47 protein-coding genes and 2 pseudogenes (1 of these 49 only partly in view) are annotated in these 56526 nt (G+C 62.3%); 28 read left to right on the top strand and 21 right to left on the bottom strand.

What is annotated here, in order from left to right:
- Nucleotides 1-976: pseudogene (locus tag M5G17_RS27485) on the top strand (cache domain-containing protein); its annotated part reaches 101 nt to the left of the window's first position; the annotation flags it as partial.
- A gap of 123 nt (nucleotides 977-1099) precedes the next feature.
- Entirely contained in the window at nucleotides 1100-1837 is a 738-nt protein-coding gene (locus tag M5G17_RS27480) for a methyl-accepting chemotaxis protein (protein WP_420793605.1), read from the top strand.
- Between the two features lie 90 nt (nucleotides 1838-1927).
- Here M5G17_RS27480 and M5G17_RS00990 read toward each other — a convergent pair whose 3' ends face one another.
- Nucleotides 1928-2968, bottom strand: a complete 1041-nt coding sequence (locus M5G17_RS00990; protein ID WP_273891173.1) for a threonine aldolase family protein — start codon at nucleotides 2966-2968, stop codon at nucleotides 1928-1930.
- 251 nt (nucleotides 2969-3219) lie between these two features.
- Here M5G17_RS00990 and glyA point away from each other — a divergent pair, with 251 nt between their 5' ends.
- The 12 genes from glyA to M5G17_RS00930 all read left to right on the top strand — a co-directional run bounded on the left by glyA (nucleotide 3220) and on the right by M5G17_RS00930 (nucleotide 15871).
- Nucleotides 3220-4473 carry a serine hydroxymethyltransferase gene (gene glyA, locus M5G17_RS00985; RefSeq protein WP_273891172.1) on the top strand — a complete coding sequence of 418 codons (1254 nt, stop codon included), beginning with the start codon at nucleotides 3220-3222 and terminating at the stop codon, nucleotides 4471-4473.
- A gap of 20 nt (nucleotides 4474-4493) precedes the next feature.
- Entirely contained in the window at nucleotides 4494-5744 is a 1251-nt protein-coding gene (locus M5G17_RS00980; protein ID WP_130266651.1) for a sarcosine oxidase subunit beta family protein, read from the top strand.
- A 14-nt stretch (nucleotides 5745-5758) separates the two neighbouring features.
- Nucleotides 5759-6088 carry a sarcosine oxidase subunit delta gene (locus tag M5G17_RS00975; RefSeq protein WP_130266650.1) on the top strand — a complete coding sequence of 110 codons (330 nt, stop codon included), beginning with the start codon at nucleotides 5759-5761 and terminating at the stop codon, nucleotides 6086-6088.
- Nucleotides 6085-9102: a sarcosine oxidase subunit alpha gene (locus M5G17_RS00970; protein WP_273891171.1), complete on the top strand. Its 3018-nt coding sequence runs from the start codon at nucleotides 6085-6087 to the stop codon at nucleotides 9100-9102. The genes M5G17_RS00975 and M5G17_RS00970 overlap by 4 nt, the downstream gene beginning before the upstream one ends.
- A 137-nt stretch (nucleotides 9103-9239) precedes the next feature.
- Complete coding sequence (locus tag M5G17_RS00965) at nucleotides 9240-9872, top strand: sarcosine oxidase subunit gamma (RefSeq protein ID WP_273891169.1); 633 nt, start codon at nucleotides 9240-9242, stop codon at nucleotides 9870-9872.
- Between the two features lie 11 nt (nucleotides 9873-9883).
- Nucleotides 9884-10741 (top strand): formyltetrahydrofolate deformylase, encoded by an 858-nt coding sequence (gene purU / locus M5G17_RS00960; RefSeq protein ID WP_273891168.1) that lies wholly within the window; start codon nucleotides 9884-9886, stop codon nucleotides 10739-10741.
- Nucleotides 10742-10918: 177 nt separating this feature from the next.
- Nucleotides 10919-12118 carry a formaldehyde dehydrogenase, glutathione-independent gene (fdhA, locus tag M5G17_RS00955; RefSeq protein ID WP_273891167.1) on the top strand — a complete coding sequence of 400 codons (1200 nt, stop codon included), beginning with the start codon at nucleotides 10919-10921 and terminating at the stop codon, nucleotides 12116-12118.
- A 143-nt stretch (nucleotides 12119-12261) separates the two neighbouring features.
- Nucleotides 12262-12828 carry a DUF2780 domain-containing protein gene (locus M5G17_RS00950; protein ID WP_273891166.1) on the top strand — a complete coding sequence of 189 codons (567 nt, stop codon included), beginning with the start codon at nucleotides 12262-12264 and terminating at the stop codon, nucleotides 12826-12828.
- Nucleotides 12829-12899: 71 nt separating this feature from the next.
- The gene (locus M5G17_RS00945; RefSeq protein WP_273891165.1) at nucleotides 12900-13328 is read left to right on the top strand and encodes a DUF350 domain-containing protein; all 429 of its coding nucleotides are present in this window, start codon (nucleotides 12900-12902) and stop codon (nucleotides 13326-13328) included.
- A gap of 16 nt (nucleotides 13329-13344) precedes the next feature.
- Entirely contained in the window at nucleotides 13345-14094 is a 750-nt protein-coding gene (locus tag M5G17_RS00940; protein ID WP_273891164.1) for a DUF1190 domain-containing protein, read from the top strand.
- Between the two features lie 13 nt (nucleotides 14095-14107).
- Nucleotides 14108-14704: a DUF1190 domain-containing protein gene (locus tag M5G17_RS00935; protein ID WP_273891163.1), complete on the top strand. Its 597-nt coding sequence runs from the start codon at nucleotides 14108-14110 to the stop codon at nucleotides 14702-14704.
- A gap of 9 nt (nucleotides 14705-14713) precedes the next feature.
- Nucleotides 14714-15871: a glutathionylspermidine synthase family protein gene (locus tag M5G17_RS00930; RefSeq protein WP_273891162.1), complete on the top strand. Its 1158-nt coding sequence runs from the start codon at nucleotides 14714-14716 to the stop codon at nucleotides 15869-15871.
- Here the strand turns inward: M5G17_RS00930 and M5G17_RS00925 are convergent, their stop codons facing one another.
- Nucleotides 15872-16759, bottom strand: coding sequence for an acyltransferase (locus M5G17_RS00925; RefSeq protein ID WP_273891161.1), 888 nt, complete (start codon nucleotides 16757-16759; stop codon nucleotides 15872-15874). It lies immediately after the preceding gene.
- Between the two features lie 180 nt (nucleotides 16760-16939).
- Here M5G17_RS00925 and rloA2 point away from each other — a divergent pair, with 180 nt between their 5' ends.
- From rloA2 to creD, 4 genes are all read left to right on the top strand, one after another.
- Nucleotides 16940-17443, top strand: a complete 504-nt coding sequence (rloA2, locus tag M5G17_RS00920; protein ID WP_273891160.1) for a retropepsin-like aspartic peptidase RloA2 — start codon at nucleotides 16940-16942, stop codon at nucleotides 17441-17443.
- A gap of 96 nt (nucleotides 17444-17539) precedes the next feature.
- Nucleotides 17540-18223, top strand: coding sequence for a two-component system response regulator CreB (creB, locus tag M5G17_RS00915; RefSeq protein ID WP_273891159.1), 684 nt, complete (start codon nucleotides 17540-17542; stop codon nucleotides 18221-18223).
- Nucleotides 18223-19656 carry a two-component system sensor histidine kinase CreC gene (gene creC, locus M5G17_RS00910; RefSeq protein WP_273891158.1) on the top strand — a complete coding sequence of 478 codons (1434 nt, stop codon included), beginning with the start codon at nucleotides 18223-18225 and terminating at the stop codon, nucleotides 19654-19656. Before creB ends, creC begins: the two co-directional genes overlap by 1 nt.
- Nucleotides 19657-19750: 94 nt before the next feature.
- Complete coding sequence (gene creD / locus M5G17_RS00905; RefSeq protein WP_273891157.1) at nucleotides 19751-21085, top strand: cell envelope integrity protein CreD; 1335 nt, start codon at nucleotides 19751-19753, stop codon at nucleotides 21083-21085.
- Nucleotides 21086-21197: 112 nt separating this feature from the next.
- Here the strand turns inward: creD and M5G17_RS00900 are convergent, their stop codons facing one another.
- The 5 genes from M5G17_RS00900 to aceE form a co-directional block, all read right to left on the bottom strand.
- Entirely contained in the window at nucleotides 21198-21830 is a 633-nt protein-coding gene (locus tag M5G17_RS00900) for a glutathione S-transferase (RefSeq protein ID WP_273891156.1), read from the bottom strand.
- 9 nt (nucleotides 21831-21839) lie between these two features.
- On the bottom strand, nucleotides 21840-22505 hold the full coding sequence (gene msrA / locus M5G17_RS00895; protein WP_273891155.1) for a peptide-methionine (S)-S-oxide reductase MsrA: 666 nt from the start codon (nucleotides 22503-22505) through the stop codon (nucleotides 21840-21842).
- A 90-nt stretch (nucleotides 22506-22595) separates the two neighbouring features.
- Nucleotides 22596-25289 (bottom strand): putative bifunctional diguanylate cyclase/phosphodiesterase, encoded by a 2694-nt coding sequence (locus tag M5G17_RS00890; protein ID WP_273891154.1) that lies wholly within the window; start codon nucleotides 25287-25289, stop codon nucleotides 22596-22598.
- 271 nt (nucleotides 25290-25560) lie between these two features.
- Nucleotides 25561-27177, bottom strand: a complete 1617-nt coding sequence (aceF, locus tag M5G17_RS00885) for a dihydrolipoyllysine-residue acetyltransferase (protein ID WP_273891153.1) — start codon at nucleotides 27175-27177, stop codon at nucleotides 25561-25563.
- A 13-nt stretch (nucleotides 27178-27190) separates the two neighbouring features.
- The gene (gene aceE, locus M5G17_RS00880; protein ID WP_273891152.1) at nucleotides 27191-29836 is read right to left on the bottom strand and encodes a pyruvate dehydrogenase (acetyl-transferring), homodimeric type; all 2646 of its coding nucleotides are present in this window, start codon (nucleotides 29834-29836) and stop codon (nucleotides 27191-27193) included.
- A 372-nt stretch (nucleotides 29837-30208) separates the two neighbouring features.
- Here aceE and glnE point away from each other — a divergent pair, with 372 nt between their 5' ends.
- The 8 genes from glnE to M5G17_RS00840 all read left to right on the top strand — a co-directional run bounded on the left by glnE (nucleotide 30209) and on the right by M5G17_RS00840 (nucleotide 40262).
- Nucleotides 30209-33145 (top strand): bifunctional [glutamate--ammonia ligase]-adenylyl-L-tyrosine phosphorylase/[glutamate--ammonia-ligase] adenylyltransferase, encoded by a 2937-nt coding sequence (gene glnE, locus M5G17_RS00875; RefSeq protein WP_273891151.1) that lies wholly within the window; start codon nucleotides 30209-30211, stop codon nucleotides 33143-33145.
- Between the two features lie 156 nt (nucleotides 33146-33301).
- Nucleotides 33302-34351, top strand: a complete 1050-nt coding sequence (gene waaF, locus M5G17_RS00870; RefSeq protein WP_273891150.1) for a lipopolysaccharide heptosyltransferase II — start codon at nucleotides 33302-33304, stop codon at nucleotides 34349-34351.
- Nucleotides 34352-35410, top strand: a complete 1059-nt coding sequence (gene waaC, locus M5G17_RS00865; protein ID WP_273891149.1) for a lipopolysaccharide heptosyltransferase I — start codon at nucleotides 34352-34354, stop codon at nucleotides 35408-35410.
- Nucleotides 35410-36534 carry a glycosyltransferase family 4 protein gene (locus M5G17_RS00860; protein ID WP_273891148.1) on the top strand — a complete coding sequence of 375 codons (1125 nt, stop codon included), beginning with the start codon at nucleotides 35410-35412 and terminating at the stop codon, nucleotides 36532-36534. The genes waaC and M5G17_RS00860 overlap by 1 nt, the downstream gene beginning before the upstream one ends.
- Nucleotides 36531-37337, top strand: coding sequence for a lipopolysaccharide core heptose(I) kinase RfaP (gene rfaP / locus M5G17_RS00855; protein ID WP_273891147.1), 807 nt, complete (start codon nucleotides 36531-36533; stop codon nucleotides 37335-37337). The genes M5G17_RS00860 and rfaP overlap by 4 nt, the downstream gene beginning before the upstream one ends.
- On the top strand, nucleotides 37337-38071 hold the full coding sequence (locus M5G17_RS00850; protein ID WP_273891146.1) for a lipopolysaccharide kinase InaA family protein: 735 nt from the start codon (nucleotides 37337-37339) through the stop codon (nucleotides 38069-38071). The genes rfaP and M5G17_RS00850 overlap by 1 nt, the downstream gene beginning before the upstream one ends.
- Nucleotides 38068-38820 (top strand): lipopolysaccharide kinase InaA family protein, encoded by a 753-nt coding sequence (locus tag M5G17_RS00845; protein ID WP_273891145.1) that lies wholly within the window; start codon nucleotides 38068-38070, stop codon nucleotides 38818-38820. The genes M5G17_RS00850 and M5G17_RS00845 overlap by 4 nt, the downstream gene beginning before the upstream one ends.
- Nucleotides 38820-40262: a lipopolysaccharide kinase InaA family protein gene (locus M5G17_RS00840; RefSeq protein ID WP_273891144.1), complete on the top strand. Its 1443-nt coding sequence runs from the start codon at nucleotides 38820-38822 to the stop codon at nucleotides 40260-40262. Before M5G17_RS00845 ends, M5G17_RS00840 begins: the two co-directional genes overlap by 1 nt.
- A 60-nt stretch (nucleotides 40263-40322) precedes the next feature.
- Here M5G17_RS00840 and M5G17_RS00835 read toward each other — a convergent pair whose 3' ends face one another.
- The 7 genes from M5G17_RS00835 to M5G17_RS00805 form a co-directional block, all read right to left on the bottom strand.
- Nucleotides 40323-40496, bottom strand: a complete 174-nt coding sequence (locus M5G17_RS00835; protein WP_273891143.1) for a hypothetical protein — start codon at nucleotides 40494-40496, stop codon at nucleotides 40323-40325.
- Nucleotides 40493-41608, bottom strand: a complete 1116-nt coding sequence (locus M5G17_RS00830) for a PepSY-associated TM helix domain-containing protein (protein ID WP_273891142.1) — start codon at nucleotides 41606-41608, stop codon at nucleotides 40493-40495. Before M5G17_RS00830 ends, M5G17_RS00835 begins: the two co-directional genes overlap by 4 nt.
- The gene (locus tag M5G17_RS00825; protein WP_273891141.1) at nucleotides 41608-44034 is read right to left on the bottom strand and encodes a TonB-dependent siderophore receptor; all 2427 of its coding nucleotides are present in this window, start codon (nucleotides 44032-44034) and stop codon (nucleotides 41608-41610) included. Before M5G17_RS00825 ends, M5G17_RS00830 begins: the two co-directional genes overlap by 1 nt.
- Before the next feature lie 153 nt (nucleotides 44035-44187).
- Nucleotides 44188-45153, bottom strand: a complete 966-nt coding sequence (locus M5G17_RS00820; RefSeq protein WP_273891140.1) for a FecR family protein — start codon at nucleotides 45151-45153, stop codon at nucleotides 44188-44190.
- On the bottom strand, nucleotides 45150-45668 hold the full coding sequence (locus M5G17_RS00815; protein WP_273891139.1) for an RNA polymerase sigma factor: 519 nt from the start codon (nucleotides 45666-45668) through the stop codon (nucleotides 45150-45152). The genes M5G17_RS00820 and M5G17_RS00815 overlap by 4 nt, the downstream gene beginning before the upstream one ends.
- A 95-nt stretch (nucleotides 45669-45763) precedes the next feature.
- Nucleotides 45764-46474, bottom strand: coding sequence for a 3'-5' exonuclease (locus tag M5G17_RS00810; RefSeq protein ID WP_273891138.1), 711 nt, complete (start codon nucleotides 46472-46474; stop codon nucleotides 45764-45766).
- Nucleotides 46471-48408 carry a DUF294 nucleotidyltransferase-like domain-containing protein gene (locus tag M5G17_RS00805; RefSeq protein WP_273891374.1) on the bottom strand — a complete coding sequence of 646 codons (1938 nt, stop codon included), beginning with the start codon at nucleotides 48406-48408 and terminating at the stop codon, nucleotides 46471-46473. The genes M5G17_RS00810 and M5G17_RS00805 overlap by 4 nt, the downstream gene beginning before the upstream one ends.
- Before the next feature lie 236 nt (nucleotides 48409-48644).
- Between M5G17_RS00805 and M5G17_RS00800 the strand changes: the two genes are divergently transcribed.
- A complete protein-coding gene (locus M5G17_RS00800; protein WP_273891373.1) occupies nucleotides 48645-49103 on the top strand; it encodes a response regulator in 459 nt (152 codons plus the stop codon).
- 6 nt (nucleotides 49104-49109) lie between these two features.
- On the opposite strand, the gene M5G17_RS00795 is transcribed toward M5G17_RS00800, so the two are convergent.
- From M5G17_RS00795 to M5G17_RS00775, 5 genes and pseudogenes are all read right to left on the bottom strand, one after another.
- Complete coding sequence (locus tag M5G17_RS00795) at nucleotides 49110-50024, bottom strand: EamA family transporter (RefSeq protein ID WP_273891137.1); 915 nt, start codon at nucleotides 50022-50024, stop codon at nucleotides 49110-49112.
- Nucleotides 50025-50183: 159 nt separating this feature from the next.
- Complete coding sequence (locus M5G17_RS00790; RefSeq protein ID WP_273891372.1) at nucleotides 50184-50582, bottom strand: c-type cytochrome; 399 nt, start codon at nucleotides 50580-50582, stop codon at nucleotides 50184-50186.
- A gap of 103 nt (nucleotides 50583-50685) precedes the next feature.
- Nucleotides 50686-50874 (bottom strand): annotated as a pseudogene (locus tag M5G17_RS00785) (molybdopterin-dependent oxidoreductase); the annotation flags it as partial.
- A gap of 30 nt (nucleotides 50875-50904) precedes the next feature.
- Nucleotides 50905-51126: a twin-arginine translocation signal domain-containing protein gene (locus tag M5G17_RS00780; RefSeq protein ID WP_273891136.1), complete on the bottom strand. Its 222-nt coding sequence runs from the start codon at nucleotides 51124-51126 to the stop codon at nucleotides 50905-50907.
- Nucleotides 51127-51303: 177 nt separating this feature from the next.
- Nucleotides 51304-53481 (bottom strand): malate synthase G, encoded by a 2178-nt coding sequence (locus tag M5G17_RS00775; RefSeq protein ID WP_273891134.1) that lies wholly within the window; start codon nucleotides 53479-53481, stop codon nucleotides 51304-51306.
- Between the two features lie 433 nt (nucleotides 53482-53914).
- Between M5G17_RS00775 and M5G17_RS00770 the strand changes: the two genes are divergently transcribed.
- Nucleotides 53915-54433, top strand: coding sequence for a glycine cleavage system transcriptional repressor (locus tag M5G17_RS00770; RefSeq protein WP_273891133.1), 519 nt, complete (start codon nucleotides 53915-53917; stop codon nucleotides 54431-54433).
- Between the two features lie 98 nt (nucleotides 54434-54531).
- Here the strand turns inward: M5G17_RS00770 and rarD are convergent, their stop codons facing one another.
- Complete coding sequence (rarD, locus tag M5G17_RS00765; protein ID WP_273891132.1) at nucleotides 54532-55419, bottom strand: EamA family transporter RarD; 888 nt, start codon at nucleotides 55417-55419, stop codon at nucleotides 54532-54534.
- A gap of 64 nt (nucleotides 55420-55483) precedes the next feature.
- Nucleotides 55484-56458, bottom strand: a complete 975-nt coding sequence (locus tag M5G17_RS00760; protein ID WP_273891131.1) for a serine/threonine protein kinase — start codon at nucleotides 56456-56458, stop codon at nucleotides 55484-55486.
- Nucleotides 56459-56526 lie beyond the last annotated feature (68 nt).

The raw sequence follows: 56526 nt of genomic DNA, 5'->3' as shown, positions 1-56526 counted from the left end.
GGTCAATCGCCTGACCGAGCGTTACCTGGTCGACACCGCCTTGCCGGCAAGCATTGAGGCGATTCGTAACGACATCGAGCGAATGCTTGGCCGGCCGCTGACGGCGGCGGCCGATATCGCCAACAACACCTTGCTGCGTGATTGGCTGGCGGCGGGTGAAGACAGTGCCCAGGCGCCGCAATTCATCGAGTACCTGGAAGCCTTGCGCCAACAGAACCATGCCTTTACCGCGCTGTTTGCCGCTACGGCGAGCAACCACTACTACAACGAGAAGGGCCTGGATCGCACCCTCAGCCGCAGCAATCCGGCGGACAAATGGTTCTTTGGCTTTATCGACAGTGGCAACCCGCGCTTGCTGAACATCGACACCGATGGCAGCACGGGCGAGCTGGCGTTGTTCATCGACTACCGGGTGGAGAAGGCCGGGCAGTTGGTGGGTATCGCCGGCCTAGGCCTGCGCATGACCGAACTGTCCGAGCTGATTCACAACTTCAGTTTTGGTGAGCGCGGGCGGGTGATGCTGGTGCGCGGCGATGGTTTGATCCAGGTGCATCCGCAAGCAGAGTTCAGCGGCAAGCGTCAGCTGGCCGAACAGATTGGCGGCGAGGCTGCCAAGGTGGTCCTGAGCCGGGAGCAGGGCCTGCACAGCAGCCGCTTCGAGCGTGATGGCGAGAGTTACCTGGCCTTCAGCTTACCGTTGCGTGACCTGAACTGGACGCTGGTCGCCGAGGTGCCAGAAGCCCAGATCTACGCCCAGGTACGCGAGACGGTCTGGCTGACCAGCTTGATTGGTGCGGTGGTCGCGCTGGTGTCGCTGTTGCTGGTGGTGCTGCTGGCACGCGGCATCGTGCGGCCGATCCGGCGCGTGACCGACGCCTTGATGGCAATCGGCAATGGCGGTGGCGACCTGACCCGGCGCCTGGACGAAAACCGTGCAGACGAGCTGGGCGACCTGGCCCGCGGTTTCAATCGCTTTCTCGATAGTCAGCGTGACCTGATCGGTGAAGTGTTGAGCACCAGCGAGCGTCTGCGCGGTTCGGTCACGCAAGTGACGCAAGTGGTGGAAAGCACCGCTGAACGTTCGGCCCGTCAGCAGGAAATGACCGAGATGGTTGCCACGGCCGTGCATGAGATGGGCCTGACCGTACAGGACATCGCCCAGAATGCCGGCAATGCCGCGCTTGCCTCGCAAACCGCGCGCAGCGAAGCGCTCCAGGCCCGGGACGTGGTGCGTCGCTCGATTACCCAGATCGAGGGCATGTCGGAGGAGATTGGCCAGGCGGCCAGCGCGGTGGGCGAGCTGGCCACGGAAGTGGCGTCGATTGATGAAGTGCTGGCGGTGATCCGCAGTATTTCCGAGCAAACCAACCTTCTGGCGCTTAACGCAGCCATCGAGGCGGCGCGGGCAGGGGAGATGGGCCGCGGATTTGCGGTGGTCGCCGATGAAGTGCGGACCCTGGCGCGGCGCACCCAGGTGTCCACCGATCAAGTGCAGCAGATGATCCTGCGCCTCAAGCAGGGCGCTGGCAGCGCGGTTGCGTCGATGCAGGCCGGGCAGGCGGCGACTGGGACAGGGGTGGAGTCAAGTCAGCAGACAGGTGCTTCGCTGAGCACCATCACCGAGCAGGTCGAGCACATCAGTGACATGAACCATCAAGTGGCGACGGCGACGGAAGAGCAGTCGGCGGTCACCGAGGAAATCAACCGTACGGTGCAGGGCATTTCTGATCTTGCGCGGGAGACGGCGGCAGATGTGCAAGGCTGTCGCCAGGAGTGTCAGGCATTGCGGGGGTTGGCTGATGATCTGGCACGGCAGATGGGAGGGTTCAGGCTCTAAATCGGGGGTGAGTTCATCGCTGGCAAGCCAGCTCCCAAAAGTAACGTGTATGCAGTACCTGTGGGAGCCGGCTTGCCGGCGATGGCGCCGTCAGGCGCCCATTACAGCGCGGATATCCGCTGCCAGCTCACGCACCCGTGCCTCTTCGGTATCCCACGAGCACATGAACCGCGCGCCGCCGCTGCCAATGAAGGTATAAAAACGCCAGCCCTTGTTACGCAAGGCTTCCAGCGCCGGTTCCGACATCTGCAGGAACACCCCGTTGGCTTGCACCGGGAACATCAGCTCGACCCCTGGCACATCGCTTACCAGCTCGCTGAGTAGCTGCGCGCAGCGGTTGGCGTGTTTGGCGTGGCGCAGCCAGGCGCCGTCTTCGAGCAGGCCAACCCAGGGGGCCGAGAGGAAGCGCATCTTCGAGGCCAGTTGCCCGGCCTGTTTGCAGCGGTAGTCGAAGTCTTCTGCGAGGTCGCGATTGAAGAACAGGATTGCCTCGCCCACCGCCATGCCGTTCTTGGTACCGCCAAAGCACAGCACATCGACCCCGGACTTCCAGGTCAACTCGGCCGGGGTGCAGCCCAGAAAGGCGCAGGCGTTGCTGAAGCGCGCGCCGTCCATGTGCAGGTTCAGGCCCAGCTCCTTGCAGGTGGCGCTGATCGCCTTGAGCTCGTCGGGGCGGTAGACGCTGCCCACTTCGGTGGCCTGGGTGATGGTCACCACGCGCGGCTTGGGATAGTGAATATCCTGGCGCTTGAGCGCCACTTCGCGGATCGACTCAGGGGTCAGCTTGCCGGCTTCGCTGCGTGCGGTGAGCAGTTTGGAGCCGTTGGAGAAGAACTCCGGTGCGCCGCATTCGTCAGTCTCGACGTGGGCGGTCTCGGAGCAGATCACGCTGTGATAGCTCTGGCACAGGGATGACAGCGCCAGCGAGTTGGCCGCGGTGCCGTTGAAGGCGAAGAATACTTCGCAGTCGGTTTCGAACAGTTTGCGAAAGTATTCTGAAGCGCGTGCCGTCCATTGGTCGTCGCCGTAGGCGCGCTCATGGCCCTGGTTGGCCTTTTCCATGGCGGCCCAGGCTTCTGGGCAGATACCTGAGTAGTTGTCGCTGGCGAATTGTTGGCTTTGATCTGTCATGACACTGTCCTGTGAACGATGCAGGTGAGCACTGTAAATAAGATTTCTGAAGCCGCCTATACCAAGCGTCGCGGGGTAAGACCGTTCCTACGAAGCCTTGTAGAAGCGGGCTTACTCCGCGATGAGGCTGCATGTCGTAAACGCACCTTTGCAAGGCGTGCGTAGGCATCTGGGCTGTCTGCGCCAGTCATACCATCGCTCAAAAGGGCAATTGCCTGACAAGACCCATGCCGCTGCCGGGAGAGACTGCGATGTTCAGCAAGCAAGACCAGATCCAGGGTTACGACGATGCACTGCTGGCGGCAATCAATGCCGAAGAGCAACGCCAGGAAGATCACATCGAGCTGATCGCCTCGGAAAACTACACCAGCAAGCGCGTCATGCAGGCCCAGGGCAGCGGCCTCACCAACAAATACGCCGAAGGTTATCCGGGCAAGCGCTACTACGGTGGTTGCGAGCATGTGGATAAGGTCGAGCAACTGGCGATCGATCGCGCCAAGCAGCTGTTCGGTGCCGACTACGCCAACGTCCAGCCGCACTCCGGCTCCTCGGCCAACAGCGCGGTGTACCTGGCCTTGCTGCAGGCCGGCGATACCATTCTGGGCATGAGCCTGGCCCACGGCGGCCACCTGACCCACGGTGCCAAGGTGTCGTCCTCGGGCAAGCTGTACAACGCCGTGCAGTACGGCATCGACACCAAAACCGGTCTGATCGACTACGACGAGGTCGAGCGCCTGGCCGTTGAGAGCAAACCGAAAATGATCGTTGCCGGGTTCTCGGCCTACTCGAAAACCCTCGATTTCCCACGTTTTCGTCAGATTGCCGACAAGGTGGGCGCCTACCTGTTTGTTGACATGGCCCACGTTGCCGGCCTGGTTGCCGCTGGCCTGTACCCGAACCCGCTGCCATACGCCGACGTGGTCACTACCACCACCCACAAGACCCTGCGCGGCCCGCGTGGCGGCCTGATCCTGGCGCGCAGTAACGAAGAGATCGAGAAGAAGCTCAACGCCGCTGTGTTCCCTGGCGCCCAGGGCGGCCCGCTGATGCACGTGATCGCGGCCAAGGCCGTGTGCTTCAAGGAAGCGCTGGAGCCGGGCTTCAAGACCTATCAACAGCAGGTGATCGACAACGCCCAGGCCATGGCCAAGGTGTTCGTCGAGCGTGGCTACGACGTGGTTTCCGGCGGCACCGACAACCACCTGTTCCTGGTCAGCCTGATCCGCCAGGGCCTGACCGGCAAAGACGCCGACGCCGCCCTCGGCCGCGCGCACATTACCGTCAACAAGAACGCTGTGCCCAACGATCCGCAGTCGCCGTTCGTCACCTCCGGCCTGCGCATCGGCACCCCGGCGGTCACCAGTCGCGGCTTCAAGGTCAGCCAGTGCGTGGAGCTGGCCGGCTGGATCTGCGACATCCTCGACAACCTCGGTGATGCCGATGTCGAGGCCGATGTGGCGAAGAACGTGTCGGCACTCTGTGCAGATTTTCCGGTTTACCGCTGAGTGGTCCAGGAGTAAAGACTATGCAACGTTACTCAGGCTTCGGCCTCTTCAAGCACTCGCTCAGCCACCACGAAAACTGGCAGCGCATGTGGCGCACGCCGACCCCGAAAAAAGTCTACGACGTGGTCATCGTCGGCGGTGGCGGCCATGGCCTGGCCACCGCCTATTACCTGGCCAAGGAACACGGCATCACCAACGTGGCAGTAGTCGAGAAGGGCTGGTTGGGTGGCGGCAACACCGCGCGCAACACCACCATCGTCCGCTCCAATTACCTGTGGGATGAGTCGGCGCACCTGTACGAGCACGCCATGAAGCTCTGGGAAGGGCTGTCGCAAGACATCAACTACAACGTGATGTTCTCCCAGCGCGGCGTCTACAACCTCTGCCACACCCTGCAGGATATTCGCGATTCGGAGCGTCGGGTCAGCGCCAACCGCCTCAACGGTGTGGATGGTGAGTTGCTCAATGCCCAGCAGGTAGCAGATGAAATCCCCTACCTGGACTGCTCGAAAAACACCCGCTATCCCATCCTCGGTGCCACCGTGCAACGCCGTGGCGGTGTTGCCCGTCACGATGCTGTGGCCTGGGGCTTTGCCCGCGCCGCTGACGCCCTGGGCGTGGACCTGATCCAGCAGACCGAAGTGATCGGCTTTCGCAAGGAGAACGGCGTGGTCATCGGCGTCGAGACCAACAAGGGCTTTATCGGTGCTAAACGTGTGGGCGTGGTCACCGCCGGTAACTCCGGGCACATGGCCAAGCTTGCCGGTTTCCGCCTGCCGATCGAATCGCATCCGCTGCAGGCGCTGGTGTCTGAGCCGCTCAAGCCGATCATCGACAGTGTGATCATGTCCAACGCCGTGCACGGCTATATCAGCCAGTCGGACAAGGGCGACCTGGTCATCGGTGCCGGTATCGATGGCTGGGTCGGCTACGGCCAGCGCGGCTCGTATCCGGTAATCGAGCACACCTTGCAGGCCATCGTCGAAATGTTCCCGATCCTCTCGCGGGTGCGCATGAACCGCCAGTGGGGCGGGATCGTCGACACCACGCCAGACGCTTGCCCGATCATCTCCAAGACCCCGGTGAAGAACATGTTCTTCAACTGCGGCTGGGGCACCGGCGGCTTCAAGGCCACCCCGGGCTCGGGCAACGTGTTTGCCGCAAGCCTGGCCAAGGGCGAAATGCACCCGCTGGCCAAACCCTTTTCCATCGACCGTTTCCACAACGGTGCACTGATCGACGAACACGGCGCCGCCGCTGTCGCCCACTAACAGGAGAAATCCCCATGTTGCATATCTTCTGTCCCCACTGCGGCGAGCTGCGCTCCGAAGAGGAGTTCCACGCTGCAGGCCAGGCGCACATTCCCCGGCCGCTGGACCCCAACGCCTGCACTGACGAGGAGTGGGGCGACTACATGTTCTTTCGCGATAACCCCCGTGGCCTGCACCACGAACTGTGGATTCACGCCGCCGGCTGTCGCCAGTACTTCAACGCCACGCGTGACACGCTGACCTACGAAATTCTGGAAACCTATCCGATCGGCGCCAAGCCGCAGGTCACCGGCAAAAGCACCAGCCCGCAGTTGGCAGTCAGTGGTCAGGGAGAAAAGGTATGAGCCAGGTCTATCGCCTGTCCAACGGTGGTCGTATCGACCGCAGCAAAGTCTTGAACTTCACGTTCAACGGCCAGACCTACCAGGGCTTTGCCGGTGACACCCTGGCCGCTGCGCTGCTGGCCAACGGCGTGGATATCGTCGGGCGCAGCTTCAAGTACTCGCGCCCGCGCGGGATCATCGCCGCAGGCTCCGAAGAGCCCAATGCCATCTTGCAGATCGGCGCCACCGAAGCCACCCAGGTGCCCAACGTGCGTGCCACCCAGCAGGCGCTGTACGCCGGCCTGGTCGCTACCAGCACCAACGGCTGGCCGAATGTGAACAACGACGTCATGGGGATTCTGGGCCGGGTCGGCGGCAAGCTGATGCCACCGGGCTTCTATTACAAGACCTTCATGTACCCGCAGTCGTTCTGGATGACCTACGAGAAGTACATCCGCAAAGCCGCAGGCCTGGGCCGTGCGCCGCTGCAGAACGATCCGGACAGCTACGACTACATGAGCCACCACTGCGATGTGCTGGTGGTGGGCGCCGGCCCCGCCGGCCTGGCTGCCGCGTTGGCGGCGGGCCGCAGCGGTGCGCGGGTGATTCTGGCCGATGAGCAGGAAGAGTTTGGCGGTAGCCTGCTCGACAGCCGTGAAACCCTCGACGGCAAGCCTGCCGCCGACTGGGTTGCGGCAGTCGTGGCCGAGCTTGAAGCACTGCCGGAAGTCACCCTGCTGCCACGGGCGACGGTCAACGGCTACCACGACCATAACTTCCTCACCATTCACGAACGCCTGACCGACCACTTGGGCGATCGCGCGCCGATCGGCCAGGTACGTCAACGCATGCACCGGGTACGCGCCAAGCGCGTGGTGCTGGCCACCGGTGCCCATGAACGGCCACTGGTGTACGGCAACAACGATGTGCCGGGCAACATGCTCGCCGGTGCGGTGTCGACCTACGTGCGCCGTTATGGGGTCGCGCCGGGCCGCAAGCTGGTGCTTTCGACCAACAACGATCATGCCTACCGTGTGGCGCTGGATTGGCACGACGCTGGCCTGAAAGTGGTCGCCGTCGCCGACGCCCGCCACAACCCTCGCGGTTCGCTGGTGGAAGAGGCGCGGGCCAAGGGAATCCGTATCCTTACCTCCAGTGCAGTGATCGAGAGCCGTGGCAGCAAGCACGTCAGTGCCGCCCGAGTCGCCGCCATCGATGTCAGTGCGCATAAAATCAGCAGCCCTGGCGAGTGGCTGGACTGCGACCTGGTGGCCACTTCCGGCGGCTACAGCCCAGTGGTGCACCTGGCTTCGCACCTGGGCGGCAAGCCGATCTGGCGTGAAGATATTCTGGGGTTCGTCCCGGGTGATGCACCGCAAAAGCGCGTGTGCGTCGGCGGCATCAACGGTGTGTTCGCCCTCGGCGACACCCTTGCCGATGGCTTTGAAGGCGGCGTGCGTGCCGCCACCGAAGCCGGCTTCAAGGCCGTGCTGGGGGTGATCCCGAAAGTCCTGGCACGCCAGGAAGAACCGACCGTGGCGCTGTTCCAGGTGCCCCATGACAAGAACACCGCACGGGCGCCGAAGCAATTCGTCGACCAGCAGAACGACGTCACCGCCGCGGCCATCGAACTGGCTACCCGCGAAGGCTTCGAGTCGGTCGAGCACGTCAAACGCTACACCGCCCTGGGCTTTGGTACCGATCAGGGCAAGCTCGGCAACATCAACGGCCTGGCGATTGCCGCCCGCTCCATGGGCATCACCATCCCGGAAATGGGCACCACCATGTTCCGCCCCAACTACACGCCGGTCACCTTCGGCGCGGTGGCGGGCCGGCACTGCGGTCATTTGTTCGAGCCGGTGCGCTTTACCGCCCTGCATGCCTGGCATGTGAAAAACGGCGCCGAGTTCGAAGACGTCGGCCAGTGGAAGCGCCCTTGGTACTTCCCGCGCAATGGCGAAGACATTCATGCCGCCGTGGCCCGCGAGTGCAAGGCAGTACGCGACAGCGTCGGCCTGCTCGATGCCTCGACCCTGGGCAAGATCGACATCCAGGGCCCGGATGCGCGCGAGTTTCTCAACCGTATCTACACCAACGCCTGGACCAAGCTTGATGTTGGCAAGGCGCGCTATGGCCTGATGTGCAAGGAAGACGGCATGGTCTTCGACGATGGCGTGACCGCCTGCGTCGGCGACAACCACTTCATCATGACTACCACCACCGGTGGTGCGGCGCGGGTGTTGCAGTGGCTGGAGATCTACCAGCAGACCGAATGGCCGGATCTGAAGGTGTACTTCACCTCGGTCACCGACCACTGGGCAACCCTGACCTTGTCGGGCCCCAACAGCCGCAAGCTGCTCAGCGAAGTGACCGATATCGACTTGGACAAGGACGCTTTCCCGTTCATGACCTGGAAGGAAGGCCTGGTGGGCGGTGTACCGGCGCGGGTGTTCCGTATCTCGTTCACCGGTGAGCTGTCGTATGAGGTCAACATCCAGGCCAACTACGCCATGGGCGTGCTGGAGAAGATCGTCGCCGCCGGCAAACAGTACAACCTGACCCCGTATGGCACCGAAACCATGCACGTACTGCGGGCCGAGAAGGGCTTCATCATCGTCGGCCAGGACACCGACGGCTCGATGACCCCGGACGACCTCAACATGGGCTGGTGCGTTGGCCGCACCAAACCGTTCTCGTGGATCGGCTGGCGCGGGATGAACCGCGAAGACTGCGTGCGCGAGAACCGCAAGCAACTGGTGGGGCTCAAGCCGGTGGACCCGAACCAATGGCTGCCTGAAGGCGCGCAACTGGTGTTCGACCCCAAACAAGCGATCCCGATGGACATGGTTGGCCACGTCACTTCCAGCTACGCCAGCAACTCCCTGGGCTATTCCTTCGCCATGGGAGTGGTCAAGGGCGGGCTCAAGCGTATCGGTGATCGGGTCTACTCGCCCCAGGCCGATGGCAGCGTGATCGAGGCGCAGATCTGTTCTTCGGTGTTCTTCGATCCGAAGGGCGAGCAGCAGAACATCTAACGCAAGGTTGATGCAGTACCTGTGGGAGCTGGCTTGCCAGCGATGCAAGGCGAAGCCTTGCGGGGCTCCCATCGCTGGCAAGCCAGCTCCCACAGGGATCGCGTTACCAGGTTCACAGAATTCAAGGCAGGTGTGTAATGAGCACGATCAACGTCTACCAGCAACGCCCCGGCAATGACGCCAAGGCTGAAACGCCACTGCACCACGCCGACCTGGCCAGCCTGGTCGGCAAGGGCCGCAAGAACGCCGGGGTGACCCTGCGCGAGAAGAAGCTCCTCGGCCACCTGACCCTGCGTGGCGATGGCAAAGACCCGGCCTTTGCCGGCGGCGTGTTCAAGGCCCTGAGCCTGGAACTGCCGGTGGCCCTGACGGTGGTTGCCAATGGCGAGATGTCGCTGCAATGGCTGGGCCCGGATGAGTGGCTGCTGATTGTCCCGGCTGGCGAAGAATTTGCCGCCGAGCAGAAACTGCGCGATGCCCTCGATGGTCTGCATATTCAGATCGTCAACGTCAGCGGCGGGCAAACCCTGCTGGAACTGAGCGGCCCCAACGTGCGCGACGTGCTGATGAAATCCACCAGCTACGATGTACACCCAAACAACTTCCCGGTGGGCAAGGCGGTCGGTACGGTGTTTGCCAAGTCGCAACTGGTGATTCGCCGCACCGGTGAAGAAACCTGGGAGCTGTTGATCCGCCGCAGCTTCTCCGACTACTGGTGGCTGTGGTTGCAGGACGCCTCCGCCGAATATGGCCTGAGCATTCAGGTTTAAGGAGCAATGCCATGAGTCGCGCACCGGACACCTGGATTCTCACCGCCGACTGCCCGAGCCTGCTCGGTACAGTCGATGCGGTGACGCGTTACCTGTTCGAGCAGCACTGCTACGTCACCGAGCACCATTCGTTCGATGACCGGCTGTCCGGGCGCTTCTTCATTCGCGTGGAGTTCCGCCAGCCGGATGACTTCGACGAAGAAAGCTTTCGTGCAGGCCTGGCCGAACGGGGCGAGGTGTTCGGCATGCTGTTCGAACTGACCGCGCCCAAGCACCGGCCGAAGGTGGTGATCATGGTCTCCAAGGCCGATCACTGCCTCAACGACCTGCTGTATCGCCAGCGCATCGGCCAGTTGAGCATGGACGTGGTTGCGGTGATTTCCAACCACCCGGACCTTGAGCCCCTGGCCCACTGGCACCGCATTCCCTATTACCACTTTGCCCTCGACCCGCATGACAAACCGGCCCAGGAGCGCAAGGTGCTGCAAGTGATCGAGGAGTCCGGCGCGGAGTTGGTGATCCTTGCCCGTTACATGCAGGTGCTGTCGCCGGAGCTGTGCCGCAAGCTCGACGGCTGGGCGATCAACATCCATCACTCGCTGTTGCCGGGTTTCAAGGGCGCCAAGCCCTATCACCAGGCCTACAACAAGGGCGTGAAACTGGTGGGCGCCACCGCGCACTACATCAACAACGACCTCGACGAAGGGCCGATCATCGCCCAGGGTGTCGAGGCGGTGGATCACAGCCATTACCCCGAAGACCTGATTGCCAAAGGCCGTGATATCGAGTGCCTGACATTGGCGCGGGCGGTGGGGTATCACATCGAGCGGCGGGTGTTCTTGAACGCCAACAGAACAGTAGTGCTCTGAAGGCCGCCATCGCTGGCAAGCCAGCTCCCACAAGTACTGCATGCAGCGGACCTGTGGGAGCTGGCTTGCCAGCGATGAGGCCCTCGAGTCAGGAAAAAGATTCCAGTAACACAGCGCAGCCCCGAGGCTGCGCACTTTGCACCGCTACATAACAACAAACTTTAGCGAGGTAAAAGCATGTCTGGTAATCGTGGTGTGGTGTATCTGGGCGGCGGTAAGGTCGAGGTGCGGAATATTGACTACCCGAAAATGCAGGATCCGCGTGGCAAGAAAATCGAGCACGGGGTGATTCTGCGGGTGGTCTCCACCAACATCTGTGGCTCCGACCAGCACATGGTCCGCGGCCGTACCACTGCCCAGGTTGGCCTGGTCCTGGGCCATGAAATCACCGGTGAAGTCATCGAGAAGGGCAGGGATGTCGAGAACCTGCAGATCGGTGACCTGGTGTCGGTGCCCTTCAACGTCGCCTGTGGCCGCTGCCGCTCGTGCAAAGAGCAACACACCGGTGTCTGCCTCACCGTCAACCCGGCGCGCGCCGGTGGTGCCTATGGCTATGTCGACATGGGCGACTGGACCGGCGGCCAGGCCGAGTACGTGCTGGTGCCCTATGCCGACTTCAACCTGCTGAAACTGCCGAACCGCGACAAGGCCATGGAGAAGATCCGCGACCTGACCTGCCTGTCGGACATTCTGCCCACCGGTTACCACGGTGCGGTCACCGCAGGCGTTGGCCCGGGCAGCTCGGTCTACATCGCCGGTGCCGGTCCGGTAGGCCTGGCAGCCGCTGCCTCGGCGCGTTTGCTGGGGGCTGCGGTGGTGATCGTCGGTGACGTCAACCCGGTACGCCTGGCCCACGCCAAGGCTCAGGGCTTCGAAATCGCCGACCTGTCCCAGGACACGCCGCTGCATGAACAGATCGCCAACCTGCTGGGCGAGCCGGAAGTCGACTGCGCGGTCGATGCGGTGGGCTTCGAGGCCCGTGGCCACGGCCATGCTGGTGCCAAGCACGAAGCCCCGGCCACCGTACTGAACTCGTTGATGGGCGTGGTGCGGGTAGCGGGCAAGATCGGTATCCCCGGCCTGTACGTTACAGAAGACCCGGGCGCCGTGGATGCCGCTGCGAAGATTGGCGGCCTGAGCATTCGCTTTGGCCTGGGCTGGGCCAAGTCGCACAGCTTCCATACCGGGCAAACGCCGGTGATGAAGTACAACCGCCAACTGATGCAGGCGATCATGTGGGACCGTATCAACATTGCCGAAGTGGTGGGTGTGCAGGTCATCAGCCTCGATCAGGCACCTGAAGGTTATGGCGAGTTCGATGCCGGTGTGCCGAAGAAATTCGTGATCGATCCGCACAAGCTGTTCAGCGCGGCCTGAAGATCCCATCACTGGTAGCACCAGCTCCCATAATGTGGGAGCTGGCTTGCCAGCGATGAGGCCAGCACAGGCAACGGAACAATCCCCCACCCACAAGGTCAAAACTTCGTTTTCCCTGCCTTAACGGCTGACGAGGTCTCTCCATGAAACGTTTCGCACTGGTTACCCTGATGGCCCTGGCCGCCACCCCGGTCTTCGCAGGCTTCAACCTCAATGACGCGGCCAATGTCTACAACGCCGCCAAGGGCAACAGCGGCGATGCCTCGGTGCAGGCCCCAGCCGCGTCGGCGAATTTGCTCAATACCCTCGGCACCGAACTCAAAGTTACTCCCGAACAAGCCATCGGCGGCACCGGGGCTCTGCTGGGCTTGGCCAGGAACCAGCTCAGCAGCGGCGATTACGAGCAGCTGAGCAAAGCTGTCCCCGGCCTCGACCTGCTCTCCGGCGAGAAGGCTCTCGGCGGCTTGAGCGGCCTGGGCGCGCTGCTGGGCAAGAGCGACCAGTCTTCGGCCCTGAGCAATGCCCTGGGCAATGTCAAAGACAGCAACGACCTGAACAACGCCTTCAGTGCGCTGGGTATGGATACCGGGATGATCGGCCAATTCGCCCCGCTGATCCTGCAGTACCTGGGCCAGCAAGGCGTCGGCGGCTCGCTGCTGCAGAGCTTGGGCAGCCTGTGGGGCACCGGCGCTGGCGTGCCTTCCGTTTAAGGCAGGTATTTGCGTGGGCGGGGTGGTGTGCTATATGTCCCGCCCCGTTTTACAAGGAAGTGTGATTCGCCATGTTCATGGATGCCCTGAAGATGTCTTTACCTGCCGACGCCGTGCTCGGCTTTATGGTCTACATGCTCGGCGCTGCCGTGCTGTTCGCCCTCTACGCATTCATCTACACCCGCCTGACCCCCTACAACGAATTGCGCCTGATCCGCGAAGGCAATAATGCCGCAGCCATCGCCCTGGCCGGTGCGCTGATCGGCTTTGCGATTCCGGTGGCCAGCGCCATTTCCCATTCGATTTCCCTGCTCGACTTCCTGCTCTGGGCGCTGATTGCGGCTGTGGTGCAGTTGCTGGCGTTCGTGGTGGTCAACCGCTGCGTCAAAGGCATGGCTGAGCGGGTTGCCCGCCAGGAGACCGCCTCGGCCATTCTGCTAGCTGCCGTGGCCATCGGCATTGGCCTGCTCAACGCCGCCTGCATGACCCCCGCCGCCTGATCAGGGACGATCGACAATGAAACGCAGCAAAACCATTCGCCTGGTCGCCCTGGGCAGCCTGCCCCTGGTGCTGTCCGCCTGTGGCGACCGGCCGACTAAAATCGTCAGTGAAACCAAGCGCTATCAAGACGTCGACTACTGCGTCATGGACGGCAAGCCGCGCCAGGTATGCCAGCAGGCCTGGGTCGCCGCGCAAAACCACCATGCCGCCAACGTCCCGCGCTTTTTGACCGCCGAGGCCTGCGAAGCGGTCTATTTCAAGTGCGACTTCCGGCGCTACGCCAACAACTACATCCCGCCGATGGAAGGCTTTGCCCTGACCACCGAACGCCAGGTGTATGCCGATGAGGAGCAAGACAGCAGTTCGTCGTCGAGTGGAGGCTCCGGCGGCGGGCGTGGCTACTACGAGTACACCGATACCGACCCGCGCTATTCGTCCGAGGCGATCTACCACGAGCGAGACGGGCGCAATGCGTTCAAGGTCAGCACCCTGACCGAACAGGTGGCACAGCACAATTACTACGGTGGCCTGGATACCTCGCATCCGGCTTCGCAACCGTTCAGCGAAGCCGCGCAGCATGCGGCAACGAGTGGCGGCGCAGGCGCTGCAACCAGCGGCGACCCGGCGCACGTGAGCAGCGCTCATCCAACGATCATCCCGGCGATTCACCCGAACAGCATGATCAGTTCGGCGCGCCCATTTGCAGTTGGCACCCACAACGGTTTTGTCTCGCGTGCTTCGGGGCGTGGTGGCTTCGCTTCCTGAACGGGGTCAACTGATGAAACGCAGTAAATCGCTGCGCCTGCTCGTCTTGGGTAGCCTGCCTCTGGCGCTGAGTGCGTGCGACAGCCAGGTGGCGGTGATCAAACCGTTGAGCGAGGTGCGTCACCATCAGGGCGTGCAGCAGTGCATCGGCAGCGGTACCCGTGCCGATGCTTGCAATGAGGCTCGGGATGTCGCCCAGCAGTTGCACTATGCCCACGCGCCGCGTTTCGACGACCTCAATGCGTGCCAGCTGCGCTTTGAGCACTGCCAGCAGGCCGAGGGCAACGGGGTTTTTTTGCCAGACATGGACGGTTTCAACCTGATCACCGAGCGCCAGGTCTATGACGACGGGGTGCCGATTGATCAGACGCACTGGACCAGCTTGCGCTATGTCGATGCCGCGCCGCGCTACCTGGCGGAGCCGGTGTACCGAGCGCGGACGGGGCGCGAGGTTTTTGCCAGCAGTGCATTGAGTGAGCAGGGTAGGGCCGATGTGGCACCTGCCCAATTGCGGGTTTTAGCCGCTAACAGCTACGGCTCGACGCGCTGGTTGACCGTCGATAACAACGGCTTCAATAGCCGTTCATCTTTGCGCAGCTACAGCACCTGAGGATTGCAGATGAAGCGAGTCTCCATCGCCCCGCGCCCGGACTGGCGCGCCACCGCCGAGCACTTCGGCTTCAACTTCCACACCTTTGGCGACGAGCCCTACTGGGACGAGTCGGCCTACTACCAGTTCAGCCTGCGGCAGATCGAAGACGACCTCGAAGAGCCGACCCGCGAACTGCACGAGCTGTGCATGGCACTGGTGGCCGAGGTGGTCGACAGTGAAGAACTGCTCGAACGCCTGGCCATCCCGGCGCCGTACTTTGACCTGATCCGCCGCTCGTGGCGCGACGGTCACCCGCATTTCTACGGGCGCATGGACCTGTGCTACGACGGCAAGGGCCCGGCCAAGCTGCTGGAGGCCAACTACGACACGCCAACGTCACTCTACGAGGCCAGTTTCTTCCAGTACCTGTGGCTGGAGCAGCAGATGCAGCGTGGCGGGTTGCCGGCCGATGCCGACCAGTTCAACAGCCTGGAAGATAAACTCACCCAGGTGATGGGCGCCAACACCTTCGCCACGCCGTTCTACTTTTCCTCGGTAAAAGACTCGATCGAAGACCGCGGCACCGTCGAATACCTGCGCGATATCGCTCTGGGCGCTGGGCTGGATGCGCGCCTGGTGGACATGGAAGACATCGGCCTGAGCCGCGGCGGGCGTTTTGTCGATGACGTCGGTGCACCTATCCCCAGCCTGTTCAAGCTCTACCCCTGGGAAGACATTTTCCACGACCCCTACGGCCCGGCGATTGCCAACAGTGGCACCTTGTTCGTCGAGCCGCCATGGAAGGCGATCCTCTCCAACAAGGGCATGCTGGCGCTGCTCTGGGAGCGTCACCCGGGCCACCCGAACCTGCTGCCAGCGTTCATCGAGCAAACGCCGGGAGTCAGCCTGGACAAGGGCTGGGTGCGCAAACCGTTCTTCTCGCGCGAAGGTGCCAACATCGAAATTCACACCGGCAGCGGCCAGCGGGTGGTTGAAGACGGACCCTATGGCGGCGGGCCGAGCATCATCCAGCAGTTCCAGGCGCTGCCGCGTTTTGGCGACAGCTACACAGTGATCGGCAGTTGGGTGGTCGGCGACCTGCCGGCGGGCATCGGCATTCGTGAAGACAACTCGCTGATCACCAAGGACAGCAGCCGCTTCCTGCCCCACGCAATCATCGGCTGATCAGCGCAGCTCGGCGCGCAGGGCCTCGATACGGGCGTCCTTGGCGTGCCAGAGCTGGTTGACCCAGTCCTGCACGGCCTGGCGCAAAGCCGGGTCGTTCTCGTAGTCGCCATTCCACAGCGCCGGGTCCAGTTCATGCACCTGGATATCGATGATCACCCTAGGCAGATTTCCACTGAGCAGGTCCCAGAAACCAGGGGCCTTCTCGCCAGGGTAGACGATGGTGACGTCAAGCAAGGCGTCGAGTTGTTCGCCCAGCGCTGCCAGCACGAAGGCCACGCCACCGGCCTTGGGCTTGAGCAGATGCTTGAACGGTGAGTGCTGGGCGGCGCGTTTGGCTTGGGTAAAGCGCGTGCCTTCCAAGTAGTTGACCACGGTCACCGGCTGGCGCTTGAACAGCTCGCAGGCGGCCTTGGTAATCTCCAGGTCCTGGCCTTTGAGCTCGGGGTGCTTGTCGAGGAAGGCCTTGCTGTAGCGCTTCATGAACGGGTAGTCCAGCGCCCACCAGGCTAGGCCCAGCAAGGGTACCCAGATCAGCTCCTTTTTCAGGAAGAACTTGAAAAACGGAATGCGTCGGTTGAGCACCTGGATCAGCGCCGGGATATCTACCCAGCTCTGGTGGTTGCTGACGGCGAGATAGGATGTGTCGGTCCGAAGGTCGGCGGCGCCGCGCACATCCCAGATCGTCGGGATGCACAGGCGGAAGATCAGTTTGTCGATTTCGGCCCAGGTTTCGGCGATCCACATTACCGCCCACGAGGCGTAGTCACGGTAGCGGCCGGGCGCGATCAGTTTGAACAGGGCAAAGACCATCAGCGGGCCGATCAGGACCAGCGTGTTGAGCAGCAACAGCAAGGTCACAAGAATGCCCGTCAGTAAGCGGCGCATAAGAAAGCTCTTATATTCAAGTAAACGGTCGGCAATGATAAGCACCCTGCCGGCATACGCCAAATGCTCCGGCCACCTGCACCGGGACAAATGTTTCACATTGTGTTGAATAAGCTATCGGCGCGAACCTATCCTGCCTGCGCAGTCTAAACACTGTCTTATCTCAAGGAAGCGGATCCTGTGAAATCTGTACTTGCCCTGTTGTCGCTGTTGGCCCTGCCGGTCATGGCCGCTGAGCCGACCCTGTATGGCCGCTATGAATACATCAAATTGCCAGAAGTCGGTGGCCAGACCTTCAAGGCCAAGATGGACACCGGCGCGCTGACTGCCTCGCTGTCGGCCAAGGACATTGAAACCTTCACCCGTGATGGCGAAGACTGGGTGCGCTTTCGTGTCGCCACCAAGGATGCCGACGGCAAGGTCTATGAACACAAGCTGGCGCGCATCAGCAAGATCAAGAACCGCGCCGATGAAGAGGAAGACGGCGAGGGCGCCGAGATCAGCAAGCGGCCGGTGGTTGATCTGGAGCTATGCTTGGGTGAGGTCAAGCGTACCGTCGAGGTCAACCTGACCGACCGCAGCAGTTTCAACTACCCGTTGCTCATTGGCGCCAAGGCGTTGCGCGAGTTCAAGGCGGCAGTGAACCCGGCGCGCAGGTTTACCGCAGACAAGCCTGACTGCTGATCAAGGGTAGGAGCGGGCTTGCCCCGCGATGAGGCCTTGCCAGGCGCCGCATAATCTCCTACAAGTGCAGCATTTCCACCGCCAGGCCCGGATGCCATGCCGCACATATTGATTGTCGAAGACGAAGCGGCCATCGCCGATACGCTGATTTTCGCCCTGCAGGGCGACGGCCACAGCACCGAATGGGTAACCCTGGGCAGCGCTGCGCTGGAGCAACAACGCCAGTGCCCGGCTGATCTGATCATCCTCGACATCGGCCTGCCGGACATCAGTGGCTTTGAAACCTGCCGCCAACTGCGGCGTTTCAGCGAGGTGCCGGTGATGTTCCTCAGCGCCCGCGACGGTGAAATCGACCGGGTGGTGGGCCTGGAAATCGGCGCCGACGATTATGTGGTCAAACCCTTCAGCCCGCGCGAAGTGGCCGCCCGGGTGCGGGCGATCCTCAAGCGCATGGCGCCACGCGCCGAACCGCTTGCCGCCGCCCCGGAGCTGTTCCAGGTCGATACCCTGCGCATGCAGATCCACTATCGCAGCCAGGCCCTGAGCCTGACCCGCCACGAGTTTCGCCTGTTGCAAAGCTTGCTGGAGCAACCTGAGAGGGTGTTCAGCCGCGAGCAACTGCTCGATGCCGTCGGCGTGGCTGCCGATGCCGGTTACGAGCGCAGCATCGACAGCCACATCAAGAGCCTGCGTGCCAAGCTGCGCGCGGTCACGGCTGATGCCGAGCCGATCCAGACCCACCGCGGCCTGGGCTACAGCTACAGCCCGAGCCACAGCTGATGCGCCTGGGGATCCGGATTTTTCTGGTGTATTTCCTGTTTGTCGGGCTGACCGGCTACTTCATCCTCAGCACCGTGCGCGAGCAGATTCGCCCGGGGGTGCGCCAGTCCAGCGAAGAGACCCTGGTCGATACCGCCAACCTGCTGGCGGAAATCCTCCATGACGACGTAAAGGCCGGCACCCTGGGTCAGAGCCGGTTGCCGGTGCTGCTGCGTGCTTATGGCCAGCGTCAGCCCAAGGCCGATATCTGGGGCTTGTCGAAGAACCAGGTCAACCACCGCATCTACGTCACCGATGCCCAGGGCAAGGTCCTGCTCGACTCCGCCGGCGTGGCGGTGGGCGAGGACTATTCGCGCTGGAACGACGTCTACCTGACCCTGCGCGGTCAGTACGGCGCGCGCTCGACCCGCAGCAACCCGGACGACCCGGAGTCGTCGGTGATGCACGTGGCGGCGCCGATTCTCGATGAAGGCCAGATCATTGGCGTGGTCACCGTGGCCAAGCCGAACAAGTCGCTGCAGCCTTACATCGACCGTTCCGAGCGGCACCTGCTGTACCTCGGCCTGGGCCTGATCGGCCTGGGCTTGCTGGTGGGCGCGGCGCTGTCGTGGTGGCTGGCACGTTCGCTGCGCCGGCTGACCCGCTACGCCCAGGCGGTCAGTGAAGGCGAGCGGACGGCGCTGCCGCACTACCGCGGCGGTGAGCTGTGGCAACTGGCGGCGGCGGTGGAACGCATGCGTACCCAGCTTGAAGGCAAGGACTACGTCGAACGTTACGTACACACCCTGACCCACGAGCTGAAAAGCCCGCTGGCGGCAATTCGTGGCGCCTCCGAGCTGCTCCAGGGGCCGATGAGCGACGAGCAGCGCCAGCGCTTTGCCGGCAATATCGAAAGCGAAAGTGCGCGCATGCAGCAGTTGATCGAGCGCCTGCTCAATCTGGCCCAGGTCGAGCAGATGCAGGAGCTGGAAGAACAGCAGCAGGTGCCGCTGGCCGCCTTGGTCGACGAGTTGCTGTTGGCCCAGGGCGCGCGGATCGAAAGCGCAGCGTTGCAGGTACGTCAGCGTGTGCCCGCTGCCACTCGGCTGCTGTGTGACCCGTTCTTGATGCGCCAGGCCATCGCCAACCTGCTGGACAACGCCCTGGACTTCACCCCGCCCGGTGGTCTGCTGGTGTTTGAACTGGAGCACGGCGATGGCCGCGTGGCCTTGAGCCTGTTCAACCAGGGCGAGGCGATTCCCGACTATGCCCTGAGCCGGCTCAGCGAGCGCTTCTACTCGCTGCCGCGACCGTTCAGCGGACGCAAGAGCACCGGGCTGGGGCTGAACTTCGTCGAAGAGGTGATGCAATTGCATGGCGGCGCGCTGGAAGTGGCCAACGTCGAAGATGGCGTACGCGTGCGTTTGTGGCTGCCGGCCAAGCGCCTGGGCTGAAACTTCACAGAGTCTGCACACAGGCTCCACATAAGTCCCCAAGGGCTCCATTTCGTTTGCGCAGACTCTGCTCATCGAAACCGGAGCCCCATCCATGAACCGCAAACTGAGTTACAAACTGGCCGTGATCGGCTTTTTGATCGTCCTGCTGCTGGTCCCGTTGTTCATGATCGGCGGCCTGATCCAGGACCGTCAGTACCAGCGCGATAGCGTGGTCCGCGACATCGCCCAAAGCTCAAGTTTTGCTCAGCAGATTACCGGGCCGATGCTGGTGGTGCCGTACCGCAAGATTGAACGGCGCTGGAAGACTGAAGAGGGCAAGAGTTTCCAGGAAATCAGCCAGGTCAACGGCCACTTGTATTTCCTCCCGGAAACCTTCGATCTTAATGCCAACATCGACACCGAGCTGCGTTCGCGCGGTATCTACGAGGCCCGCCTGTTTCACGCCAATAGCCACATCAACGGCCATTTCGAGATCCCGGCCAACTGGGGTATTACCGAGGATTTCGAAGATTATCGCTTCGAACCCGCGTTCCTGGTGGTGGGTATCAGTGACATCCGTGGCATCGAAAAAGGCCTGCAACTGCAGCTCAACGATCAGCGTCTGGACTTTGCCGCCGGCACCAAGCTGGGCTGGATGAGCGGTGGCGTGCATGCGCTGTTGCCGGGCGTCGATGGCAAGGTCAAGAGCGTGCTCAACTATGCCTTCGACCTCAGCCTGCAAGGCACCGAACAACTGCAAGTGTTGCCGGTGGGGCGTACCACCAGCGTGGCGATGGCTGCCAACTGGCCGCATCCCAGCTTTGACGGCAACTACCTGCCTGTCAGCCGCAAGATCGATGCCGGTGGTTTCTCGGCGCGCTGGCAGACCTCGTTCTTCTCCACCAACCTCGAAGACGCCCTGACCCAATGCGTGGTCAATGACAAGTGCAACATGTTCAATGGCCGAGCTTTTGGTGTCAGCTTCATCGACCCGGTGGATCAGTACCTCAAGAGCGAGCGGGCGATCAAATATGCACTGCTGTTCATTGCCCTGACCTTTGCCGGCTTCTTCCTCTTCGAAGTGCTCAAGGGCTTGAGCGTGCACCCGATCCAGTACGGCCTGGTAGGCGTGGCCCTGGCGTTCTTCTACCTGCTGCTGTTGTCGTTGTCCGAGCACTTGGGTTTTGCCATGGCGTATGGCTTGTCAGCGGCGGGTTGTGTGTTGTTGATCGGTTTCTACCTGTGCCACGTGCTGCACAGCGTGTTTCGCGGCATGGGCTTCGCCCTGGGCCTGGCGATGCTCTACGGCATGCTCTATGGCCTGCTGACGGCCGAGGATTACGCGCTGCTGATGGGCTCGCTGCTGCTGTTCGCGCTGTTGGGTGTTTTCATGGTCCTGACCCGTCGCCTGGACTGGTACGGGGTTGGCCAGGTGCGCTTGCCATGAGTGGCTTGCGCGAGGAGCGGCGCTGGGCGGCCAGCCTGAAGTTGCATATGGCGTTTGTGTGGTGCCTGTATCGCGGGGCAAGGTGGCAGGCTTGCCCCGCGATTAGGCCGGTTCAGGCAAGCGAAGGATCAGTCGCCCGCATCGACTCACGCTGACTCACCTGCGCATACCATCCCGCCAACTGCGGCTGTTGTTCACGCCAGCCAAAGTCGGGGAAGCGCAGGTCCAGGTAACCCAAGGCGCAGGCAACACCGATGGCGGCGATGTCGAACACCGAGGCCAGTTCGGCGAAGTGTTCGCGCTCAAGGTTGCTCAGGCCACGACGGATCTTGTCCTGTTGCGCTGCGATCCAGGTGTCCCATTGCTTGTCCGTCGGCCGCAGGAAGGTTTCGTAACGGGTCAGCGCGGCGGCATCCATGATCGCATCGGCCAGCGACGCCAGGGTCAGGCGATGCCAGCGTGGCAAGCCCTCACGGGGGATCAGCGGGGTACCCACATGCTGCTGGTCGAGGTACTCGCAGATCACCCGGCTGTCGTGCAGCACGGAGCCGTTGGCCAGGCGCAGGGCCGGGATCTTGCCCGCCGGGTTGCCCTGGTTGAGCTCGGCAACCGGGCTTACCGGAGAAAGGTTGATGGTCTGCAACGCTACCCGGTCGGTTTGCCCGGTTTCGTGCAGCAGCACCAGCACCTTGCGCACGAACGGCGAGGCCGGCGAATGGAACAGGGTCATGCTCGGTGCGGACATGTCGATCCCTCAGTTGCCTTGCAGGCTCGGTGGCAGGCAGACACCGGTACCGCCGATGCCGCAGTAGCCTTCGGGGTTCTTGGCCAGGTACTGCTGGTGATAGGCCTCGGCGAAGTACACGGTCGGCGCCTGGTCGATTTCGGTGGTGATCTCGCCGAAACCGGCCTTGCTCAGTTCGGCCTGGTAGGCCGCTTTGCTGGCCAGTGCCTGATCCAGTTGCTCGGGGCTGGTGCAGTAGATCACCGAGCGGTACTGGGTGCCGATGTCGTTGCCCTGGCGCATGCCCTGGGTCGGGTTGTGCAGTTCCCAGAACATCGCCAGCAGCTCTTTGTAGCTGACCTTGTCCTTGTCGAACACCACCAGCACCACTTCGGTATGGCCGGTCAGGCCCGAGCAGACTTCTTCGTAGGTCGGGTTAGGGGTAAAGCCGCCGGCGTAGCCGACCACGGTACTGACCACGCCTTCACGCTGCCAGAAGCGCCGCTCGGCACCCCAGAAGCAGCCAAGGCCGAAGATGGCGAAGTCGACGTTTTCGAAGAATGGGCCGAGCAGCGGGGTGCCCTCGAAGACGAAGTGCATCTCGGGCAGGGGCATTGGGGTTTCACGGCCAGGCAATGCCTGTTCCGCAGTTGGCAGGACGTTTTTGTTCACCAGGATCTCCGAGCGCAGGACCATGATCGTTCCTCTGCTGATTAAAGGTAGGAGCGGGCTTGCCCCGCGAAGGGGCCTGAATGAACTCTATATTGCCCGAGACAATCGCCGCTGTCAGGCGATAGGGCCACGCGGATAGCGTTTGAGCTTGTCGATCAGCTCACTGCCTGGAATCGGTCGATCGAACAGGTAGCCCTGGCCGACATCGCAGCGGTGACGGCGCAGGAACGCCAGCTGCTCGGCGGTCTCGATGCCTTCGGCAACCACCTTGAGCTTGAGGTTGTGGGCCATGGCCACCACCGCCGAGGTGATTTCCATGTCGTCCTGGTTGTCGGGGATTTCATGAATGAAGCTGCGATCGATCTTGATGATGTCGATCGGGAATTTCTTCAGGTAGCTCAGCGACGAGTAGCCGGTGCCGAAGTCGTCCATGGCCAGGGTCAGGCCCAGTTGCTTGAGCTGGTCGAGCTGACGGTGGGTATCTTCGGTGGCTTCGAGCAGCAAGCCTTCGGTCAGCTCCAGCTCCAGCAGGTGCGGGGGCAGGGCTTCTTCCTTGAGGATGTTGGCGATCGAGGCGACCAGGTCCGGGTCGGAAAACTGCTTGGGCGAGAGGTTGATCGCCACCTGCAGGTTGCCCAGGCCTTCGGTGCGCAGCTTCTGGCTCATGCGGCAGGCCTGGCGGGCGATCCATTTGCCGATGGGGATGATCAACCCGGTCTCTTCAGCGACGCTGATGAATTGGTCGGGGCGGATCATGCCCTTTTCCGGGTGGTTCCAGCGCAACAGTGCTTCCAGGCCCAGCAGGCGGCCACTGCGCAGGCACAGTTTGGGCTGGTAGAACACGTCCAGCTCGTTCTGGGTCAGGGCACGGCGCAGGTTGTTCTCGACGAACAGCTTGTAGCTGGCCTCGGCGTTCAGCGCCTCGGTGAACACCTGGACCTGGTGCTTGCCGTTGGCCTTGGCCTTGTGCAGGGCCAGGCCGGCGTTCTTCATCAGGGTCTGCGGGTCGCGGCCATGCAGCGGCGCGCAGGCCAGGCCCACCGAGCCGGTGACGTTGATCAACTGGTTGTCGACGAACATCGGCTTATCGAGGGTGCGCAGCAGTTGCTGGGCAACCTGCTGGCCGCTTTCCAGGTCGGTGTCTTCAAGCAGTACGGCAAATTCATTACTGGCAAAGCGCGCCAAGCTGCCACCGGGGCTCAGGCTGTTGCGCAGGCGCCGGGCCAGGCTGATCAGCAGCTTGTCACCGGTCTGGTGGCCGAGGCTGTCGTTGATCCGCTTGAAGTTGTCGATGTCCACCAGCAGCAGGCTGATCGGGCTGTCGCTGTCGCGGGCGAAGCGCTCGTCGAGGTTACGGATGAACGCCGGGCGGTTGCCCAGGCTGGTCAGGTTGTCGGTGTAGGCCAGGCGCTCGATGCGCTGCTGGGCCAGCTTGGTCTGGGTGATGTCTTCGTAGATGCCGATGTAGTGAGTCAGTTCGCGGTTGTCGCCGAACACCTTGGAAATCGACAGCTGGCCCCAGTAAGGCTCGAGGTTCTTGCGCCGGCTCTTGAACTCGCCTTGCCAGCTGTTGCCCATGGCCAGGCTCGACGGGGCGTCGAACAGCAGCTCGCTGAGGTTCTCCAGCGCCGGCAGTTCCGACAGGCGGTGGCCATGGACTTCATCGGTGCTGTACTGGGTGATCGCGGTGAAGCTTGGGTTGACGTACTCGACCACACCGTCGCGGTTGACCAGCAAGAAGGCGTTGGCGCTTTGTTCCACGGCGCGCTGGAACAGGTGCAGGGCGTTGGTCGCGGTGCGCCGGTTGTGGTTGTTGATGACCTGGGCGAACTGGTCGGCCAGCTCGCCGGCAAAGGCGATCTCATCGGTTTGCCAGGCGCGCGCCGAGCCGGTCTGCTCCAGGCACAACACGCCGACCACCTGGCCATCGATGCGGATACTGGCATCGAGCATGGCATTGATATCGCGCGGGCGCAGGCTTTCGGCCATGTCCCGGGTGCGCGGATCGTGGGTGGCGTTATGGGCGTCGATGGCGCGGCTGGTGTGCAGGGCTTCGAGGTAATCGGGAAAGCGGCTGGCGTCGATCGGTGCGGGCAGGCGGTATTCTCGGGTATCGCGGTAAAACGCCGAGATGGGCTGCAGTTGCTGGTCTTCCAGGTACCAGATACTCGCGCAGTCGATCTTGTAAATCTCGCAGGCACTGCGGGTGATCAGCTCGGCGGCTTCAAGCAGCGAGTTGCTGGCGCTGTAACGATGGCGGGCCAGGTGCAGGATCAGCTCCTGCTGGGCGCGCACGCGCTCCAGGTGCTCAAGTTGCTCCTGTTGGGCGCGCTGGTTGAGCTGCAAGGCAATCTGCAAGCGGCTGTTGCGGGTTTCAAGGTCGGCGGCCGACAGATCGCCCGTGTCACCTGGCTGGTTGTCGAGGACCATCAGATAGCCGCGCAGCAACTGGCGGTTGTGCTGCTTGTAGGCCTCACCCAGCTCCAGCAGGGGCAGGGGCCCCTGGGCTGTGTGCAGGGTGTAGCGCACCAGGTAATGCGGGCGCTGGGCCAACTGCAGCTGGATGATGTCGTGGAGTTTGTAGCGAGCTTCGGGCTCCATCAGGCTGGCGTAGGGCGAGCCGACCAGGGCGCAGAGTTCGACGGCGGCCAGGCCGAATTGGCGTTCGCAGCCGGGGTCCAGATAGAGCAGCGCCCAGCTGGCCTCATTCAGCCGCTCGAAGCGCAGCATCCCGAGCCGCGAGGGCACGGGCAACTGCGTCACGACCTCGGCCACCATACGGCTGGCGGCATCAGGTTGGCTTTTCATCGAGAGCTCGCTTCAAGAAGGCTGTTCGCGCAAACAGAGCAATCTGCTACTACGCGTGTCGGCAAGGTTGCATCATGCGCTTGAGGCTGACAAGCGATACAGAGACCTCCGTACCAACTGTGTCGGCACTGGCAGCGAAATCTTAAGTGTTGTGGGAGCAGGCACAAGTTGCAGATAAAAAAAGCCCCGCCAAAATGACGGGGTTGAGGTACGAGCGTGGCAGCTCGAAAAGGGAGCCTGTCTCCCCGGCAGAGGAGACAGGAAACAGCAATTACAACAGCATGGTGCGGATGTCGGTCAGCAGGTCGCCCAGGCGCTTGGTGAAGCGCGCGGCAGCTGCACCGTTGATCACGCGGTGATCGTAGGACAGCGACAGCGGCAGCATCAGCTTGGGCTGGAAGGCTTTACCGTCCCAGACTGGCTGGATGGTTGCCTTGGAGACACCGAGGATCGCCACTTCCGGCGCGTTGACGATCGGCGTGAAGCCGGTGCCGCCAATGTGCCCGAGGCTGGAGATGGTGAAGCAGGCGCCTTGCATGTCATCGGCCGAGAGCTTCTTGGTCCGGGCTTTTTCTGCCAGGGCCGCAGCTTCGCCAGCCAGTTGCAGCAGGCTCTTCTGATCGACGTTCTTGATCACAGGGACCAGCAGGCCGTCCGGGGTATCAACCGCGAAGCCGATGTTGACGTACTTCTTGCGGATGATCGCCTTGCCGCTTGGTGCCAGCGAACTGTTGAAGTCCGGCAGTTCCTTGAGCAGGTGGGCGCAGGCCTTGAGCAGCAGGGGCAGCACGGTCAGCTTGACGCCAGCCTTCTCGGCCACGGCCTTCTGGGCCACGCGGAACGCTTCCAGCTCGGTGATGTCGGCGCTGTCGAACTGGGTCACGTGAGGCACGTTCAGCCAGCTGCGGTGCAGGTTGGTGGCGCCAACTTGCATCAGGCGGGTCATCGGCACTTCTTCGATTTCGCCGAAACGGCTGAAGTCGACTTCCGGGATCGGCGGGATGCCAGCACCACCGGTTGCACCGGCGGCTGGGGCCTGCTTGGCCTTCTGCATCATGGCCTTGACGTAAACCTGTACGTCTTCCTTGAGCACACGGCCATGCGGGCCGCTGGCAGCAACGGCGCTCAGCTCGACGCCGAACTCGCGGGCCAGCTGACGCACGGCAGGGCCTGCATGAACCTTGGCACCGTTTGCCGCAGGAGCGGCAGGCGCTGGCGCGACTTCGGCTTTGGCAGCAGCAGGTGCGGCTTCAGCCTTGGCAGCGGGCGCTGCAGCGGCAGGCGCAGGTGCCGGGGCGGCGGCGCCCTGGACCTTGAGCTTGAGGATGAAGTCGCCAGTGCCGACTTCGTCTTCGAGCTTGACGCCGATGCTTTCCACAACGCCTGCAGCCGGCGACGGGATTTCCATCGAGGCTTTGTCCGATTCCAGGGTGATCAGCGACTGGTCGGCTACGACGCTGTCGCCAACCTTGACCAGCAACTCGATGATCTTGGCCTTGCCCGAGGAGCCGATGTCCGGAACATGAATGTCCTGGACAGTGGCAGCCGCCGGTGCAGCGGCCGGGGCCGCTGGGGCCTCGGCAACCGCAGCAGGCTTCTCGGCAGCAGCAGGTGCTGCGGCAGGCGCGGCAGCCGCAGGGGCCGCAGCAGCGGCGCCCTCGACTTCCAGCTCCAGCAGTTCGTCGCCTTCTTTCAGGCGGTCGCCCAGCTTGACCTTCAGGCTCTTGACCACACCGGCCTTGGGAGCAGGAATTTCCATGCTCGCCTTGTCCGATTCCAGGGTCAGGATGCTCTGGTCGGCTTCGATACGGTCGCCAACTTTGACGAACAGCTCGATGACTTCACCTTCACCGCTGCCGATGTCAGGTACGCGAATGAGTTCGCTCACTTAAAAATACTCCTCAGCAGTCCAGTGGGTTGCGTTTGTCCGGGTCGATGCCGAACTTGGTGATGGCTTCGGCCACGACCTTAGGTTCGATATCGCCACGGTCAGCCAAGGCTTCCAGGGCAGCCAGCACCACGAAGTGACGGTCAACTTCGAAGAAGTGACGCAGCTTCTTGCGGCTGTCGCTGCGACCGAAGCCATCGGTACCCAGGACTTTGAACTCTTTGCTCGGTACCCACTGGCGAATCTGTTCGGCGAACAGCTTCATGTAGTCGGTGGAGGCGATGACCGGGCCTTTGCGGCCAGCCAGGCACTCTTCGACATAGGTAACCTGAGGTTTCTGACCAGGCTTGAGGCGGTTGCTGCGCTCTACGGCCAGGCCGTCGCGACGCAGTTCGTTGAAGCTGGTAACGCTCCAGACGTCGGCGCCAACGTTGAACTCTTCACGCAGGATCTTCGCCGCTTCACGCACTTCACGCAGGATGGTGCCGGAGCCCAGCAACTGAACGTGGTGCGCCGCTTCGCGGTTGTCTTCCTCGAGCAGGTACATGCCCTTGATGATGCCTTCCTCGACACCGGCCGGGATAGCAGGCTGCTGGTAGGACTCGTTCATCACGGTGATGTAGTAGAAGACGTCCTGTTGCTCTTCGGTCATCTTCTTCATGCCGTCCTGGATGATCACCGCCAGCTCGTAGCCGTAGGTCGGATCATAGGTGCGGCAGTTCGGGATGGTCGCGGCCAGCATGTGGCTGTGGCCGTCTTCGTGCTGCAGGCCTTCACCGTTGAGGGTGGTACGGCCGGCGGTGCCACCGATCAGGAAGCCACGGGTGCGGCTGTCGCCAGCGGCCCAGGCCAGGTCGCCAATGCGCTGGAAGCCGAACATCGAGTAGAAGATGTAGAACGGCAGCATCGGCTGGTTGTGGTTCGAGTACGAAGTACCGGCAGCGATGAAGGAGGACATGGCGCCTGCTTCGTTGATGCCTTCTTCGAGGATCTGGCCCTTTTTGTCTTCGCGGTAGAACATCACCTGGTCTTTATCGACTGGCTCGTAGAGCTGGCCGACGGACGAGTAGATGCCCAACTGGCGGAACATGCCTTCCATACCGAAGGTACGGGCTTCGTCCGGGATGATCGGGACGATGCGCTGACCGATTTCCTTGTCCTTGACCAGTTGCGCGAGGATCCGCACGAAGGCCATGGTGGTGGAGATTTCACGGTCGCCCGAGCCGTCGAGGATCGCCTTCAGGGTTTCCAGTGGCGGGGTCGGGATGCTGAAGCTCTTCGCGCGGCGCTGTGGCACGAAGCCACCCAGGGCGTTGCGGCGCTCGGCCAGGTAACGGGCTTCGGCACTGCCTTCTTCAGGCTTGAAGAACGGCAGGTTTTCCAGCTCTTCGTCCTTGACCGGGATGTCGAAACGATCGCGGAAGTGACGCAGGCTGTCGACGTCGACCTTCTTGGTGTTGTGCGCGGTGTTCTTGGCTTCGCCAGCACCGGTGCCGTAACCCTTGATGGTCTTGGCCAGGATGACGGTTGGCTGGTCTTTGTGGTTGACCGCCTGGTGGTAGGCCGCATAGACCTTGTACGGGTCGTGACCACCACGGTTGAGCTTCCAGATCTCGTCGTCGGACAGGTCGGCGACCATGGCCTTGAGCTCTGGGGTGTTGAAGAAGTGCTCACGGACGAACGCGCCGTCCTTGGCCTTGTAGTTCTGGTACTCGCCGTCGATGACTTCGTCCATGCGGCGCTGCAGGATACCGTCGACGTCTTTGGCCAGCAGTGGGTCCCAGAAACGGCCCCAGACTACTTTGTTGACGTTCCAGCCACCGCCACGGAACACGCCTTCGAGTTCCTGGATGATCTTGCCGTTGCCGCGAACCGGGCCGTCGAGGCGCTGTAGGTTGCAGTTGATGACGAAGATCAGGTTGTCCAGCTTCTCGCGGCCAGCCAGCGAGATCGCGCCCAGGGATTCCGGTTCGTCGCACTCGCCGTCGCCCATGAAGCACCAGATCTTCTGCTTGCCTGCAGGGATGTAACCACGGCTTTCCATGTACTTCATGAAACGCGCCTGGTAGATCGCCTGGATCGGACCCAGGCCCATGGATACGGTCGGGAACTGCCAGAAATCAGGCATCAGCCATGGGTGCGGGTACGAAGACAGCCCCTTGCCATCGACTTCCTGACGGAAGTTGTTCATCTGGTCTTCGCTGATGCGACCTTCCATGAAGGCACGCGCGTAGACGCCTGGCGAGGCGTGGCCCTGGAAGTAGATCAGGTCGCCGCCGTGCTCATCAGTCGGCGCCTGGAAGAAGTAGTTGAAGCCGATGTCGTACAGGGTGGCGCTGGAGGCGAAGCTCGAAATGTGGCCGCCCAGGTCCGAGTCTTTCAGGTTGGTGCGCATCACCATGGCCAGCGCGTTCCAACGCACCAACGAGCGAATGCGGCGTTCCATGAACAGGTCGCCAGGCATGCGTGCTTCGTGGGTTACCGGGATGGTGTTGCGGTACGGCGTAGTGATGGCATATGGCAGCTGGGAGCCACTACGGGTGGCCAGCTCGCCCATACGGGTCATCAGATAGTGAGCGCGGTCTTCGCCTTCTTTGTCGAGAACCGACTCCAGGGCGTCCAGCCATTCCTGGGTTTCGACGGGATCGAGGTCTTGCATGGCTTGCTCCAGGGCGGAAAGGCTTCCAGAATCGGTTGCCTGAGTTTGCGACTGGCCTTTTGGGCAGACGACATGAAATTCTTGGATTGCCGGAGAGTGTACCGGCGTTGTGTAGTTTTACTACAAATGAATCACCATTTCATGCTTTTGAAGTGATTTGACAGTAGTAAAACTACACAAAAAAGGCTCGTGGCCGCTGTTCGGGTTGTGGGAAAAATCGATACCGGTGGTTAAAAGCAAGTTAATAAAAGGTTTGCTGCGATGATTTATGCCAGAAAATCAGATATTTCAGCTATTTCTAACTTTTGTACGACAGTCCAACCGTACCGCTCCCACTGCTGCCAACCCAATCTCGCCGATCAAGGATAGACCATGAGCCTGCCTTTGCTGGCCGAACTGCCGGCCACCCTCACTGCGTTGGTCAGCCGTAACGAGCAATCGTTTCGTGCAGCGGTTGCCCAACAGCCTGAATTGAGCGTTGATGACTGGAATGGCGAACGTTGGGCGCAGTTCGCCCGGGTGACCGCGGCCAGTGATTTCGTCCTTGAGCAGGTTGTGCGTGACCCCGCGATGCTGGTCGAGCTTGCCGCCAGCGGCGAACTGGACCGCGCCTTTGCCCCGGGTGAGCTGTGCGCGCAGGTCGCGTCCGCCAGCCAGGCTGCGCAGAGCGAAGACGATCTGGCGCGCAACCTGCGCCGCCAGCGCAGCCGCCAGCAGGTGCGGATCATCTGGCGCGACCTGACCCGCCAGGCCGACCTGGTGCAGACCTGCCGCGATCTTTCCGATCTTGCCGACGCGTCTATCGACCAGGCCTATCACTGGCTGTACCCGCGCCACTGCCAGCAGTTCGGCACGCCGATTGGCCACCGCAGTGGCCAACCCCAGCATATGGTGGTGCTGGGCATGGGCAAGCTCGGTGCGGTGGAGCTGAACCTGTCGTCGGACATCGACCTGATCTTTGCCTTTCCCGAGGGCGGCGAGACCGAAGGGGTCAAGCGTTCGCTGGATAACCAGGAATTCTTTACCCGCCTGGGCCAACGCTTGATCAAGGCCCTGGACCCGATCACCGTTGACGGCTTTGTCTTCCGTGTCGACATGCGCCTGCGCCCTTACGGCTCGGCCGGCGCCCTGGTACTGAGCTTCAATGCCCTGGAGCAGTACTACCAGGATCAGGGGCGTGACTGGGAACGCTACGCGATGATCAAGGCGCGGGTGGTGGCCGGTGACCAGGTTGCCGGCGCGCAGTTGCTGGATATGCTGCGGCCTTTCGTTTACCGGCGTTATCTGGACTTCTCGGCCATCGAAGCGCTGCGCACCATGAAACAGTTGATCCAGCAGGAAGTACGGCGCAAGGGCATGGCCGAGAACATCAAGCTGGGTGCCGGTGGTATTCGCGAGGTCGAGTTCATTGCCCAGGCTTTCCAACTGATCCACGGCGGGCGCGATCTGAGCCTGCAGCAACGGCCCTTGCTCAAGGTGCTCTCGACTCTTGAAGGTCAGGGCTACCTGCCGTCGGCGGTGATTGCCGAGTTGCGCGAAGGCTATGAGTTCCTGCGTTATACCGAACATGCGATCCAGGCGATTGCCGACCGCCAGACCCAGATGCTCCCGGACGATGAGCTGGACCGCGCGCGCATCGCCTTCATGCTCGGTTTTGCCGACTGGCCGGGTTTCCACACACAACTGATGCACTGGCGTGGGCGTATCGACTGGCACTTCCGTCAGGTGATTGCCGACCCGGATGAAGACGAGAATGAAGAAGGCGAAGTGATCGTCGGCGGCGAATGGTTGCCATTGTGGGAAGAAGCCCAAAATGAAGAAGCTGCCTGCCGTCAGTTGCAGGGCGCCGGTTTCGCCGACCCGCAAAAAGCCCTCAAGCAACTCGCCGGCCTGCGTGCCAGCCCACAGTTGCGGGCCATGCAGCGCCTGGGGCGTGAGCGGCTGGATGCCTTTATTCCGCGCTTGCTGGCCCAGGCGGTGGAGCACGCCGACCCGGACCTGGTGCTGGAGCGGGTGTTGCCGCTGGTCGAAGCCGTGGCCCGGCGCTCGGCCTATCTGGTGCTGCTCACCGAAAACCCTGGTGCACTGCGCCGCCTGCTGACCCTGTGCGCCGCCAGCCCGTGGATCGCCGAACAGATCACCCGCTTCCCGCTGCTGCTCGACGAGTTGCTCAACGAAGGCCGGCTGTTCAGCCCGCCGCAGGCGCCGGAGCTGGCCGCCGAGCTGCGTGAGCGGCTGACGCGCATTCCTGAAGACGACCTCGAACAACAGATGGAGGCCCTGCGCCACTTCAAGCTGGCCCACAGCCTGCGTGTGGCGGCTTCGGAAATCGCCGGCAACCTGCCGTTGATGAAAGTCAGCGACTACCTGACCTGGCTGGCCGAAGCCATCCTCAATCAGGTGCTGGCCCTGGCCTGGCGCCAGACCGTCAGCCGCCATGGCCAGCCCAAACGTAGCGATGGCAGCCTGTGCGACCCCGGCTTCATTATTGTCGGTTATGGCAAGGTGGGCGGTATCGAGCTGGGCCATGGTTCGGACCTTGACCTGGTGTTCATTCACGACGGTGATCCGCAGGCCGAAACCGACGGTGCCAAGCCGATCGACAGCGCGCAGTTCTTCACCCGCCTGGGCCAGCGCATCATTCACCTGTTGACCACCCAGACCAACTCCGGGCAGCTCTACGACGTGGATATGCGCCTGCGGCCTTCGGGTGCTTCGGGGTTGTTGGTCAGCTCTCTGGGCGCCTTCGAGCGCTACCAGCAGAACGAAGCCTGGACCTGGGAGCATCAGGCCCTGGTCCGCGCCCGGGTGCTGGTCGGTTGCCCGCAGGTGGGCGCAGCCTTCGAGGCCGTGCGTTCGCGTATCCTCGGCCAGGCCCGTGACCTGCCCAAGCTGCAGGCCGAAGTCAGCGATATGCGCGCCAAGATGCGCGACAACCTAGGTACCAGGCTCAGCGCTGCCGGGACGGCGGCCAACGCATTCGATGCCGGGGTGCCCTTCGACATCAAGCAGGATGCCGGTGGTATCGTCGATATCGAATTTATGGTGCAATACGCAGCTTTGGCCTGGTCTCACGACCATCCGGAACTGCTGCGCTGGACCGACAACATCCGCATCCTTGAAGAGCTTGAGCAGGCTGGGCTGATGCCCGCCAGCGATGCCGTGCTGCTGCGCGAGGTGTACAAGGCGTTTCGTTCCGCCGCGCACCGCCAGGCCCTGCAGAAGCAGGCCGGGGTGATCGGCGCCGATCAGTTCGTTCAGGAGCGCCAGCAGGTGCGGCGGATCTGGTCGCAGCTAGGCTTGAGGTAATACATCGACCAGGCGGTTCAGGCACCAGGACGCCTGCCACGACCACAGTACAGCCCGAGTGGCGTACACTGGTCGACATATAGCCTGAATATAAAGAGGGGAGGCCAGGCTGTTTACGGACAGTTTGCAGCCTCCCTGATCGTTTCTGGATAAAGCATGAGAATTTTGATCATTGGCCCCAGCTGGGTGGGCGACATGGTAATGGCGCAGACCCTGTTCCAGTGCCTGAAGCAGCGTCATCCGGAATGTGTGATCGACGTGCTGGCGCCCGAGTGGAGCCGGCCGATCCTCGAGCGCATGCCACAAGTGCGCCAGGCCTTGAGCTTCCCGCTCGGCCATGGCGCGCTGGAGCTTGCGACGCGCCGGCGTATCGGCAAATCCCTGGCCGGCCAGTACGACCAGGCGATTCTGCTGCCCAACTCGCTCAAATCGGCGCTGGTGCCGTTCTTTGCCGGCATCCCCAAGCGCACTGGTTGGCGCGGCGAGCTGCGTTTCGGCCTGCTCAACGATGTGCGCAAGCTCGACAAAGCCAAGTATCCGCTAATGATCGAGCGCTTCATGGCCCTGGCCTATCCGGCAGGTACTGAGCTGGCACAACCGTACCCGCGACCGAGCCTGCAGATTCAGGCGCAAAGCCGCGACGCGGCCCTGGCCAAGTTCGGCCTGAGCCTGGACCGCCCGGTATTGGCGCTGTGCCCTGGCGCCGAGTTCGGTGAGGCCAAGCGCTGGCCGTCGGAGCATTACGCCAAGGTCGCTGAGAGCAAGATCCGCGAAGGCTGGCAAGTCTGGCTGTTCGGCTCGAAGAACGACCACGCTGTCGGTGAGGCCATTCGCGCCCGCTTGATCCCGGGCCTGCGCGAAGAAGCGGTCAACCTCAGCGGCGAGACCTCGCTGGCCGAGGCTATCGACCTGTTGTCGTGCAGCGACGCGGTGGTGTCCAACGATTCCGGCTTGATGCACGTGGCGGCGGCGCTGAACCGTCCGCTGGTGGCGGTCTACGGCTCGACTTCGCCGGGCTTTACCCCACCCCTGGCCGATCAGGTCGAGGTGGTGCGCCTGGGCCTGGACTGCAGCCCCTGCTTCGACCGTACCTGCCGTTTCGGCCATTACAACTGCCTGCGTCAGCTTGAGCCGCAAGCCGTGGAAGCTGCGCTGCAGCGCCTGAACGGCCCAAGCCTGCTCGATGTCATGGCCGAGGTCGATTAAGTGCGGGTATTGCTGATCAAGACCTCGTCCCTGGGCGATGTGATCCATGCGCTGCCGGCGCTGACCGACGCTGCCCGGGCCATTCCCGGTATCCGTTTCGACTGGGTGGTGGAAGAAGGCTTCGCCGAGATCCCCGGCTGGCACCCGGCAGTGGACAAGATCATTCCGGTAGCCATCCGCCGCTGGCGCAAAAACCTCTGGCAGACCTTCAAGAGTGGCGAATGGCGCCAGTTCAAGCAGCGTCTGCGCGAGAGCAAATACGACCTGGTGATCGACGCCCAAGGCCTGGTTAAATCGGCCTGGCTGACCCGTTACGTCAAGGCGCCGGTGGCCGGTATGGACCGCTACTCGGCCCGTGAAGGGCTGTCCAGCCGTTTCTATGACCGGCGTTTGTCTGTGGAGCGCGGCCAGCATGCGGTAGAGCGAGTGCGCCAGCTGTTTGCCCTGGCCCTGGGTTACAACCTGCCGCCCGGCCTTGGCGACTACGGCCTGGACCTGAACCGCCTGCAACTGCCGCCAGCGGCGCCGTTCGTGGTGTTCCTGCACGGCACCACCTGGGCGACCAAGCATTGGCCCGAAGCCTACTGGCGCCAGTTGGCCGAGCGTCTGGGGCAACAAGGTCTGCAAGTACGCCTGCCGTGGGGCAACCCAGCCGAGCAGGCACGTGCCGAGCGTATCGCCAAGGGCCTGAACAACTGCCAGGTGTTGCCCAAGCTCAACCTGGTGGGTGTGGCCCGGGTATTGGCTGCGGCCAAGGCCTGTGTTGCCGTGGATACTGGCCTCGGCCACTTGGCGGCGGCACTGGATGTACCGACCCTGTCGCTGTTTGGCCCGACCAACCCGGGGCTTACCGGGGCCTATGGCAAGTCCCAGGTGCACATCGCCAGCGACTTTGCCTGTGCGCCGTGCCTGCAGAAAAAATGTACTTATAAACCGAGTGCTGACGATCAGCGCCGGTTCGATCTCAAACGCGAGTGGCCGCTGTGCTTCACTCGCCTGAATCCCGAGCGTGTGGCGAGCCAATTGCGCGCGTTGCTGCTGGCTGAGGATGTTCGTTGATGCAACTGGCTTTTGTTCTGTACAAATATTTCCCTTTCGGTGGCCTGCAGCGCGACTTCATGCGCATTGCCCTGGAGTGCCAGCGTCGCGGTCACCAGATCCGTGTTTACACGCTGATCTGGGAGGGTGATGTGCCCGAGGGCTTTGAAGTGCTGGTGGCGCCGGTCAAGGCGCTGTTCAACCATCGGCGCAACGAGAAGCTCAGCGCCTGGATGGAAGCGGACCTGGCCAAGCGCCCGGTCGACCGCCTGATTGGTTTCAACAAGATGCCCGGGCTGGACGTTTATTACGCCGCCGACGGCTGCTTCGAGGACAAGGCGCAGAACCTGCGCAATTCGCTGTACCGGCGTTGGGGCCGCTACCGGCACTTTGCCGAGTACGAGCGAGCGGTGTTCGCCAAGGAGGCCAAGACCCAGATCCTGATGATCTCTGAAGTCCAGCAGCCGCTGTTCATCAAGCACTACGACACGCCGAGCGAGCGTTTTCACCTGCTGCCGCCGGGCATCAGCCAGGATCGTCGCGCGCCGGCCAATGCTGCCGAGGTTCGCGCCGAGTTCCGCCGTGAATTCGACCTGAAAGATGATCAGTTGCTGTTGGTGCAGATCGGCTCGGGCTTCAAGACCAAGGGCGTCGACCGTAGCCTCAAGGCGCTGGCCGCCTTGCCGTCGGCCCTGCGCAAGCGCACGCGACTGATGGTCATTGGCCAGGACGACCCCAAGGTATTCCAGCTACAAAGCGCGACTCTGGGCTTGACCGATCAGGTGCAGTTCCTCAAGGGGCGCAGTGATATCCCGCGTTTTCTGCTCGGCGCCGATCTGCTGATTCATCCCGCCTACAACGAGAATACCGGTACTGTGTTGCTCGAAGCGCTGGTTGCCGGGTTGCCGGTGCTGGTCTCGGCGGTGTGTGGCTATGCCCATTATATTGCTGAAGCCGACAGCGGCCTGGTGCTCGATGAGCCGTTCGATCAGGAGCAACTCAACCGCTACCTGCAACGCATGCTCGACGACGGCAATGCCCGTGCCGAGTGGGCGCGCAATGGCCTGGCGTTTGCCGACAGCGCGGACCTCTACAGCATGCCCGAGCATGCCGCCGATGTGATCCTGGCGCAGGAGCGCGCATGAAACTGATACTGGCTGAGCCGTTCAAGCGCCTGTGGGCCGGGCGCGATGCCTTTGAGGCCGTCGAGGCCCTGCAGGGCGAGGTGTACCGCGAGCTGGAAGGCCGCCGTACCCTGCGCACCGAAGTCGAAGGCCGTGGCTACTTCGTCAAGATCCACCGCGGCATTGGCTGGGGCGAGATCTTCAAGAACCTGTTCACCGCCAAGCTGCCGGTACTTGGTGCCGGCCAGGAATGGCAGGCCATCCAGCGCTTGCATGAAGTCGGCGTGCCGACCATGACGGCGGTCGCCTATGGCGAGCGTGGTGAAAACCCGGCGACCCAGCATTCGTTCATTGTCACCCAAGAGCTGGCGCCGACCGTAAGCCTGGAAGACTTCAGCATCGACTGGCTCAAGCAGCCGCCGCAGCCGCGTCTCAAGCGTGCACTGATTGCTGAAGTGGCGCGCATGACTGGCATGATGCACCGCGCAGGCGTCAACCACCGCGACTGCTACATCTGCCATTTCCTGCTGCACACCGACCGGCCGGTGACGGCCGATGATTTCAAACTGTCGGTTATCGACCTGCACCGCGCTCAGACCCGCGCGAAAATCTCCCGCCGCTGGCGTGACAAGGACCTGGCCGCACTGTACTTCTCGGCGCTGGACATCGGCCTGACCCGGCGTGACAAATTGCGTTTCTTGCGTGGCTATTTCCAGCAACCGCTAAGGCAGATCCTCGCTGAAGAAGCCGGGCTGCTGGCTTGGCTGGAAGGCAAGGCGCAGAAACTCTACGAGCGTAAACAACGGTACGGAGACGCGCTCTGATGGCGGGTTGGAAACTGGAGCCTGGCTATCAGGCCCTGGCGCAGGATTTCGGCAGTCTCGACGCGGTGTTCGGCCTTCAGGGCGAGCGTTTGACGCGTGACCCGCTGAGCGAGGTGATCCGGGTCGAGCGTGACGGGGTCAACTATTACGTCAAACGTTACACCGGCGCCGGCAAAGGCCTGCGCCGCTACCTGGGGCGTCCGCGGATCAAGGCTGAATGGCAGAACCTCAAGCAGTTCGCCAAGTGGGACATTCCCACTGCCGAGGTGGTCGCCTTTGGCCTTGAGCGCAATGGCCTGGCCTTTGGCCGCGGGGCGATGATCACCCGCGAGCTGCCGCGCACTGAAGACCTGTCGGCGCTGGCCGAGCGTAACGATGCACGCCTGGTCGATCGCGGTTGGGTAGACCACATCAGTCGCCAACTGGCCCGGCACACACGGATCATGCATGACCACCACTTCACCCATAACGACCTGAAGTGGCGCAATTTGCTGGTGGATGACCAGGCCACGCTATTCTTCATCGACTGCCCGACCGGCGATTTCTGGTGGGGCTTCATGCTGCGCTACCGCATCACCAAAGACCTTGCGTGCCTGGATAAAGTCGCCAAGTACCACTTGTCGAATACCCAGCGTCTGCGCTTTTACCTGCAGTACCGCGGGCGCGAGCGTCTGAATGCGTCGGACAAGCGCCGCATTCGTCATGTGGTGACGTTTTTCGAGGGACGCGAATGACTGATTTTCTCGCCAGTGTCGATATGGCACTGCTTGAGCGCCATGGCCTAAATGGCTTCGACCAGCTGTGGGCCTTGCAGCTCGACGCGGTGGATGAGCCCAATACCGGCCGTGGTGGCTGGAGCAGCGTCTTTCGCCTGGAGCTTGAAGGCAAGGGCTATTACCTCAAGCGCCAGAGCGACTACCTGACCCGCACCTTGCACCGACCGTTCGGCGAGCCGACCTTCGCCCGCGAGTTTCGCAATATCAGCCGCTACCAGAAGCTGGGTATCCCGGCTTTGCAGGCTGTGTACTACGGCGAGCGCAAGGTTGAAGGCGAGCGCCGGGCGATTCTCATGACCCGCGCCCTGGACGACTGGAGCGACCTCGACAGCCTGCTGGCGCAGTGGCCGCAACTGGACATCGGCCAACGCCAGGGCATTCTGCGTGCCTGTGGGCAGCTGGGGCGGACCCTGCACGCGGCGAATCAGGTGCATGGCTGTTTCTACCCCAAGCATATCTTTCTGCGCACCCGTAGCGATGGCTGGCAGGCACAACTGATTGACCTGGAGAAAACCCGGCCGCTGCTGTTGGGCATGCGCGACCGGCTCAAAGACCTTGAACCGCTGTTGCGCCGGGCGCCGATCTGGAGTGAAGCTGAAGTGCGGGTGATGCTTTCGTCCTATCTGGACCAGCCCACCGACAGTGCGTTGGTCGATACCTGGCTGCAGCGTCTGACGCGCCGCCGCCGTGAGAAAGAGGCGCGCTGATGCGATTGTCCGAACTCAAGGATGCCGGGCGTAGCCCGGACCTGCCCCTGAATATCAGCCTGGCCGATGCCGCTGGCAGCGCCGAGCTGCAGTTGCTCAGCCTGCTGCGGGTGCTACCGGGCCAGCGTTACGTTGGCGCCGGGATCTGGCGCGGCAAGCCGGTGCTGGCCAAACTGTTGGTCGGCAACAGCGCCGCCCGCCATTTCCAACGTGAGCTCGAAGGTGCACGGCTGCTGGCCGCCCAAGGCCTGACCACACCGCTGCTGCTGGCCGATGGCTTGCGCGAAGGCGAGGGTGGCTGGCTGCTGTTCGAGTTTCTTGAAGGGGCAGTGAGCCTGGCCGATGCCTGGGCTGAAGTCGAAGCCCTGCCACCGTTGGCTGATGAACAGCACCTGGTGCTGGGCGAAGCGCTGAGCGCCGTGGCGCAGATGCATGCCAAGGGCCTGTGGCAGGACGACCTGCACCTGGACAATCTGCTGCGCCACAATGGTCAGCTGTATTTGATCGATGGCGCCGGGATCAAGGCCGAAACCCTTGGCCAGCCGCTGTCGCGTCAGCAAGTGTTGCAGAACCTCGGGGTGCTGTTCGCCCAGTTGCCCAAGCGCCTTGAGCCTTTTATCGAAGAGCTGCTGGTGCATTACCTGCTGGCCAACGCCGAGCACGCGCTGCCGCTGGAAACCCTGCAGAAGCAGATCGACAAGGTCCGCAACTGGCGCCTGAAGGATTACCTCGACAAGGCCGGGCGCGAGTGTACGCTGTTCAGCGTCGAGCGTGGCCCTTCAGGGCTGCGTTCGATTCGCCGCACGGAAATGGCCGCCATGCTGCCGGTGCTGGAACAGGCCGATACCCTGATCGACCAGGGCCACCTGTTCAAGACCGGTGGAGCTGCCAGTGTGGCGCGGGTTGATATCGATGGCCGGCCGTTGGTGCTCAAGCGCTACAACATCAAGAACACCGCTCACTGGTTCAAACGTTTCTGGCGCCCTAGCCGGGCCTGGCATTCGTGGATCGAAGGGCACCGCCTGGAGTTTCTTGGCATCGCCACGCCCAAACCGCTGGCGGTGCAGGAACTGCGCTTCATGGGCTTGCGCAGCCGCGCTTACCTGGTAACCGAGTACGCCGATGGTCCGGATCTGTTGGCCTGCTTTGCGCCTTATGTCGACTCTGGCGAAGTGCCTGAGCAGCAGTTGCAGGCCCTGCAGCAACTGCTGGGTGAGTTGATTCACGAGCGCATCAGCCATGGCGACATGAAGGGCCACAACCTGTTCTGGCAGGACGGCCAATGGTCGCTGATTGATCTGGATGCCATGTGCCAGCATGCCACCCAGATGAGCTTCGCCCAGGCCTTTGCCCGTGACCGGGCGCGGTTGCTGCGCAACTGGCCGAGCGGTAGTGCCTTGTACAGGCGGCTGGATGAATGCCTGCCGAAGTTGGCTGACTGATACGGCGTCATCGCGGGGCAAGCCCGCTCCCACGGTGGGAGCGGGCTTGCCCCGCGATTGCTATCTGCTCAGACCGCGCAAGCTGTACAAGGCTGGCAAGCCCAATCCCACCCAGGCCAGCACGTCCCACCCGCCATCGCCCAGCAACGCCGCGAACAGGCCCAGCACACTGATCAGGCCGATCAGTGTGGGCATGGCAAATACTGCCCACAGGCTCGACGACTTGCGCTTCATTGGTTGCCTCCGGGCGCCGAAGCCCGACGGCGCACGACCCACAAATACACACCGCTACCCAGCACGATAATGGTCAGCACATCCAGCACGGCCCAGAGGATCTGCATCGGCCGGCCGCCGTAGTCACCAAAATGCAATGGCTGCGACAGGCCCATGGCATCCATGTACCAGGGGCGGTCACCGATGGCGGTGACTTGCAAGTTACTGGCATCGATCAGCACCGGGGTCAGCAGGTGCGAGGTGAGGTGGCTGCCGCCTTTCATGAACACCGCATAATGATGCTCACTGGAAAAGCGCGTGCCGGGGAAGGCGATGAAGTCCGGGACCATGCCCGGCGCGGCTTCGCCAGCGATATCCAGTACCCGGCTGACAGGCGCCAGCTGGGTCAGTGGTGGTGCATCGCGGTAGGGCGCAACCATTGCTGTCAGGCTCTCATTGCGCCAGGCCGCGATGACAAGGTCGGACAGGGCGCTGATCACCCCGGTTACCCCTACTACCAACGCCCAGGTCAGGGTGACGATACCGATCAGGTTGTGCAGGTCGAGCCAGCGCAGGCGCCTGGACTTGTCGTTGCGTACGGTGGCGAACTTCAGCCGACGCATGAACGGCGCGTAGAGCACCACGCCGGAGATGATCGCCACCACGAACAACAGGCCCATGAACGCCAGCAGCAGCTTGCCGGGCAGCCCGGCAAACAGGTCCACGTGCAGGCGCAGCATGGTCATCATGAAACCGCCATTGGCCGAAGGCATTGCCACCGCTTCGCCTGTGCGCGCATCGAGCATGAAGGTGTGCGACGAGTTCGGCTCGGTGCCTGCGGTGGCGGCCATGATCGCGATCACGCCGTTGCTGTCGTCCTCATCCCAGCCAAAGTACTGCATGACCTCGCCCGGGCGATGGGCCTGGGCCTTGAGCACCAGCTCCTGCAGGTCGAGCTTGGGCGTATCGGCTGGCATCTCCTTGAGCACCGGGGCATCGCCCAGCAGGTGGTCGATTTCGTGATGAAAGATCAACGGCAAGCCGGTGAGCGCCAGCATCAGCAGGAACAGGGTGCAGATCAGGCTGGTCCAGGTGTGAACCCAGGACCAGCGGCGTATGGTCTGGCTTTTCATCAGAACTTGTAGTTCACGCTGGCAACCACGTTGCGCTCGTCACCGTAGTAGCACCAGTAGCCGTCGCAGTTGGCCAGGTAATCCTTGTTGAACAGGTTCTTGGCTTCGACGGCGACAGTCATGCCTTTGAGCGTGCTGACCTTGCGGCCCAGGTCGTAGTGCAGCGACGCGTCGTAGATGGTGTAGGAGCCGACATAACCCAGATCGGTGTTGGTGGTGTTGCCGTAGTTGTCACCGACATAGCGCACGCCACCGCCAACGCCGAAGCCGTCGAGCAGGCCGTTGTGCCAGGTGTAGTCAGCCCACAGGGTCGCCTGGTTGCGTGGGATCAGCGCCATGCGATTGCCTTGTTCGTCGGCTGCGCCCTTGAGGATTTCGGTGTCGGTGTAGCTGTAGGAACCGATCAGCTTGAGGTTTTCGGTCACCTGGGTGGTGGCTTCGAGCTCAAGGCCGCGGACCTGCAACTGGCCCACCTGGCGGGTGATGTTGCCCTCGGTGACTTCCACGTTGTCCTGGCGCAGGTCATACACGGCAGCGGTGTACAGGTTCTTGCTGCCGACCGGCTGGTATTTGACACCGACTTCGTACTGATGGCCCTCGGTCGGTTTGAACGACTGGGTGGCATTGGCTGCGGCGCCGGAAGTTGGCTGGAACGACTCGGTGTAGGAGACGTACGGGGTCACGCCGTTGTCGAATACGTAGCTCAGGCCGACGTTGCCGGTGAAGGCCTTGTCGCGCTCGGTGCTGGTGGCATCGTTCAGGTTGTGGAAGGTGGTGCCGGTGTGAATCCAGTCTTCACGCCCGCCCAGGGTCAGGCGCCAGTTGTCGAGGGCGATCTGGTCCTGAACGTAGAAGCCGGTCTGGCGGGTTTTCTGGCCATAGTCGTACATGGTGAAGTACGACACCTTGGAAAAGTCCTGGCCGTACGGAGGATTAATCACATTGCCTGGCGGCACGCTGCCGCTCAGGCCATAGTCCCAGCGGTAGTTGGTGTTCGAGCGCTGGTGGTCCAGACCAATCAGCAAGGTGTGGCTCAGGGCGCCGGTCTGGAAGTCGGCCTGGAAGTTATTGTCGACGGCGAACTGGCTGATGTCTTCGTTGACGATACCGGTTTCACGCGGGACGCTGCCGTCAGGCTGGATCGTGCCGTTGTTCATGGTCGCAACGTTGATGCCCTGGAACGACAGGTCGCTCTTGGTGTAGCGCAGGTTCTGGCGGAACTGCCAGACATCGTTCAGACGGTGCTCGAAGGCATAGCCCAGGGCGTAGTAAGTGCGATCGTAGAACTCCCAGTCCGGATCACCGAGGTTCTTGTGGTGGGAGATGTCACCCGCCGGCGAGCCCAGCTTGGTGCCCTGCAGCGGCAGGAACTGGCCGCTGATACCGGTATCGTCGCGGGTGAACTGGGTGATGAAGGTCAGGCTGGTGTCTTCATCCATGTTCCAGGTCAGGCTCGGCGCAAGGTTGTAGCGCTTGTCCGGTACATGATCGGTCGGTGCGCCACTGTCGCGTACCACGCCGCTGACACGGTAGAGGAACTGACCCTCGTCGTCGATCTTGCCGGTGCTGTCGAAGTTGATCTGGCGGTGGTTGTTGCTGCCCACCTGAGCCTCGATCTGGTGGGCGCTTTGCGCTTGGGGGCGACGGCTGACCATATCGAGCATGCCGCCGGGCGGGGTCTGGCCATACACCGAGGACGCCGGGCCGCGCAGCACAGCGATACGCTCAAGGTTCCACGGCTCGACTTTCGGGTTGGCGAACGAGCCTTTGGGCAGTGGCAGGCCATCGAGGAACTGGGTCGGGTCGAAGCCGCGCACCCGCAGCCAGTCGGCGCGGGTATCGGAGGCATAGCCGCTGCTTTGCACGCCGGCGGTGTAACGCAGGGCATCGTTGAGATTGAGGACCTGGCGATCGTCCAGTTGTTCGCGGGTGATCACGCTCATTGAGCGTGGCGCTTCAACGATCGGCGTGTCGGTTTTTGTGCCGGCTGCGGTGCGGGTCGCAGTGAAGCCGGTAGCCGGGCCCCAGGCACTTTCATAATCGCTGCGCGCGTTGACGCTGGTTTCCGGCAGGGCGACGGTACCCTCGGGCGCGGCGACCAGGCTGTAGGTGCCGGCGCTGCTCTGCTGCAATTGCAGGCCGGTGCCGCGCAGGGCCGCTTGCAGGGCGCCGACGGCATCGTACTGGCCGCTGACTGGCGCCGAGGTACGACCGCTGGCCAGGCTCGGGTCCAGGGCCAGGGCAATGCCGGCCTGGCTGGCAATCTGGTTGAGCGTGGCAGACAACGGGGCGGCAGGTAGGTTGTAGCTGCGCAGGCCGCCCGTTTGCTCGGCGGCGATCAGCGGGCTGCTCGCCAGAGGTGCTGTCAGGGCAATGGCCATGGCCAGCAAGCTGGGACGCAGGAAGTTCTCAAAAGTGCGGGACATACAGCGGCTCCTCGACGGAAGTAAGTGCTAACTAGCTTCCTTGCCGAGTGAGTTGGGAAAAGTGTCAGGGGGGAGTGAAAATAATTTTGATTTGTATTGCACAAGGGGCTGCTGACGCAGCCCATCGCCGGCAACGCCGGCTCCCACGGGTTTTCAGGGCGTCTTGTGCTTGGCCACTACCGTCACCCACCACGGCGTGCGTTGCTCGATCTGCACCGGCAAGGTCGGTAGCAACGATGTCAGCGCAAGGTCGGTGTCATTGAGCGGAAAGCTGCCGGTGATGCGCAGGTCAGCTACTTCTGCGGCAACGCCCAGGTGGCCGCTGCGATAGCGCCCCAGCTCTTCGACCAGGTCTGCCAGGCGTACGTTGTCGACGACCAGCATGCCACGGGTCCAGGCATCGGCACCGGCGTGCAGGCCATCAGCCCGGCCCAGACGGTCGTGGTTCATCAGCACTTGCTGACCTTCTTTGAAGATTTGTTCGTCGCCGCTGTTTTGTGGCCGGGCGGCCACTGCCGACTGCAGCACGCTCAGGCGCGTGCCCTGGTCTTCAAGCTTGACCAGAAAACGCGTGCCCAGCGCTCGCAGGCGGCCATCGGCGGTGCTGACTACAAAGGGACGGTCATCCTTGTGGCCGGTCTCGATGGAGATTTCGCCTTCGTGCAAGACAATCAGGCGCTCTTTGCCATCGAAGCGGATATCCACTGCCGAATGGGTGTTGAGGCTGATCAGGGTGCCGTCGGTCAGACGCAGGGTACGCTGCTCGCCGGTGCCGGTGCGCTGGTCGGCCAGCCAATAGCCCAGCGATTGATGGGCACTGACCCAGCTCAACAGGCCAACCACCAGCACCAGGCTGGCCACGCCGCGGCCCAGCTTGCGTACCCGTTGGCGCAGGCCGGCGCGTGATTGCAGCAGGGCTTGCCGTGCAGGGCCGGCGGCGGCGCTGAAGCGCTGGTCAAGCATGCCCAGTTGCATCCAGGCGCGGGCATGTTCTTCGCTGGCGGCATGCCAGCTGGCGAATTCGGCGCGCTCATCGGCGCTACCACTGCCCGAATCCAGGCAGAGCTGCCAGGCGATGGCGGCATCCAGGACCCGGGTTGAAACCGGTTGGTTGTTCATGTCGGCTCACCGTACAGCGCTACATAGCACTGACGCATGCCTTGGGCCAGGTACTGGCGCACCCGCGAGACCGAGACGCCCAGACGCTCGGCGATCTCGGCATGACCCATGCCGTCCAGGCGGTTGTACAGAAAGGCCGCACGGGCCTTGCTCGACAGCTTGCCAAGCAGGCGGTCGATGGCCTTGAGGTCTTCGAGAATCAGATGCTGTTGTTCCGGGGAGGGTTGCTCGGCTTCGGGAATCAGCATCAGTTCGGCCAGGTACGCCTGCTCCAGTGCGGCGCGGCGAAAGTGATCGAACAGCAGGCCCTTGGCGATGGCCAGAAGGAACGCCCGGGGTTCGCGTGGCGCAGGCAATTGCTCGCGCCCGAGCAGGCGCACGAAGGTGTCCTGGCTCAGGTCTTCGGCACGGTCGGCGCAGGCGATGCTGCGCCGTAGCCAGGCGAGCAGCCAACTGCGATGGTCGCGATACAGCGCACCGACCAGCTCAGTGTGTGGGCTTTGCACAGACGACAAGGCGTTCCCCGAAAAGATACGTTAACTAACGAGAATTATTCGCGATTGTCGCAGATGCTCCCGGTAAGACGCAATTCACGCTCATCGGATGATGTTCAAAAGCCATGACTTTGTTGCCGACGCCTGCGCAGGCGCTGCAGTTGCTGATCGAGCAGTGCCGGGCTGTCCAGTGTCTGGCGCCGGGCCTGGCTTAACAGGATCAGGGCCAATTCGGCGGTAACCAAGGCATCGGCGCTGGCGTTGTGGCGCTCGGCGACCTCCAGGTTGAAGCAGGCGGTCCAGTCATCCAGCCCGGCTTCGCGCAGGGTGATCTGCGGGTTGAGCAGTGGGGCCAACTCGGCGACATCGAAGAACGGATGCTGCAAGCGATAGCCCAGGTGGTCTTTCAAGGCGCGGCCGAGCATGCGCTGGTCGAAAGGCGCATGAAAGGCCAGCAGCGGGCTGTCGCCAATAAAATCCATGAGATCGATCAGCGCATCGGCCGGCTCGCAGCCTGCGGCGATGGCGCTGGGGCCCAGGCCGTGGATCAGCACGCTGGAAGTAAGTTTGTGGTCGCGCTGGTGCAGGGTGCGCTCGAACTGCTGGCTGAAGTCGATGGCGCCGTCTTCGATGACCACGGCGCCAATCGATAGCACCTGGTCACGGTTGAGGTTCAGGCCACTGGTTTCCAGGTCGAGCACCACCCAACGTTGCTGGCGCAGGCTGTGTTCAGCCAGCGGCGCCGGGGCGGCCAACTGTTCCACGCGCAGGCGCAGTTGCTCGTCCAGGCGCAGTTGATTGGGGCGTAGCCAGGCAAACAGACTCATAGCTGGTACCGCAAGGCCAGGCTGCTTTGCAGGCGTTGAGCCTGGCGCAGGGATTCGCGCAGGATACGCCGGTCCAGATGATTGAGGCTGTCGGGGTCGACCCGGTTGGAATACGCAAGGTTCTGCCGGCTTTGCAACTGATGCTGCTGCATACGGGTTTGCTGGATGAAGTGGTAGGCCTCTTCGTAGGCGGCGCCGTCGAGCGCCTCGATGACCTCCTTGGCCACCAGTTGGCGCAAGCGTTCCAGGGTGTTGTTGGCGCCGATGCCGTTGGCCAGGGCCAGCAGGCGCGCGCCATCGACAAATGGCGTCAGGCCCTGGACCTTGAGGTCGAGGGTCGCGGCTTTGTCGTTGCCCTGGCGGGTCAGTACGAACTCGCGAAAGCGCCCAACCGGCGGGCGCTGGCGCAGGGCGTTTTCGGCCATCATGCGCTGGAACAGGCGGTTGTCGGCGACCTGTTCGAGGATGCTCTGGCGCAGTTGTTCACAGGCGAGCTCATCGCCCCAAACTACCCGCAGGTCGAAGTAGATGCTCGAGGCCAGCAGGTTTTCCGGCGTAGCTTCTCGAATGAAAGCGGCAAAGCGACGCGACCATTCGGCACGGGACAAACACAGCTCGGGGTTGCCGGCCATGATGTTGCCCTTGCACAGGCTGAAGCCACATTGCGCCAGGCCCTGGTTGATGTGCTGGGCCAGCGGCAGCAGGCGCCCACGTAGCTCGGCGGCATGGGCGGCATCACGGGCTTCGAAGAGGATGCCGTTGTCCTGGTCGGTGTGCAGGGTCTGTTCGCGACGGCCTTCACTGCCAAAACACAGCCAACTGAACGGCACGTCCGGGTCGCCCTTGTCTTCGATGGCCAACTCGATGACCCGGCACACGGTATGGTCGTTGAGCAGGGTGATGATTTGGGTGATCTGTGTCGATGAAGCGCCGTGGGCCAGCATGCGTTCGACCAGCTGGCTGATCTCACCGCGTAGCGATACCAGGTTTTCAACCCGGCTGGCGTGGCGAATGGTGCGGGCCAGATGCACCAGGTCGACGCGCTGCAGGGAGAACAGGTCGCGCTCGGATACCACGCCGCACAGGCGCTGCTCTTCGACCAGGCAGACATGGGCGATATGCCGCTCGGTCATGGCGATGGCCGCATCGAAGGCACTGGCCTGCGGGCTCAGGTAGAAGGGCGCGGCGGTCATGTGCCGGTTGATGGGGCTGGCGAAGTCGGCGCTGGCATCGGCCACGACCTGGCGAAGGTCGCGCAGGGTGAAGATGCCGATGGGGAAGCGCTGCTCGTCGACAATGACAATGCTGCCGACCTGCTGCTCGTGCATCAGGCGTACGGCTTCACGTAGCGGTGTATCCGGATCACAGACCACGGGGTGACGCATGGCCAGCTCGCCCAGGCGGGTGTTCAGTGAATACTGGCTACCAAGGGTTTCCACCGCACGGCGCTGGACCTGCTGGTTGACCTGGTCGAGCAGGCTGCTCACCCCACGCAGGGCGAAGTCACGGAAGGCTTCGGACAGGGTGAACAGGCGGATGAACGCGGCTTTGTTCAATTGCAGGCAGAAGGTGTCTTCGCCGGCCAGGTGCTCGGTGCGGGTAGCCCGCTCGCCAAGCAGGGCCGCGAGCGGGAAGCACTCGCCGCTGGTGATTTCGAAGGTGGTCTCGGTGCCAGGGCGGGTCACGTGCTGGCGCTCACCGACCACCCGACCCTGCTTGACGATATAGAAGTGCTCGACCGGGCCGTCGCTGGGCTTGATGATGCTGTCATTGGCCGCATAGAAGCGCAGTTGGCACTGTTCGACGAGAAACGCCAGGTGGGCGTTCTCCATCTGGTTGAACGGTGGAAAGCGTTGCAGAAACTGCATGGTCCCCTGGATGTTCTGCATGACCGCAGTCTTTCCTGCCTGGGTGAAGGCGTCCATTTTGCTCATGAGCATTACCGCGTCGTTGTGCCGACCTGTGACCATCGACCTTGTTGTTGTCGTTGTTCATGGTCGGCCGCGGACTGCCCAGTGCCCATTGGACGTAAGTCTATACATGGCGTCAGGGTGTTGAAGCTTTGCGTCATGTGTCAATTACCCGACGAAAGGCAGTTTGCATCTAATCTGAATGCGGTCTGAACTTGATTCACAGGACATTTTTGCAGGTCATTGATGATGAGACAGCCATGTCCGACCATGACGACATACTGAGCGAAGCCGAACGTGAGGCGCTGGCATCGGTAACGGCGCCGGCGGCTGCGCCGCTGAAAGTATTGATTGTCGATGATGACAAAGCGAGCCGTGAGGCACTGGCTGCCTACCTGTCGAGCCACGGCATTGCCTGTATCACTGAAGGGCGACCCGAGGCCGCACTGCAGTATCTGGAAAGACAATCGGGTGTCGGCGTGCTGATCACCGACCTGCGCATGGCCCCCTTGGACGGCCTCGATCTGATCGGCAAGATTCGTGAGTCAAAGCGCGCGGAGCTACCCATCATCATCGTCTCCGGTGATGCCGAGGTAGAGGATGCCATTGCCGCCATGCACCTGAGTGTCGTTGATTTCCTGCTCAAACCCCTGAACGACGAAAAACTGGAGGGCCTGATCAGATTGATCAAGCGCGAGCTGGGCATCCACAGAGACTGAACCGGATCAGCGGGGCGTCAGTTGGGTGGTTTTGCCCATCAGTAGTTCCAGGCGCCTGGCACTGATGAACAAGGCCAGGGCGCTCAGGGTCAGACCTATGGCCGCCAGCCTGGCGGCACTGGTTGACTCTTCGAATACCCACCAGGAAATGACCAGGCCCCAGATCGGTACCAGGATCGAGTAAGGGGCAATCTGGCTGACCGGGTACTTGTGCATTTGCTTGTTCCAGATCCAGTAGCCAAGCAGGGTAGAGATGTAGGCCTGGTACATGACCGAGAAGTAGGTAGATGCCTCATAGCCCTGGAACAATTGTACAAAGGGCGTTGGCCCCTGGACCAGGTAAGTGGCCAGGAACAGCGCAGGGATGGCGAACAGGCATGACCACACCAGGAAGGCGAAGGCATCCTTGAGCCCGCACAACTTGATGATGATGTTGCACAGGCTCCAGCACAGGGCGGCCAGCAGCACGAACAGCACCCCGGTTATCGACAGGTTGTCACCGCTGGTGTGAATGACCAGGCCAAGGCCGGCGAGGGCCAGGACAATGGCGCCGAGTTCGATGCGGTTGAGCTTTTCGCCAAAGAACATCACCCCCCAGCCCACGGTAAAGAAGGCACTGAACTGCAGCAGCAGCGAGGCGATGCCGGGGTTGACGCCCCAGGCGATACCGAGGTTGAGCAGCCAGGCCATGCCGGCCCCGAACAGCAACCCGTAAAGGGCTATGACGCCCAGGCCGACGGTCTTGGGCTTGCTGATGAAGAAGATCAATGGGAACACGCAGAAAAAGAACCGCAACGCGGTCAGCATGTACGGATCGATGGTACCCAGGCTGGTACCGATGAACGAAAAGTTGGCGCCCCACAACAGGGCAACCAACAGAATGACGATTACATCTCTGGTGGCGATCTTGTGAGATGACATCCTTGTCTCCAAAGGCTGGCAAGCGTTAATGGGCTTCCATGTTGGGCAAGCCAGCCTTGGCGGACTATCAGGTGCAGGCATCGATTGGAGGCTTAAATTTCCCCCTGCTGCGTAGGATTTGCAGGCATGGGTGAACTGTGGCCAGGGAGAAGGTCACGGTTATTGCTCAAGAACGTAACGTGCAAGATGCTCAAGCTCTTCGCTGGACAGGCCAGTGAACGGTGGCATGGGAATTTGCCCCCAGCGGCCGGAACCGCCTTCGCCGATATGCCCGGCCACGGTCCTCAATGCCTCGGGCTGTTCGCGGTATCGCTGAGCGATGTCTTTGAAGGACGGACCGACGATCTTCTGCTCCAGCGCATGACAACCAAGGCAGGCATTGCGCGAGAGCAGATCATCCAGATTGCCGGCCTGAGCCACAGGCAGTGGCGCCCGCTCTTCGCTGCCATAGGCTGCACTCAGGTACAGGCCGATGCTCTGTATGTCGCTGTCGCTCAAAGGCGTCCTGTAGTTGTCGCGCATCTTGCTGACGAGCCCAGTCCATTGGGCCTGGTCCATGCCCTGGAAGCTCACCTGGCGCGCACCGGGCCTGACTCCGGCATGCTGGCAGGCCGGTCCAGCGTGCGTTGCCCATGGAACCATGGCCCACCTGTGAGCCCCACACCCGTGGCGAAGAAAAACCACAGCTGTTGCCCGAGCACTGGTGGACTGCTGTCAGCTCCATGGCGGGCCCAAGGCGCTTGAGTTGTTCAAGGCTAAGCGACAGCGGGCGTTCGACCTTTCCTTTGAGGGTCAGTCGATACTGCGTAGCGTCGATGCTGGTAGGAATGTTGGCCAGGTTGTAGCGCACAAAAAAGCGTCATTGGGGGTCAGCAGGCTTTCATTGAAGACACTGAAGGGTGTTTCCAGGTGCGGAGGCCGCGCGGTGATCAGCATCATCGGCCGCTTCTGGGGGGTAGTCGACCAAGGGGCGCGTACCGTTGGCGAACAGTTGTTCTTCTTGCCCGGCGAACACTGCCCCGGGGGCCAGGGCGAGCCCTGCCGAGGCCAGCCCGAGGCCCTGCAGGAGCTGGCGCCGATTCAAACCGGGAGCATCGTTCATGCTGTGTCCATCCTTTACCGTATGGGCTGGGTCGAACTGCATTCTTGGCTCTGGTGCAGGCAGGTTAAATCGGGCTGCTCTGCAAGTTGGCGAGCATTGTTCGTTGTGTTGTGTAGGACTTTAAAACACAAAAGCCCCACACCCGGGGGTGTGAGGCTTTTGTGGTGCCAGCGCGCTTTACAGGCCGTTACGTGCCTTGAACTCACGACGGCGGCGATGCAGCACCGGCTCGGTGTAGCCGTTCGGTTGCTTGCTGCCTTCGACGACCAGCTCGACCGCTGCCTGGAAGGCGATGTTGTTGTCGAAATCCGGTGCCAGCGGACGGTACAGCGGGTCGTTGGCGTTCTGCTTGTCGACCACCGGCGCCATGCGCTTGAGGCTTTCGAGAACCTGCGCCTGGCTGACAATGCCGTGACGCAGCCAGTTGGCCAGCAACTGCGCGGAAATTCGCAGGGTGGCGCGGTCTTCCATCAGGCCGACATCGTTGATGTCTGGCACTTTCGAACAGCCTACGCCCTGGTCGATCCAGCGCACCACGTAGCCGAGGATGCCCTGGGCGTTGTTGTCCAGCTCGTTGCGCTTTTCTTCGTCCGACCAGTTGGTGTCGGTCGCCAGCGGGATGGTCAGGATGTCATCGACCGACGCTGGGGCGCGCTTGGCCAGTTCTGCCTGACGGGCGAACACGTCAACCTTGTGGTAGTGCAAGGCATGCAATGCGGCCGCCGTTGGCGAAGGCACCCAGGCGGTGTTGGCGCCGGCCAGCGGGTGGGCGATCTTCTGCTCGAGCATGTCGGCCATCAGGTCCGGCATGGCCCACATGCCTTTGCCGATCTGGGCGCGACCTTGCAGGCCGGTGGCCAGGCCGATATCGACGTTGGAGTTCTCGTAGGCACCGATCCACTTCTGGGTCTTCATGGCGCCCTTGCGCACTACGGCGCCGGCTTCCATGGAGGTGTGGATCTCGTCACCGGTACGATCGAGGAAGCCGGTGTTGATGAATACCACGCGCTCGCTGGCGGCTTTGATACAGGCCTTGAGGTTGACCGTGGTGCGGCGCTCCTCGTCCATGATGCCGACTTTCAAGGTGTTGCGCTTGAGGCCCAGTGCATCTTCGATACGGCCGAACAGCTCGTTGGTGAACGCGGCTTCTTCCGGGCCATGCATCTTCGGTTTGACGATGTACATGGAGCCGGTGCGGCTGTTCTTGCGGCTCGTGTTGCCATTGAGGTTGTGGATCGAGGCAAGGCTTGTGACCAAACCATCGAGGATGCCTTCCGGCACTTCGTTGCCGTCCTTGTCGAGGATGGCATCGATGGTCATCAGGTGACCGACATTGCGTACGAACAGCAACGAGCGGCCGTGCAGGCTTACGGTGCCGCCGTTCGGTGCGGTGTATTCACGGTCCGGGTTCATGGTCCGGGTGAAGGTCTGGCCACCTTTGCTGACGCTTTCAGCCAAGTCGCCTTTCATCAGGCCTAGCCAGTTGCGGTAGATCACCACTTTGTCGTCGGCATCGACGGCGGCGACCGAGTCTTCGCAGTCCATGATGGTGGTCAGGGCGGCCTCCATCAGCACGTCCTTGATACCCGCTGGATCGGTCTGGCCGACCGGGGTGCTGGCGTCGATCTGGATTTCGAAGTGCAGGCCGTTATGCTTGAGCAGGATCGTAGTCGGCGCCGAGGCGTCGCCCTGGTAACCGATCAGTTGGGCTTCGTCGCGCAGGCCGCTGTTGTTGCCACCCTTGAGGGCGACAAGCAGCTTGCCGCTTTCGATGCGGTAAGCGCTGGAGTCGACATGGGAGCCGGCGGCCAGTGGCACCGAGTCGTCGAGGAAGGCGCGGGCGAAGGCAATCACCTTGTCGCCGCGAACCTTGTTGTAGCCTTTGCCTTTTTCCGCGCCGCCGGCTTCGCTGATGGCGTCGGTGCCATACAGCGCGTCGTACAACGAGCCCCAACGGGCGTTGGAAGCGTTCAGGGCAAAACGCGCATTCATCACCGGCACTACCAACTGCGGGCCGGCCATGCGGGCGATTTCGTCGTCGACGTTCTGGGTCGAGGCCTGGAAGTCTGCAGCTTCTGGCAGCAGGTAGCCGATGTCCTGAAGGAAGGCTTTGTAAGCCACGGCATCGTGAGCCTGGCCTTGGCGCGCCTGGTGCCAGGCGTCGATCTGCGCCTGCAGGTCGTCACGTTTGGCCAGCAGTGCTTTGTTCTTTGGAGCGAGGTCGTTGATGATCTTTTCCGCACCCACCCAGAATTGCTCGGCGTTGACGCCAGTTCCGGGAATGGCTTCGTTGTTCACGAAGTCGAACAGGACTTTGGCGACCTGAAGGCCACCGACTTGAACGTGTTCAGTCATTGCTTGCCTCACTCTGCTCAGCTATTCAGCTCTTCTATTTAAGCCTTGCGCGCTTCTCTAAACACGGCACCAGAACATGCCCTCATGGGCGGCTGGGTGCGGCCTGCCAGACGGGCTGGCGGGCGTTGGCGTATTTTCACAGGCGCCTTGGCAGACATCGATCCAACGTTTTGTAGTCAACGCTGCGGCATACTACATGATGCGCTGCGGTTGTGAAAATTAGACTAAATACGTCGTTCTGCGACCATTTGGTCGCATAGGGTCACGCTGGGAGCCGGTATGTTCTCAAAAAAACTGCAGATTGTTCCAGATAAATCTTGAAACAGTACACGATTAGTTATTCCAAGCTCCTGCGGCAGGTTGCCGCGCCTTGCCTATACTTTCTGCGCGCCCTTTGATTTCGGGGCTGAACGTAAAAGCAGAGGGTTACCGCGTGGATCATCTCGTACTGACAGTGATCGCCCCCGACAAGGCCGGGCAGGTCGAGCGTATCGCTGAATGCATTGCCGAGCATAACGGTAACTGGCTGGAGAGCCGCATGTCGCGGATGGCCGGGCAGTTTGCCGGTATTCTGCGTGTGGCGGTGCCGGCAGAATCCTACGATGAATTAGTCGAATCGCTACAGGCGCTGGGGAAATATGACATTCGCGTGCTGATCGCCGAAAGCGGTATCGAGCCGTCCTGCACCTGGAAGCCTATCGCCATGGAGCTGGTGGGCAATGACCGCCCGGGTATCGTTCGTGACATTACCAGGCTGCTGGCCGATCAGGGCGTCAACGTCGAGCGCCTGACCACCGAGGTGCGTCCGGCGCCGATGAGCAGCGAGCCGCTGTTCCATGCCGATGCCTTGCTGGCGGTGCCGCTGACGCTGTCGCTGGACGTCTTGCAGGGCAAGTTGGAGGCGTTGGCCGATGACCTGATGGTCGAGTTGAAGCTGCGCCCCGAAGATTAGTTATCCCGGTTTATCGGGGATGCGCCTGTGGATAAGCTTGGGAGATGTTGTTGCAGGCCACGTTTTACGTGGCCTGTAGCGTGCTGTTCGTTTTTTGATCAGCGGCGTCGGCGCAGGCTCAGCCAGGCATCCACGCTGTACAGCGCCAGGCCCGCCCAGATGAACATGAACGCCACCAGGGTGCTGCTCGACAAGTGCTCGTCGAACAACCACACCGCCTGTAGCAGCACCAGGGTGGGCGCCAAGTACTGCAGAAAGCCCAGGGTGGTGTAGGGCAGGTGCCGTGCGGCAGCGTTGAAACAGACCAGTGGCACCAGGGTTACCGGGCCTGCTGCGATCAGCCAGAGCGCTTCGCTGCTGGTGTAGAAGCTGGCCTGGGCACTGTGCGCCAGGGGGTTGAGCAGCATCCAGCCGATGGCTAGCGGCACCAGCATCCAGGTTTCCACTACCAATCCGGGCAAGGCGGCTACCGGCGCCTGCTTGCGGATTAAACCGTAGAAGCCAAAGCTCAATGCCAGCACCAGTGACACCCAAGGCAGGCTGCCCACTTGCCAGACTTGTTGCGCTACCCCCAACGCGGCCAGCCCCACTGCGATCCACTGTAGGCGGCGCAGGCGTTCACCGAGCAGCAGCATACCGAGCAGGACGTTGATCAACGGGTTGATGTAGTAGCCCAGGCTGGCTTCGAGCATGCGCCCGTTGTTCACCGACCAGACGTAGGTCAGCCAGTTGCCAGCAATCAGCGACCCGCTCAAGGCCAGGATCGCCAGGCGCTTGGGGTTGTCGCGCAGTTCGCGCAACCAGCCCGGATGCTTCCAGACCAGCAGCAGCAAAGAGCCGAACAGGGCCGACCAAAGCACCCGGTGAACGATGATTTCCACTGCTGGAACGCTTTGCAGCGCTTTGAAGTAGATCGGGAACAAGCCCCAGATGATGTAGGCGCTCAGGCCCAGGATGTACCCGCGGCGCGGGTTGGCGGCGTGCATGCAGATTCCTTGCTTAGGTAGCTATCTAAAAGCAGGGGCTATTGTAGACAGACTCGCGCGCGCTTCAGAACAATTTCAGCGGTTCTTCATCCAGCGCCGCCATCTGCTCGCGCAGGGCGAGGATCTGATCGCCCCAGTAACGCTCCTGGCCAAACCAGGGGAAGCTGCGTGGGAACGCCGGGTCGTCCCAGCGCCGGGCCAGCCAGGCACTGTAGTGCAAAAGGCGCAGGGCGCGCAGGGGCTCGATCAAGGCCAGTTCGCGCGGATCGAAATCGTGGAACTCGTTGTAGCCATCCATCAACTCGGCCAACTGGCCCAGGCGCTCGTGGCGATCGCCGGCGAGCATCATCCACAAGTCTTGCACCGCAGGGCCGGTGCGACAGTCATCGAGGTCGACAATGTGGAACACCTCGTCGCGGCACATCATGTTGCCCGGGTGGCAGTCGCCGTGCAGGCGGATGACCTGGTGTGGGGTGCTGGCGTAGATGGCCTCGACGCGTTTGAGCAGGTCGCGGGCCACTGACTCGAAGGCCGGCAGCAAGCTTTTAGGGATGAAGTTGCCTTCAAGCAGCGTGGCCAGCGAGGCGTGGCCGAAGTTATCCACTGCCAGTGTTTCGCGGTGCTCGAATGGGCGGGTTGCGCCAACCCCATGCAGGCGGCCGAGTAACTGTCCGAGACGATACAGCTGATCGAGATTGCCTGGCTCCGGCGCACGGCCGCCGCGGCGCGGGAACAGGGTGAAGCGAAAGCCGCTGTGTTCGAACAGGGTCTTGCCATTGTGGATAAGTGGCGCCACCACCGGCACTTCGCATTCGGCCAATTCAGCGGTGAAGCTGTGTTCCTCGAGGATCGCCGCGTCGCTCCAGCGGTCCGGGCGGTAGAACTTGGCGATCAGCGGCTCAGCCCCTTCGATGCCCACTTGATATACCCGGTTCTCGTAGCTGTTGAGTGCCAGCACCCGGGCGTCGCTGAGAAAGCCGATGCTTTCCACGGCGTCCAGGACCAGGTCGGGGGTGAGTGTTTCAAAGGGGTGGGACATGTCTGCTCCTGCTGTGCGGTTCCCTGCATGGTATCGCACATTCAACAGGTGGGAGATTCTATGGTTTT

Origin of the sequence: Pseudomonas rubra (assembly GCF_028656935.1) — a bacterium.
GTDB classification, from domain to species: Bacteria; Pseudomonadota; Gammaproteobacteria; order Pseudomonadales; family Pseudomonadaceae; genus Aquipseudomonas; species Aquipseudomonas rubra.
This window is presented reverse-complemented; position numbering and strand designations above follow the sequence as displayed.

What these genes read in the sequence shown, in the direction of transcription:
- M5G17_RS27480 (WP_420793605.1), top strand. Translation starts at nt 1,100, where the DNA reads ATGACCGAGATGGTTGCCACGGCCGTGCATGAGATGGGCCTGACCGTA.
- M5G17_RS00990 (WP_273891173.1), bottom strand. Translation starts at nt 2,968, where the DNA reads ATGACAGATCAAAGCCAACAATTCGCCAGCGACAACTACTCAGGTATC.
- glyA (WP_273891172.1), top strand. Translation starts at nt 3,220, where the DNA reads ATGTTCAGCAAGCAAGACCAGATCCAGGGTTACGACGATGCACTGCTG.
- M5G17_RS00980 (WP_130266651.1), top strand. Translation starts at nt 4,494, where the DNA reads ATGCAACGTTACTCAGGCTTCGGCCTCTTCAAGCACTCGCTCAGCCAC.
- M5G17_RS00975 (WP_130266650.1), top strand. Translation starts at nt 5,759, where the DNA reads ATGTTGCATATCTTCTGTCCCCACTGCGGCGAGCTGCGCTCCGAAGAG.
- M5G17_RS00970 (WP_273891171.1), top strand. Translation starts at nt 6,085, where the DNA reads ATGAGCCAGGTCTATCGCCTGTCCAACGGTGGTCGTATCGACCGCAGC.
- M5G17_RS00965 (WP_273891169.1), top strand. Translation starts at nt 9,240, where the DNA reads ATGAGCACGATCAACGTCTACCAGCAACGCCCCGGCAATGACGCCAAG.
- purU (WP_273891168.1), top strand. Translation starts at nt 9,884, where the DNA reads ATGAGTCGCGCACCGGACACCTGGATTCTCACCGCCGACTGCCCGAGC.
- fdhA (WP_273891167.1), top strand. Translation starts at nt 10,919, where the DNA reads ATGTCTGGTAATCGTGGTGTGGTGTATCTGGGCGGCGGTAAGGTCGAG.
- M5G17_RS00950 (WP_273891166.1), top strand. Translation starts at nt 12,262, where the DNA reads ATGAAACGTTTCGCACTGGTTACCCTGATGGCCCTGGCCGCCACCCCG.
- M5G17_RS00945 (WP_273891165.1), top strand. Translation starts at nt 12,900, where the DNA reads ATGTTCATGGATGCCCTGAAGATGTCTTTACCTGCCGACGCCGTGCTC.
- M5G17_RS00940 (WP_273891164.1), top strand. Translation starts at nt 13,345, where the DNA reads ATGAAACGCAGCAAAACCATTCGCCTGGTCGCCCTGGGCAGCCTGCCC.
- M5G17_RS00935 (WP_273891163.1), top strand. Translation starts at nt 14,108, where the DNA reads ATGAAACGCAGTAAATCGCTGCGCCTGCTCGTCTTGGGTAGCCTGCCT.
- M5G17_RS00930 (WP_273891162.1), top strand. Translation starts at nt 14,714, where the DNA reads ATGAAGCGAGTCTCCATCGCCCCGCGCCCGGACTGGCGCGCCACCGCC.
- M5G17_RS00925 (WP_273891161.1), bottom strand. Translation starts at nt 16,759, where the DNA reads ATGCGCCGCTTACTGACGGGCATTCTTGTGACCTTGCTGTTGCTGCTC.
- creB (WP_273891159.1), top strand. Translation starts at nt 17,540, where the DNA reads ATGCCGCACATATTGATTGTCGAAGACGAAGCGGCCATCGCCGATACG.
- creC (WP_273891158.1), top strand. Translation starts at nt 18,223, where the DNA reads ATGCGCCTGGGGATCCGGATTTTTCTGGTGTATTTCCTGTTTGTCGGG.
- creD (WP_273891157.1), top strand. Translation starts at nt 19,751, where the DNA reads ATGAACCGCAAACTGAGTTACAAACTGGCCGTGATCGGCTTTTTGATC.
- M5G17_RS00900 (WP_273891156.1), bottom strand. Translation starts at nt 21,830, where the DNA reads ATGTCCGCACCGAGCATGACCCTGTTCCATTCGCCGGCCTCGCCGTTC.
- msrA (WP_273891155.1), bottom strand. Translation starts at nt 22,505, where the DNA reads ATGGTCCTGCGCTCGGAGATCCTGGTGAACAAAAACGTCCTGCCAACT.
- M5G17_RS00890 (WP_273891154.1), bottom strand. Translation starts at nt 25,289, where the DNA reads ATGAAAAGCCAACCTGATGCCGCCAGCCGTATGGTGGCCGAGGTCGTG.
- aceE (WP_273891152.1), bottom strand. Translation starts at nt 29,836, where the DNA reads ATGCAAGACCTCGATCCCGTCGAAACCCAGGAATGGCTGGACGCCCTG.
- glnE (WP_273891151.1), top strand. Translation starts at nt 30,209, where the DNA reads ATGAGCCTGCCTTTGCTGGCCGAACTGCCGGCCACCCTCACTGCGTTG.
- waaF (WP_273891150.1), top strand. Translation starts at nt 33,302, where the DNA reads ATGAGAATTTTGATCATTGGCCCCAGCTGGGTGGGCGACATGGTAATG.
- M5G17_RS00860 (WP_273891148.1), top strand. Translation starts at nt 35,410, where the DNA reads ATGCAACTGGCTTTTGTTCTGTACAAATATTTCCCTTTCGGTGGCCTG.
- rfaP (WP_273891147.1), top strand. Translation starts at nt 36,531, where the DNA reads ATGAAACTGATACTGGCTGAGCCGTTCAAGCGCCTGTGGGCCGGGCGC.
- M5G17_RS00850 (WP_273891146.1), top strand. Translation starts at nt 37,337, where the DNA reads ATGGCGGGTTGGAAACTGGAGCCTGGCTATCAGGCCCTGGCGCAGGAT.
- M5G17_RS00845 (WP_273891145.1), top strand. Translation starts at nt 38,068, where the DNA reads ATGACTGATTTTCTCGCCAGTGTCGATATGGCACTGCTTGAGCGCCAT.
- M5G17_RS00840 (WP_273891144.1), top strand. Translation starts at nt 38,820, where the DNA reads ATGCGATTGTCCGAACTCAAGGATGCCGGGCGTAGCCCGGACCTGCCC.
- M5G17_RS00835 (WP_273891143.1), bottom strand. Translation starts at nt 40,496, where the DNA reads ATGAAGCGCAAGTCGTCGAGCCTGTGGGCAGTATTTGCCATGCCCACA.
- M5G17_RS00830 (WP_273891142.1), bottom strand. Translation starts at nt 41,608, where the DNA reads ATGAAAAGCCAGACCATACGCCGCTGGTCCTGGGTTCACACCTGGACC.
- M5G17_RS00825 (WP_273891141.1), bottom strand. Translation starts at nt 44,034, where the DNA reads ATGTCCCGCACTTTTGAGAACTTCCTGCGTCCCAGCTTGCTGGCCATG.
- M5G17_RS00820 (WP_273891140.1), bottom strand. Translation starts at nt 45,153, where the DNA reads ATGAACAACCAACCGGTTTCAACCCGGGTCCTGGATGCCGCCATCGCC.
- M5G17_RS00810 (WP_273891138.1), bottom strand. Translation starts at nt 46,474, where the DNA reads ATGAGTCTGTTTGCCTGGCTACGCCCCAATCAACTGCGCCTGGACGAG.
- M5G17_RS00805 (WP_273891374.1), bottom strand. Translation starts at nt 48,408, where the DNA reads ATGAGCAAAATGGACGCCTTCACCCAGGCAGGAAAGACTGCGGTCATG.
- M5G17_RS00800 (WP_273891373.1), top strand. Translation starts at nt 48,645, where the DNA reads ATGTCCGACCATGACGACATACTGAGCGAAGCCGAACGTGAGGCGCTG.
- M5G17_RS00795 (WP_273891137.1), bottom strand. Translation starts at nt 50,024, where the DNA reads ATGTCATCTCACAAGATCGCCACCAGAGATGTAATCGTCATTCTGTTG.
- M5G17_RS00790 (WP_273891372.1), bottom strand. Translation starts at nt 50,582, where the DNA reads ATGGACCAGGCCCAATGGACTGGGCTCGTCAGCAAGATGCGCGACAAC.
- M5G17_RS00780 (WP_273891136.1), bottom strand. Translation starts at nt 51,126, where the DNA reads ATGAACGATGCTCCCGGTTTGAATCGGCGCCAGCTCCTGCAGGGCCTC.
- M5G17_RS00775 (WP_273891134.1), bottom strand. Translation starts at nt 53,481, where the DNA reads ATGACTGAACACGTTCAAGTCGGTGGCCTTCAGGTCGCCAAAGTCCTG.
- rarD (WP_273891132.1), bottom strand. Translation starts at nt 55,419, where the DNA reads ATGCACGCCGCCAACCCGCGCCGCGGGTACATCCTGGGCCTGAGCGCC.
- M5G17_RS00760 (WP_273891131.1), bottom strand. Translation starts at nt 56,458, where the DNA reads ATGTCCCACCCCTTTGAAACACTCACCCCCGACCTGGTCCTGGACGCC.